The 55359-nt window shown below is 73.5% G+C and carries 58 protein-coding genes (2 of these 58 cut by a window edge); 17 read left to right on the forward strand and 41 right to left on the reverse strand.

The features are described 5' to 3' along the window. Together ACFQPP_RS09505 and ACFQPP_RS09510 are read right to left on the reverse strand one after the other, a co-directional pair. Positions 1–108, reverse strand: partial view of an ABC-F family ATP-binding cassette domain-containing protein gene (locus ACFQPP_RS09505; RefSeq protein WP_376916335.1) — the start only. It extends 1569 nt beyond the left edge of the window; only the first 108 of its 1677 coding nucleotides appear in the window; its start codon is at positions 106–108; the stop codon falls past the left edge of the window. Positions 109–166: 58 nt separating this feature from the next. Further along, a complete protein-coding gene (locus tag ACFQPP_RS09510) occupies positions 167–577 on the reverse strand; it encodes a hypothetical protein (RefSeq protein WP_376916336.1) in 411 nt (136 codons plus the stop codon). Between the two features lie 144 nt (positions 578–721). On the opposite strand from ACFQPP_RS09510, the gene ACFQPP_RS09515 reads away from it, so the two are divergent. Then, a complete protein-coding gene (locus tag ACFQPP_RS09515) occupies positions 722–970 on the forward strand; it encodes a WhiB family transcriptional regulator (RefSeq protein ID WP_092505597.1) in 249 nt (82 codons plus the stop codon). Between the two features lie 140 nt (positions 971–1110). On the opposite strand, the gene ACFQPP_RS09520 is transcribed toward ACFQPP_RS09515, so the two are convergent. The 3 genes from ACFQPP_RS09520 to ACFQPP_RS09530 are packed head-to-tail and all read right to left on the reverse strand — an operon-like array spanning position 1111 to position 4426. Further along, entirely contained in the window at positions 1111–2592 is a 1482-nt protein-coding gene (locus ACFQPP_RS09520) for a sensor histidine kinase (protein ID WP_376916337.1), read from the reverse strand. Positions 2593–2597: 5 nt separating this feature from the next. Further along, entirely contained in the window at positions 2598–3827 is a 1230-nt protein-coding gene (locus ACFQPP_RS09525) for a CpaE family protein (protein ID WP_376916338.1), read from the reverse strand. Continuing rightward, positions 3824–4426, reverse strand: a complete 603-nt coding sequence (locus ACFQPP_RS09530) for a hypothetical protein (RefSeq protein ID WP_376916339.1) — start codon at positions 4424–4426, stop codon at positions 3824–3826. The genes ACFQPP_RS09525 and ACFQPP_RS09530 overlap by 4 nt, the downstream gene beginning before the upstream one ends. 144 nt (positions 4427–4570) lie before the next feature. On the opposite strand from ACFQPP_RS09530, the gene ACFQPP_RS09535 reads away from it, so the two are divergent. After that, the gene (locus tag ACFQPP_RS09535; protein WP_376916340.1) at positions 4571–4822 is read left to right on the forward strand and encodes a helix-turn-helix domain-containing protein; all 252 of its coding nucleotides are present in this window, start codon (positions 4571–4573) and stop codon (positions 4820–4822) included. A gap of 32 nt (positions 4823–4854) precedes the next feature. On the opposite strand, the gene ACFQPP_RS09540 is transcribed toward ACFQPP_RS09535, so the two are convergent. Further along, the gene (locus ACFQPP_RS09540; RefSeq protein ID WP_376916341.1) at positions 4855–5436 is read right to left on the reverse strand and encodes a hypothetical protein; all 582 of its coding nucleotides are present in this window, start codon (positions 5434–5436) and stop codon (positions 4855–4857) included. A gap of 176 nt (positions 5437–5612) precedes the next feature. Between ACFQPP_RS09540 and ACFQPP_RS09545 the strand changes: the two genes are divergently transcribed. Then, positions 5613–6008 (forward strand): Rv3235 family protein, encoded by a 396-nt coding sequence (locus ACFQPP_RS09545; protein ID WP_376916783.1) that lies wholly within the window; start codon positions 5613–5615, stop codon positions 6006–6008. Between the two features lie 13 nt (positions 6009–6021). On the opposite strand, the gene ACFQPP_RS09550 is transcribed toward ACFQPP_RS09545, so the two are convergent. After that, on the reverse strand, positions 6022–6291 hold the full coding sequence (locus tag ACFQPP_RS09550) for a hypothetical protein (RefSeq protein ID WP_376916342.1): 270 nt from the start codon (positions 6289–6291) through the stop codon (positions 6022–6024). A 2-nt stretch (positions 6292–6293) separates the two neighbouring features. Beyond that, on the reverse strand, positions 6294–7151 hold the full coding sequence (gene mca / locus ACFQPP_RS09555) for a mycothiol conjugate amidase Mca (RefSeq protein WP_376916343.1): 858 nt from the start codon (positions 7149–7151) through the stop codon (positions 6294–6296). 63 nt (positions 7152–7214) lie between these two features. Here mca and ACFQPP_RS09560 point away from each other — a divergent pair, with 63 nt between their 5' ends. After that, positions 7215–7607, forward strand: a complete 393-nt coding sequence (locus ACFQPP_RS09560) for a DUF4307 domain-containing protein (protein WP_376916344.1) — start codon at positions 7215–7217, stop codon at positions 7605–7607. Positions 7608–7662: 55 nt separating this feature from the next. Further along, positions 7663–8154, forward strand: a complete 492-nt coding sequence (gene greA / locus ACFQPP_RS09565) for a transcription elongation factor GreA (RefSeq protein WP_376916345.1) — start codon at positions 7663–7665, stop codon at positions 8152–8154. Positions 8155–8223: 69 nt separating this feature from the next. Here the strand turns inward: greA and ilvA are convergent, their stop codons facing one another. Together ilvA and ACFQPP_RS09575 are read right to left on the reverse strand one after the other, a co-directional pair. Continuing rightward, positions 8224–9471, reverse strand: coding sequence for a threonine ammonia-lyase (gene ilvA, locus ACFQPP_RS09570; RefSeq protein WP_376916346.1), 1248 nt, complete (start codon positions 9469–9471; stop codon positions 8224–8226). Next, the gene (locus ACFQPP_RS09575) at positions 9468–10607 is read right to left on the reverse strand and encodes an AI-2E family transporter (RefSeq protein WP_376916347.1); all 1140 of its coding nucleotides are present in this window, start codon (positions 10605–10607) and stop codon (positions 9468–9470) included. Before ACFQPP_RS09575 ends, ilvA begins: the two co-directional genes overlap by 4 nt. A 96-nt stretch (positions 10608–10703) precedes the next feature. Between ACFQPP_RS09575 and ACFQPP_RS09580 the strand changes: the two genes are divergently transcribed. After that, positions 10704–11909, forward strand: a complete 1206-nt coding sequence (locus tag ACFQPP_RS09580; protein ID WP_376916348.1) for a winged helix-turn-helix domain-containing protein — start codon at positions 10704–10706, stop codon at positions 11907–11909. Here ACFQPP_RS09580 and ACFQPP_RS09585 read toward each other — a convergent pair. Further along, on the reverse strand, positions 11906–12268 hold the full coding sequence (locus ACFQPP_RS09585; RefSeq protein WP_376916349.1) for a hypothetical protein: 363 nt from the start codon (positions 12266–12268) through the stop codon (positions 11906–11908). The two genes, ACFQPP_RS09580 and ACFQPP_RS09585, sit on opposite strands and share 4 nt — an antisense overlap. Positions 12269–12579: 311 nt before the next feature. Here ACFQPP_RS09585 and ACFQPP_RS09590 point away from each other — a divergent pair, with 311 nt between their 5' ends. Further along, positions 12580–14058: an MFS transporter gene (locus ACFQPP_RS09590; RefSeq protein WP_376916350.1), complete on the forward strand. Its 1479-nt coding sequence runs from the start codon at positions 12580–12582 to the stop codon at positions 14056–14058. A gap of 78 nt (positions 14059–14136) precedes the next feature. Here the strand turns inward: ACFQPP_RS09590 and ACFQPP_RS09595 are convergent, their stop codons facing one another. From ACFQPP_RS09595 to ACFQPP_RS09615, 5 genes are all read right to left on the reverse strand, one after another. Then, entirely contained in the window at positions 14137–15615 is a 1479-nt protein-coding gene (locus ACFQPP_RS09595) for an NAD(P)/FAD-dependent oxidoreductase (RefSeq protein WP_376916351.1), read from the reverse strand. Between the two features lie 8 nt (positions 15616–15623). Then, positions 15624–16139, reverse strand: coding sequence for a DUF501 domain-containing protein (locus ACFQPP_RS09600; protein WP_376916784.1), 516 nt, complete (start codon positions 16137–16139; stop codon positions 15624–15626). Between the two features lie 61 nt (positions 16140–16200). After that, positions 16201–16758: a septum formation initiator family protein gene (locus tag ACFQPP_RS09605; RefSeq protein ID WP_376916352.1), complete on the reverse strand. Its 558-nt coding sequence runs from the start codon at positions 16756–16758 to the stop codon at positions 16201–16203. A gap of 11 nt (positions 16759–16769) precedes the next feature. Then, entirely contained in the window at positions 16770–18050 is a 1281-nt protein-coding gene (gene eno / locus ACFQPP_RS09610; RefSeq protein WP_376916353.1) for a phosphopyruvate hydratase, read from the reverse strand. Between the two features lie 124 nt (positions 18051–18174). Then, entirely contained in the window at positions 18175–19413 is a 1239-nt protein-coding gene (locus tag ACFQPP_RS09615; RefSeq protein WP_376916354.1) for a histidine--tRNA ligase, read from the reverse strand. 76 nt (positions 19414–19489) lie between these two features. Here ACFQPP_RS09615 and ACFQPP_RS09620 point away from each other — a divergent pair, with 76 nt between their 5' ends. Next, on the forward strand, positions 19490–20260 hold the full coding sequence (locus tag ACFQPP_RS09620) for a Pr6Pr family membrane protein (protein WP_376916355.1): 771 nt from the start codon (positions 19490–19492) through the stop codon (positions 20258–20260). A 57-nt stretch (positions 20261–20317) separates the two neighbouring features. On the opposite strand, the gene ACFQPP_RS09625 is transcribed toward ACFQPP_RS09620, so the two are convergent. Then, complete coding sequence (locus ACFQPP_RS09625; protein WP_376916356.1) at positions 20318–21262, reverse strand: GTP-binding protein; 945 nt, start codon at positions 21260–21262, stop codon at positions 20318–20320. Between the two features lie 78 nt (positions 21263–21340). On the opposite strand from ACFQPP_RS09625, the gene ykgO reads away from it, so the two are divergent. Together ykgO and ACFQPP_RS09635 are read left to right on the forward strand one after the other, a co-directional pair. Continuing rightward, the gene (gene ykgO / locus ACFQPP_RS09630; protein ID WP_144719322.1) at positions 21341–21463 is read left to right on the forward strand and encodes a type B 50S ribosomal protein L36; all 123 of its coding nucleotides are present in this window, start codon (positions 21341–21343) and stop codon (positions 21461–21463) included. Positions 21464–21525: 62 nt separating this feature from the next. Continuing rightward, on the forward strand, positions 21526–22209 hold the full coding sequence (locus ACFQPP_RS09635; protein ID WP_376916357.1) for a Pr6Pr family membrane protein: 684 nt from the start codon (positions 21526–21528) through the stop codon (positions 22207–22209). 16 nt (positions 22210–22225) lie between these two features. Here the strand turns inward: ACFQPP_RS09635 and ACFQPP_RS09640 are convergent, their stop codons facing one another. The 13 genes from ACFQPP_RS09640 to ACFQPP_RS09700 all read right to left on the reverse strand — a co-directional run bounded on the left by ACFQPP_RS09640 (position 22226) and on the right by ACFQPP_RS09700 (position 35531). Further along, complete coding sequence (locus ACFQPP_RS09640) at positions 22226–22603, reverse strand: hypothetical protein (RefSeq protein ID WP_376916358.1); 378 nt, start codon at positions 22601–22603, stop codon at positions 22226–22228. An 81-nt stretch (positions 22604–22684) separates the two neighbouring features. Continuing rightward, positions 22685–23374, reverse strand: coding sequence for a MazG family protein (locus ACFQPP_RS09645; RefSeq protein ID WP_376916359.1), 690 nt, complete (start codon positions 23372–23374; stop codon positions 22685–22687). Beyond that, on the reverse strand, positions 23371–26958 hold the full coding sequence (gene mfd / locus ACFQPP_RS09650) for a transcription-repair coupling factor (protein ID WP_376916360.1): 3588 nt from the start codon (positions 26956–26958) through the stop codon (positions 23371–23373). Before mfd ends, ACFQPP_RS09645 begins: the two co-directional genes overlap by 4 nt. Beyond that, positions 26955–27452, reverse strand: a complete 498-nt coding sequence (locus ACFQPP_RS09655) for a hypothetical protein (RefSeq protein ID WP_376916361.1) — start codon at positions 27450–27452, stop codon at positions 26955–26957. Before ACFQPP_RS09655 ends, mfd begins: the two co-directional genes overlap by 4 nt. A gap of 78 nt (positions 27453–27530) precedes the next feature. Further along, on the reverse strand, positions 27531–28106 hold the full coding sequence (pth, locus tag ACFQPP_RS09660) for an aminoacyl-tRNA hydrolase (protein ID WP_376916362.1): 576 nt from the start codon (positions 28104–28106) through the stop codon (positions 27531–27533). 19 nt (positions 28107–28125) lie between these two features. After that, entirely contained in the window at positions 28126–28773 is a 648-nt protein-coding gene (locus ACFQPP_RS09665) for a 50S ribosomal protein L25/general stress protein Ctc (RefSeq protein WP_376916363.1), read from the reverse strand. A 181-nt stretch (positions 28774–28954) separates the two neighbouring features. After that, the gene (locus tag ACFQPP_RS09670) at positions 28955–29797 is read right to left on the reverse strand and encodes an NAD(P)H-binding protein (RefSeq protein ID WP_376916364.1); all 843 of its coding nucleotides are present in this window, start codon (positions 29795–29797) and stop codon (positions 28955–28957) included. 11 nt (positions 29798–29808) lie between these two features. Then, on the reverse strand, positions 29809–31224 hold the full coding sequence (locus tag ACFQPP_RS09675; RefSeq protein ID WP_376916365.1) for a GntP family permease: 1416 nt from the start codon (positions 31222–31224) through the stop codon (positions 29809–29811). A gap of 65 nt (positions 31225–31289) precedes the next feature. Beyond that, positions 31290–31814, reverse strand: coding sequence for a gluconokinase (locus ACFQPP_RS09680; RefSeq protein ID WP_376916366.1), 525 nt, complete (start codon positions 31812–31814; stop codon positions 31290–31292). Between the two features lies 1 nt (position 31815). Continuing rightward, positions 31816–32841, reverse strand: a complete 1026-nt coding sequence (locus ACFQPP_RS09685) for a zinc-binding dehydrogenase (RefSeq protein ID WP_376916367.1) — start codon at positions 32839–32841, stop codon at positions 31816–31818. A gap of 2 nt (positions 32842–32843) precedes the next feature. Further along, positions 32844–33641 (reverse strand): SDR family oxidoreductase, encoded by a 798-nt coding sequence (locus ACFQPP_RS09690; RefSeq protein WP_376916368.1) that lies wholly within the window; start codon positions 33639–33641, stop codon positions 32844–32846. A gap of 19 nt (positions 33642–33660) precedes the next feature. Then, positions 33661–34467: an IclR family transcriptional regulator gene (locus ACFQPP_RS09695; RefSeq protein ID WP_376916369.1), complete on the reverse strand. Its 807-nt coding sequence runs from the start codon at positions 34465–34467 to the stop codon at positions 33661–33663. A 20-nt stretch (positions 34468–34487) separates the two neighbouring features. Beyond that, positions 34488–35531, reverse strand: a complete 1044-nt coding sequence (locus tag ACFQPP_RS09700; protein ID WP_376916370.1) for a D-2-hydroxyacid dehydrogenase — start codon at positions 35529–35531, stop codon at positions 34488–34490. 91 nt (positions 35532–35622) lie between these two features. Here ACFQPP_RS09700 and ACFQPP_RS09705 point away from each other — a divergent pair, with 91 nt between their 5' ends. Then, positions 35623–36498, forward strand: coding sequence for an NAD(P)-dependent oxidoreductase (locus ACFQPP_RS09705; RefSeq protein ID WP_376916371.1), 876 nt, complete (start codon positions 35623–35625; stop codon positions 36496–36498). A gap of 28 nt (positions 36499–36526) precedes the next feature. On the opposite strand, the gene ACFQPP_RS09710 is transcribed toward ACFQPP_RS09705, so the two are convergent. Together ACFQPP_RS09710 and ACFQPP_RS09715 are read right to left on the reverse strand one after the other, a co-directional pair. Continuing rightward, complete coding sequence (locus ACFQPP_RS09710; protein ID WP_376916372.1) at positions 36527–37483, reverse strand: TIGR03557 family F420-dependent LLM class oxidoreductase; 957 nt, start codon at positions 37481–37483, stop codon at positions 36527–36529. A 62-nt stretch (positions 37484–37545) separates the two neighbouring features. After that, on the reverse strand, positions 37546–38445 hold the full coding sequence (locus ACFQPP_RS09715) for an SMP-30/gluconolactonase/LRE family protein (protein ID WP_376916374.1): 900 nt from the start codon (positions 38443–38445) through the stop codon (positions 37546–37548). A 104-nt stretch (positions 38446–38549) separates the two neighbouring features. On the opposite strand from ACFQPP_RS09715, the gene gndA reads away from it, so the two are divergent. Both gndA and ACFQPP_RS09725 read left to right on the forward strand, forming a co-directional pair. Further along, positions 38550–39992: an NADP-dependent phosphogluconate dehydrogenase gene (gene gndA / locus ACFQPP_RS09720; RefSeq protein WP_376916375.1), complete on the forward strand. Its 1443-nt coding sequence runs from the start codon at positions 38550–38552 to the stop codon at positions 39990–39992. 309 nt (positions 39993–40301) lie between these two features. Further along, complete coding sequence (locus tag ACFQPP_RS09725; protein ID WP_376916376.1) at positions 40302–40808, forward strand: phosphoribosyltransferase; 507 nt, start codon at positions 40302–40304, stop codon at positions 40806–40808. Here the strand turns inward: ACFQPP_RS09725 and ACFQPP_RS09730 are convergent. The 3 genes from ACFQPP_RS09730 to ACFQPP_RS09740 all read right to left on the reverse strand — a co-directional run bounded on the left by ACFQPP_RS09730 (position 40798) and on the right by ACFQPP_RS09740 (position 44524). After that, complete coding sequence (locus ACFQPP_RS09730; RefSeq protein ID WP_376916377.1) at positions 40798–42009, reverse strand: mechanosensitive ion channel family protein; 1212 nt, start codon at positions 42007–42009, stop codon at positions 40798–40800. The genes ACFQPP_RS09725 and ACFQPP_RS09730 overlap by 11 nt on opposite strands. Before the next feature lie 107 nt (positions 42010–42116). After that, positions 42117–42800 (reverse strand): response regulator, encoded by a 684-nt coding sequence (locus tag ACFQPP_RS09735; protein WP_376916378.1) that lies wholly within the window; start codon positions 42798–42800, stop codon positions 42117–42119. Continuing rightward, positions 42797–44524: an ATP-binding protein gene (locus ACFQPP_RS09740; protein WP_376916379.1), complete on the reverse strand. Its 1728-nt coding sequence runs from the start codon at positions 44522–44524 to the stop codon at positions 42797–42799. The genes ACFQPP_RS09735 and ACFQPP_RS09740 overlap by 4 nt, the downstream gene beginning before the upstream one ends. Positions 44525–44670: 146 nt before the next feature. Between ACFQPP_RS09740 and ACFQPP_RS09745 the strand changes: the two genes are divergently transcribed. Then, on the forward strand, positions 44671–46038 hold the full coding sequence (locus ACFQPP_RS09745; RefSeq protein ID WP_376916380.1) for a cation:dicarboxylate symporter family transporter: 1368 nt from the start codon (positions 44671–44673) through the stop codon (positions 46036–46038). Positions 46039–46149: 111 nt separating this feature from the next. Here ACFQPP_RS09745 and ACFQPP_RS09750 read toward each other — a convergent pair whose 3' ends face one another. After that, positions 46150–47532 carry an APC family permease gene (locus tag ACFQPP_RS09750; protein ID WP_376916381.1) on the reverse strand — a complete coding sequence of 461 codons (1383 nt, stop codon included), beginning with the start codon at positions 47530–47532 and terminating at the stop codon, positions 46150–46152. Positions 47533–47676: 144 nt separating this feature from the next. Between ACFQPP_RS09750 and ACFQPP_RS09755 the strand changes: the two genes are divergently transcribed. The 3 genes from ACFQPP_RS09755 to ACFQPP_RS09765 are packed head-to-tail and all read left to right on the forward strand — an operon-like array spanning position 47677 to position 50367. Continuing rightward, complete coding sequence (locus ACFQPP_RS09755) at positions 47677–48888, forward strand: sensor histidine kinase (protein WP_376916382.1); 1212 nt, start codon at positions 47677–47679, stop codon at positions 48886–48888. Further along, the gene (locus ACFQPP_RS09760; RefSeq protein ID WP_376916383.1) at positions 48876–49535 is read left to right on the forward strand and encodes a response regulator; all 660 of its coding nucleotides are present in this window, start codon (positions 48876–48878) and stop codon (positions 49533–49535) included. The genes ACFQPP_RS09755 and ACFQPP_RS09760 overlap by 13 nt, the downstream gene beginning before the upstream one ends. After that, positions 49528–50367, forward strand: coding sequence for a hypothetical protein (locus ACFQPP_RS09765; protein WP_376916385.1), 840 nt, complete (start codon positions 49528–49530; stop codon positions 50365–50367). The genes ACFQPP_RS09760 and ACFQPP_RS09765 overlap by 8 nt, the downstream gene beginning before the upstream one ends. Here ACFQPP_RS09765 and ACFQPP_RS09770 read toward each other — a convergent pair. The 5 genes from ACFQPP_RS09770 to ACFQPP_RS09790 all read right to left on the reverse strand — a co-directional run. After that, complete coding sequence (locus ACFQPP_RS09770; protein WP_376916386.1) at positions 50354–51487, reverse strand: methyltransferase domain-containing protein; 1134 nt, start codon at positions 51485–51487, stop codon at positions 50354–50356. The genes ACFQPP_RS09765 and ACFQPP_RS09770 overlap by 14 nt on opposite strands. After that, positions 51484–52692, reverse strand: a complete 1209-nt coding sequence (locus ACFQPP_RS09775) for a hypothetical protein (RefSeq protein WP_376916387.1) — start codon at positions 52690–52692, stop codon at positions 51484–51486. The genes ACFQPP_RS09770 and ACFQPP_RS09775 overlap by 4 nt, the downstream gene beginning before the upstream one ends. A 19-nt stretch (positions 52693–52711) precedes the next feature. Continuing rightward, positions 52712–53689: a ribose-phosphate diphosphokinase gene (locus tag ACFQPP_RS09780; protein WP_376916388.1), complete on the reverse strand. Its 978-nt coding sequence runs from the start codon at positions 53687–53689 to the stop codon at positions 52712–52714. Positions 53690–53696: 7 nt separating this feature from the next. Continuing rightward, on the reverse strand, positions 53697–55175 hold the full coding sequence (gene glmU / locus ACFQPP_RS09785) for a bifunctional UDP-N-acetylglucosamine diphosphorylase/glucosamine-1-phosphate N-acetyltransferase GlmU (RefSeq protein ID WP_376916390.1): 1479 nt from the start codon (positions 55173–55175) through the stop codon (positions 53697–53699). Positions 55176–55346: 171 nt separating this feature from the next. Continuing rightward, a protein-coding gene (locus ACFQPP_RS09790; protein ID WP_376916391.1) for a hypothetical protein crosses the window boundary here: on the reverse strand, positions 55347–55359 show its 3' portion. The gene runs 503 nt beyond the window's last position; the window shows 13 of its 516 coding nt (coding positions 504–516); the start codon falls outside the window, past its right edge; its stop codon occupies positions 55347–55349.

Genomic DNA, 55359 nt, shown 5'->3' on the forward strand with positions numbered 1-55359 from the left:
CACGACGCCCACGACGTCGCCGGGCGCGACCGTCAGGTCGAGCGCCTCGAAGAGCGTGCGATGCCCGTGACCGCCCGCGAGGGACTTCGCGACGAGCGTCGCCGTCATCGCGTCGGCTCCGCGGCCTGCGTGAGCATCGCGACCGCGAGCGCCGTGACGCGCGCCCTCACAGACCCTCGTCGAGCTTGCCCTGGCGCTCCTGCGCGAGCCACTCGCGGACCGGCTTGCGGAAGACGAGGACGAGCGCTGCGAGCGCGGGCAGGAACATCGCGAGCGCGAGCGGCACCGGCCCCTCGGCTCCGTTGAACGTGCCGAACGAGACGCCGATCTGCAGCACCTGCCAGACGACGATCGCGGCACGCGTCCACGAGCGGCCGTCGAGCGCACCCCTGCCCGCCTGCAGGAGGAACAGCGACACGCCGACGAGGCACGCCGCCCAGAACAGGCCGGCCGCGAGGTCGCGACCGTCGCCGCCGATCACGGTCACGACCGACCAGATGGCAACGCCGAGGAGCGCCACCGCCTCCAGGAAGACGATGATCGCGAGGATCCCCACCGTGCGCGGCCGTTCGCTCATCGCTGCATCCATCAGACCTCTTGCCCTGATCTCGACCACTGTGGGAGACTCGTTCCTCGGGTCGCTGGCGAGGACGCCGCCCCATCTGAGTCTTGACTTGCCGCGAGAACGCGGACACCTCACCACATTACAAGGAGTGCCTCTATGGATTGGCGCGACGACGCCGCATGCCTGACGGTCGACCCGGAGCTGTTCTTCCCGATCGGCAACACGGGTCCTGCGATCGATCAGATCGAGAAGGCCAAGACCGTCTGCGCACGCTGCCCGGTGACGGAGCAGTGCCTGCAGTACGCCCTCGAGACCAACCAGGACTCGGGCGTCTGGGGTGGGCTCAGCGAGGACGAGCGCCGCGCGCTCAAGCGTCGCGCTGCCCGCGCGCGTCGCGCCAGCTGAGTTGACGCAGCACCGTCGACGGGCCGATCCGCGAGGATCGGCCCGTCGACGCATGTCGGGGGCGTGCACGTGCGCCGGCACGCGATCGCGCGGCGCGGAGTCCGTGTGCGAGGCGCGCGACGCGCGCCGCTCGACTGCCGTCAGCCGCGGTCGAGGAAGCGCAGCGGCACCGAGATCGTGACCTCCGTGCCCTGGTCGACGCGCTGGCCCCAGTCGATCGCGCCGGAGAGCTCGCCCGTGATGAGCGTCTTCACGATCTGCGTGCCGAGTCCAGAGCCCACGCGTCCGGCGGGCAGGCCCGAGCCGTTGTCGCACACCCGCACCGTCAGCGTGTCGTCGTCGCGGTCGGCGTTGATGCGCACGAGCCCGTCGTGCCTGCCCTCGAGGCCGTGCTCGACGGCGTTCGTCACGAGCTCGGTGAGCGCGAGCGCCAGCGGCGTCGCGTAGGCCGACGGCAGCACCCCGAACGATCCGCGACGCTCGGTGCGCACGCGCGCGTTGTGGATCGACGCGACCTCGCTCGTCAGCTTGAGCGTGCGGTCGAAGACGGCGTCGAAGTCGACCGACTGGCTGAGTCCCTCCGAGAGGGTGTCGTGCACGACCGCGATCGACGCGACGCGGCGCTCGGCGTTGACGAGCGCCTGCTGCGCCTCGTCGGAGTGCGTGCGACGCGCCTGGATGCGCAGCAGGGCCGCGACGGTCTGCAGGTTGTTCTTGACGCGATGGTGGATCTCGCGGATCGTCGCGTCCTTCGTGATGAGCGACTGCTCCTGGTGCCGCAGCTCGGTGACGTCGCGCGCGAGCACGATCGCACCGATGCGCTCCCCTCCCCTGCGCAGCGGCAGCGCGCGCAGCGAGATCGTCACGGAGTGGGTCTCGATGTCGGTGCGCCAGGGGGCCCGCCCGGTGACGACGAGCGGCAGCGTCTCGTCGACGTCGCCGGAGTCGTCGATGAGCTCGGTCGTGACCTCGGCCAGCGAACGGCCCTCGAGCTCCTCGCGGAACCCGAGGCGCACGAACGCCGAGAGCGCGTTGGGGCTCGCGAACGTGACGAGGCCCGCGCTGTCGAGACGGATGAGACCGTCGGAGGCGCGCGGCGCTCCCCGGCGGGGACCCGTGGGCGCCGACTCGTCGGGGTAGTCGCCGACCGTCATCATGCGCAGGAGGTCGTCGGCGCACTGCTTGAACGTCAGCTCCTGCCGACTCGGCGTGCGCTCGGCGACGTTCGAGTGCGTCGTGATGACGGCGACCGTCGTCAGCACGTCGCCGACGCGACGCGACACCGGCACGGCGCGCACGCGCGTGTCGCCGTCGGTGCCGGGCTCGGGGTGCGTGGCCTCGACGATGCGGTGCGAGGAGAACGCGTCGTCGACCTGGCCGCGCCACGCGTTGCGGATCGGCTGGCCGATGAAGTCGCGGTAGAAGAGCGTGCCGGAGGACGACGGACGAGCATGCGACAGGGCGACGAACCCGTCGGAGCCCTGCGTCGGCAGCCACAGCACGACGTCTGCGAACGCGAGGTCGGCGATCAGCTGCCAGTCGCCCACGAGTCGGTGGAACCAGGGCACGTCGGGTGCGTCGTGCCTGCCGTGCTGCTCGACGAGGGTCGCGAGGGTGGTCACCTCCGTCAGCGTAGTGCGAATCGCAGGCCCCTCCTGCGCGACGTCGCGGATGCCGCGCGTGCCGCCGCCCGTGTGGGCTGCGCGGGCAGGAGGGTGCGCGCCGTGGCCTGCATCGCGCGGCGCAGCCGTGACCTCGCGGCGACGTCGACGAGCGGTCGCGCCGAGAGCAGCGCGGCGTCGGCGGCCGCGACGTCGAGCGGCCACTGGGCCACCGGCGCGATGCCGCCGAAGCGCTGCAGCGTCTGCGCCACGCTGGTCTCGGGCGCGATGCCCGACGCGCCCATGCGCACCTTGTTGACGACGACCGCGACTCGATCGGTGGGCACGACGTCGACGAGGTCGGGGTGGGCACGCAGCAGTCGCATGACGCCCACGGGGTCGCCGGTCGTCATGGCCACGACCCGATCGGCCGCGCGCAGCGCTGCGATCGTCGCCGCGTTGCGGCGTGGCCCGAAGACGTCGCTCGAGATCTCCTCGTCGCGCTCGAGGCTCGCCGCGACGTCGACCACCGTCCAGCCGGCCCAGTCGCGGCACGCCTCGAGCACGCCCGCGACGCGATCGGCGGCGAGCTCGGGCCACCGCCCCGCACGCGTGATGCCCGTGAGCACCCGCACGTCGCCCACCGTCGTCTGCAGCGTCTGCGCCACGCGGTCGAGCTCGTCGACCGTGAGGCTGCCCGTGCGCACGAGCCGTGCGGCCGCCGCGAAGCCCGGCGCCTCGTCGAGCAGGCCGAGCGCCGGAGCGATGCATGCGGCGTGGCAGTCGGCGTCGACGAGCGCGACCCGCTGCCCGTACGCGGCGAGCTCGGTCGCGAGGCCGATCGCGGCCGTGGTGCGCCCTGGCGCACCCGCTGGACCCCAGACCGCGAGCACGCGACCGCGCGGGCGCTCCTCGCGCTGCGCGTGCGGCGTCACGATGGCCCACTCGATGGCAGGGAATCCGTCGGCGAAGCGCACCGACTCGACGCCGAGCGCCCGAGCCCTGCCCGCCTGCGCCGCGTCGTCGACGATGGCGAGCACCCGGATCCCCGCGGCATCGCAGGCGCGCACGAGCTCGGGCTCGAGGTGCGGCGCGTCGGCAGACACGAGCACGGCGTCGACCTCGATGCCGGGCAGCCGCTGCACGAGCTCGCCGGCCCTGGCGGCGCGCACGGCGACGCGATGCCCGTGCCGCTGCGCGAGCTCGGCGAGGGCATCCTCGCGCTCGAGGGGCGCCGAGATCGCGAAGACCGTCACGGTGTCACCGGTGCCGCGACGGGCACGACGCTCAGCGCGTGCCCGGCGGCGGTCGCGTCGAGGACGTCGGCGACGTCGGCGCGTGGCACGAGCACCTCGAGCCGCACGGCGTCGTCGGCGATGATCCCCTCGTCCTCCACGAGGCCGACGACGACCGCGTCTCCCACGAGCACCGTCGCCGCCTCGAAGGCGCCCTCCTCGCCGAGCGGCGCCGCCCAGACGTCGACGACGCTGCCCTCGTCGACCGACGACGGCAGCCCGCCATCGAGGGCGACGACGACCGTGGCGAGGTCGAGCGAGGCTGCGTCGCCGAGCGCCGACAGCGGCAGCGCCTCGCCCGCGCCCACCGGCGAGACGACGACGAGGCCCTCGGGCGCGGCGTCGCCGACGAGGTACGCGTCGGCCGCACCCTCCATGCGCAGCTCGACCAGCTCGACGTCGCCGGCGCCCACGACGTCGCCGGGCAGCAGCGTCTCGCTCGCGACCCAGACGGGCGTCGAGCGGTCGGCCGCCTGGATGACGAGCCACACGCCGACGATCGAGACGACGACGAGCGCCGCGCCGATCGCGAGCCTCGGGTCGAACCATGCCCGTCGCATCCGCACCTCCTTGGTCGTGCACCCGACGAGGTGCGTGGAGGTACCGTTGCAGGAACCGCGCGGACGCGACCTCGGCTGTCCACAGGAGGCCCGCTCTCCACAGGCGAGGAGCGCTCCCGTGGCGACCGGAGCATCATGGATCCCGTGCACGAGCGACGCTTCCTCAGCGCGGCGGACGCCGCGGAGGTCCTCGGCGTGCAGCCGCGCGAGGTCGTCGAGCTCATCGACTCGGGCGCGCTCCCCGGCATCCGCGTCGCGGGCGGCTGGCGCGTCGAGCTCGCCGCGCTCCAGTCGTGGATCGACGAGCAGTACGAGCACGAGCGCAGGCACGCCCTGTGGCAGGAGTCGCAGACGGCGTCGATCGCCGACCTCTTCGGGCGCGGACCCAGCCGCTGACCCGAGGCCAGCGGGCGGCGCCAGGGCGTCCGCTACGGCAGGCGCACCCAGTCGATCGCGGCGAACGGCACGAGCTCGACGCCGACGACGTGGTGCGGATGCCGAGACGAGCCCGGCTCGTGGATCGCGAGGTCGACATGGTCGCGAGCGACGCGATCGATCGTGCCGTGGAGGGGCGTCGGGCAACGCAGCTCGACGGGCGCACGCCGCCTCGCGAGGTCGCGGAGCGCGAAGCCGAGGCTGAGCCGGCCGGCGAGCTGCGGCGCCGGCGCACCGTGCTGCGCGCCGGGTTCGAGCGAGCGCACGAGGGCGTCGTCGTCGAGTCGCACCCCCGCGATCGCCCGCAGCGGGACGATGCATCCCGCGCCACCCGCCCCGCTCTCGCGCCTCGTGCCGCTCAGCCAGTCCTTCCCCACCGCGAGTCGCTCGATGCGCAGCCGCTCCCCCGTGCGCAGCCGGAGGTCGAGGCTGCGCGGCGCAGCTCGCAGGCGGTCGAGCAGCTCGAGCCTGCCGACGCGGAATCGCTCCTCCTCGGCGAGCGTGTCGCGCTCGTGCGCGCCGAGCTCCGCCTCGAGCTGGCTCTCGAGGTCGTCGAAGAGGTCGTCGAACCGCACGGCCGAACCGTAGCCATGCGGCCGCGAGGGCGGGGCCGCTGTCCACAGCGGACGGCGTCGCGCGGAGCTCTCTCCACAGGCTTCGCGCTGCCGTTCCCCTCGCCTGCCCCCGCGTCTACGGTTGCTGGCTGGCACGGTTGCGGATGCAGGGAGACACCATGGCGGCACGGGCGAGGATGTCGGCGGTGGAGGCCGACGACTACTTCGACTACCAACCCTGCTCGACGCTCGACCTGCCGGATCCCGCGCCGCTCGTCGAGAACCTCACGCGGTGCGTCATCGAGGTGCTGCTCGGCGTCCGCGACGTCGAGCAGGTCGCGCGCTGGGTCACCGAGGACACCTACCTGCACCTCGCACGCCGCGCGATCGCGTCGCGGCGCACGCGCACGCTGCGCAGGCAGCAGGCGACGCGCATCGGCTTCCGCATCGGCCCGACCGTCGTGACGCATCCCGCCGACGGCGTCGTCGAGGCGACGGCCATCGTGCGCTCGCCCGGGCGCACGCGCGCCGTCGCGATGCGGCTCGAGGGCCTCGACGACCGCTGGCGCGCCACCGCGCTGCACGTGCTGTGACGCGCGGGCCGCGTCAGCGCGCGTCGCGCTCGTCAGCCTCGTCGTCCGCAGCCTGGCTCGACGTCTCGCCCGGCGCGCTCGCGCCCTCCGCCGCCGCCTGCTCGGCGGCGATCTCGGCGCGGACCTCCTCGCGGTACTTCACACGACGCACGCGGCGGTTCATGTCGAACAGCAGGAGGCAGACCGCGATCGCCACGACCGCCGTCGCGATGAACCCGATGACGCCGGGCGTCACCGAGTCGGGGTCGAAGGCGGGGGCGTTGCGCACGAGCGCATCCAGCACGGTCACTCCTCGTCGATCCCTGCGAACAGGTCGGTCTCGGGCAGGTGCTCGCCGACGGTCGAGCGAACGAGCTCGAAGTCCTCGGTGGGCCAGGCGCGGCGCACGACGTCGTGCGGCCAGAAGAAGTAGGCGGTCTGGGGGTCGACCTGGCTCGCGTGCGCGCGCAGCGCGGCGTCGCGCTGCTCGAGGTGCTCGGAGACGTCGATGCGCGTCGTGACGCGCGGCGTGCGCCCCTGCATCCACTCCGCCATCTCACGGATCTTCGGCAGCCGGTCGGACTCGGGATCGTGCAGCTCGAAGTCGGCCAGCAGCGCCTGCACCTTGTCGGACGACGACATGCGGTCGTAGTAGACCTTGGAGACCGCCCACGGCTCGCCGAGCTCGGGGCTCTCGTCGCTCGCGGCGTGCTCGACGGCCCACATCGTGATCTCGTGGCAGCGGATGTGGTCGGGATGCGGGTAGCCACCGCGCTCGTCGTACGTGAGCACGACCTGCGGCCGCAGCCGGCGGATGATGCGCACGAGCGGGCGCCCGGAGACCTCGATCGGGATCGTCGCGAACGACAGCGGACGCACGGGCTCGCCCTCGTCGGGCAGCCCGGAGTCGAGGTAGCCGAGCCAGACGTGGTCGACGCCGAGCGCCTCCTGCGCCCTGCGCATCTCGACGCGGCGCAGGCCCGCCATGTCGCGTGCGGCGTGGACCGTGTCGAGGAAGCCCTCGTTGAGGATGTCGCCGGACTCGCCACCCGTGCAGCTCACGACCGTGACCTGCGCGCCCTCGGCGACGTAGCGGGCGACGGTGCCCGCGCCCTTGCTCGACTCGTCGTCGGGATGCGCGTGCACGCTGAGCAGGCGACGCATCGCTCCTCCGCTCGGACGTAGGCTTGTGGTGGGACCCATCGATCCTCCCACGGAACCGCCGACATGACCGACCTCGCAGCCCGCTACGGCCGCACCCCAGAGCGGCGCCGACGAGACCGCACGATCGCGATCGCCGTCGCCGCCTTCATCGTCGTCGTGATGCTCGCATGGGTCGTCTGGGGCGGCCTCGCCGACGACCGCGGCACGATCGAGACCCAGGACACGGGCTCGACGCGCATCGACGAGCACCGCATCCAGCTCGACTTCACCGTCACCGTCGAGCCCGGCACGCCCGTGCGGTGCGCCCTCAACGCCTTCGACAGGAACCACACCACCGTGGGATGGGTCGAGCTCGACGTCGATGCATCCGAGCGCTGGACGACGCCGCAGAGCGTCGAGGTCCTGACGTCCGACCAGGCCATCGGCGGATTGGTCTACCGCTGCTGGCTGCGCTAGGCTCGCGGGCACTGCCGGTCCGCTCGGGCCGGCTTCCCGCATATCAGGAGACCTCATGCCCGACACGACGGAGACCTGGCTGAGCCAGGAGGCGTACGACCGCCTCCAGGCCGAGCTCGACAACCTGACGGGGCCCGTGCGCGTCGAGATCGCGAAGCGCATCGAGGAGGCCCGCGACGAGGGCGACCTCAAGGAGAACGGCGGCTACCACGCCGCCAAGGACGACCAGGCGCAGATCGAGGCGCGCATCCTGCAGCTCACGCAGCTGCTGCGCACCGCCAAGGTCGGCGAGGCCCCCGCCGCCAACGGCGTCGTCGAGGCCGGCACGGTCGTCAAGGCGTCGATCGCCGGCGCGAAGCAGACGTTCCTCGTGGGCAACCGCGAGATCCACTCGGCGGGCGACGAGCTCGACGTGTACTCCGAGTCGAGCCCCATCGGCGCCGCCGTGCTCGGCCTGAGGATCGGCCAGTCGACGACGTACACCGCTCCGAGCGGCAAGGAGATCGACGTCGAGATCCTCGACGTCGAGACCTACCGCAGCGCGTAGCCACCCGACGCACGACCGACGGCCGCCCGCGTCGCGCGGCGCGCCGTCGTCGTCGCATGGCGACGCGCGTCAGATCTCGTGCGGCTCGTAGCCGGCGCGGCGCAGCGCCTCGAGCAGGCGCTGCGCGTGCTCGGGGCCGCGCGTCGTCACCGAGAGCTCGATGGCGACGTCGTTGATCTGCGTCCACTCGTTGTGCCGCGTGTGCAGCACCTCGACGACGTTCGCCTGCTCGTCGGAGAGGATCTGCGCGATGATGGCGAGCTGGCCCGGTCGATCGGGCAGATCCATGCGGATGCGCAGGTAGCGCTGCGAGGCGACGAGGCCGCGGCCGATGACGCGCTCGAGCACCATGGGATCGACGTTGCCGCCGGAGACGACGGCGACGGTCGACCCGGCGTCGCGCACGGCACCCGTCATGATGGCCGCCGTCGTGACGGCGCCCGCGGGCTCGGCGACGAGCTTCGCCCGTTCGAGCAGGGCGATGATGGCGCGTGCGATGTCGTCGTCGGTGACGGTGACGACCTCGTCGACGCATGCGCGGATGATCTCGAAGGGCAGGTCGCCCGGTCTGGCCACGGCGATGCCGTCGGCGATGGTCGGCGACGTGACGATCGTGGTCGGGGATCCCGCGGCGAGCGACGGCGGGTAGGCGGCGGCGACGCTCGACTGCACGCCGACGACGCGGATGCGTCGACCGAGCTCCGCAGCGCGCTGCTTCGCGGCCGACGCGACGCCGGCGGCGAGGCCGCCGCCGCCGATCGGCACGAGGATGGTGTCGACGTCGGGCTGCTGGTCGAGGATCTCGAGGCCGACGGTGCCCTGCCCGGCGACGATGTCCGGGTGGTCGTAGGGCGGCACGAAGGTCGCGCCCGTCTCGGCGACGTGCGCGACGGCCGCCTGCAGCGCCGACTGGAAGTCGAGGCCGCGCAGCTCGATGCGGGCGCCGTAGTCGCGGGTGGCCTGCACCTTCGGCAGTGCCGCGCCCATCGGCATGAAGATCGTCGAGCGGATGCCGAGCTCGGAGGCCGCGAACGCCACCCCCTGCGCATGGTTGCCCGCCGAGGCGGCGACGACGCCCCGCTCGCGCTGCTCGGGCGTGAGCTTCGAGAGCATGTTGAAGGCGCCGCGGATCTTGTACGCGCCGGTGCGCTGGAGGTTCTCGCACTTGAGGTGCACGGGCGAGCCGAGCATGCCGGACAGGTGCCGGGACAGCTCCATGGGCGTGTGCTGGATCGCGGAGGCGACCGTGGCCTGGGCCTCGCGGAACTCCGCGAGCGTGGGACCGGGGATCGTGCCCCGAGCATCGAGCGAGGTCATGCGACCGGGACCTCCGAGGGATCGCTCGGGCGCGGATGGGTGCGCCACGAGCCGGTCGCGATCGTCGTGATCGCGACGTTGAGGAATGCGACGACGGGCACGGCGAACAGCGCGCCGGGGATGCCCGCGACGATCGACCCGCCCGCGACCGACAGCACGACGGCGAGCGGGTGCACCTTGACGGCGGTGCCCATGATGAACGGCTGCAGCACGTGGCCCTCGACCTGCTGCACGAGCAGCACGATGCCGAGCATGATGACGGCCGGGATCGGTCCGAGGGCGATGAGCGCGACGAGCACGGCGATCGCACCCGTGGCGATCGCGCCGACGACGGGGATGAACGAGCCGAGGAACACGAGCACCGCGATGGGCACGACGAGCGGGAACCCGCCGTAGAAGAGCCCGAGGATGAAGGCGCCGAGGCCGATGCCGACGGCATCGATCGCGGCGACGAGCACCTGCACGCGCACGAAGTTGCCGAGGGTGACCCAGCCGGCGCGTCCGCTGCCGTCGACGGCGGGGCGGGCGCGGCGGGGGAAGATGCCGACGATCCACCGCCAGATCCGTGCGCCGTCGAGCAGGAGGAAGATCGTCGCGAAGATCGTCAGCAGCATGCCGACGAGCAGGTGCCCGAGCGACGAGCCGACCGAGAGGGCGCTCGCGACGATCTGCTGCGTGTCCTGCTGGATGGCCTGCACGAGCGTGTCGGTGTAGCGGGAGATGTCGCGCTCGGTGAGGTGCAGCGGCGACTCGAGCAGGAATCGCCGCAGCCCGTCGTACGAGTCGATCGCCCGCTGCTGCAGGTCGGGGTAGCCGCCGCGGATCTGCGAGACGGCGAGCCAGAACAGCGCCGTGACGACGGCGAGCAGCGCGACGACGCTGACGGCGACGGCGAGCGCGCGCGGCCACCGCCTGCGCACGAGCCATCCGACGAGCGGGATCATGAGGGCCGTGAGCAGCGCGGCGACCATGAGCGGGATCACGATGATGCGCAGCTGCGACACGATCCAGAGCACGAGCGCGAGGACGCCGGCGACGACGAGCAGCCGCCACGACCACGCGCCGGCGATCTGCAGGCCCGGCGGCACGAGCGGAGGCTCGACGGGTCGCTGGTCTCGCGCGCCGAAGAGCCTCATGGCCCACGAGCCTAGCGACGCAGACCCCCCGTCCAGCACATGCGTCCCCTGTGGTGCGGCGATGCGACGTCGGTGGTGACCCCTAGGGTCGGGGGCATGGCTCGAGCTCGGCTGTCGGCGGCGGAGGCGCGGCGCGTGGCGTTCGCGGCGCAGGGCTTCGCCGCTCCCCCGCCCCACGTCGGCATGCGGCAGCTCTCCGGTGCCTTCGCCCGGCTGGGCCTGCTGCAGCTCGACACCGTCAACGTCTTCGAGCGCAGCCACTACCTGCCGCTGCTCGCGCGCCTCGGCGCGTACGACCGGGGCGTGCTCGATCGGCTCGTCGCGCACGATCGCCGGCCGCGCGTGCTCGGCCGCACGACCGAGCTGTGGGCGCACGAGGCGGCCATCGTGCCCGTGGCCGACGTGCCGCTGCTGCGCTTCCGCGCCGAGCGGTTCCGAGCCAAGCACGCAGCGTGGCTCGCCGAGCACGCGACGCTGCTGCACGAGCTGCGGGCGGCGTTCGCGGCGCAGGGGCCGTCGACCGTGGGCGAGATCGAGCATCCGCGCAACGTGCGCGGCTCGGGCGGCTGGTGGGATCGCGGCGACGCGCACCACGCGATCCACGCGATGTTCCGCACGGGCGAGCTCGTGGTGCTCGGCCGCCGGCGCTTCGAGCGCGTCTACGACCTCGCCGAGCGCGCGCTGCCCGCCGCGCTGCAGCATGCCGTGCCCGAGCAGGAGGCGACGATCGAGCTCGTGCGTCGCAGCGCCGTCGCGCTCGGCGTCGCGACGGTCGACGACCTGCGCGACTACTACAGGCTCGCGTACCTCGCCGATGCGCGCGCGGCGGTGGATGCGCTGGTCGAGTCGGGCGAGCTGCTGCCGGTCTCGGTCGACGGCTGGCAGGCGCCCGCCTACCTCCATGCGACGCAGCGCATCCCCCGGTCGGTCGAGGCCACGGCGCTGCTGTCGCCGTTCGACCCCGTCGTGTGGCATCGCCCGCGCGCTCTGCGGCTGTTCGACTTCCACTACCGCATCTCGATCTACACGCCACCGGCCGAGCGGGAGCACGGCTACTACGTGCTGCCCGTCGCGGTCGACGGCGACGTCGTGGGGCGCATCGACCTGAAGAGCGATCGACGCGCGGGGGTGCTGCGCGTGCAGCACGCGCACGTCGAGCCCCGGTTCGCGTCACGCGCGGGCGAGCTCGCGGAGCGCATCGCGCCGCGGCTGCACGAGGCGGCGGCATGGCAGGGTCTCGAGACCGTCGCCGTGACGGGGCCCGGCACGTGGGCGGGCGACGTCGTCGCCGCGATCGGCTAGAACGCGATGCGCGGCGGCTCGGCGGTGCCGCCCGTCGCCTCCTCGTACCGGGGCTCGGGGATGCGGCTCGCGTAGAGCGACGTCGGGAAGCGCTTGCGCAGCGCCTCGCCCTCGCGGGTCGCGGCGTTCACGGCGCGACGCTCCTGCTGCACCCGGTCGTTCGACTCGGCGACGTCGGCGCCGCCACCCCTCGCCGCCGACTCGGCGACGGCGGCACGCGCACGCTCGAGACGACCGCGCGCGTCGACGATGGCGTCGCGAGCCTTCGAGACCCGGCGCACCGCGAGCACCTGCCACAGCACGACGACGAGCAGCACCACGACGACGGCGGCGATGACGGCGAGGAGGACGGGATCCATGGCCTCCACGCTACCGGCGCGCACGCATCCGCTCATCCCCCGCCGTGCGACACCGCGAGCCCGGACCGCGAGCGACGACCCTCGCGACGAGCGGGCCCCGCGGCCGGGCTCGAGATGCGAGGGCCGAGGATGCCTCCGGCGTCGAAGGATTCGCACTACCCCTGGCGCGGCCCGCTCGTCAACGGCCGGAGAGCATCCACATGCATTCGATAGGAACGTCTGCGGACGCCGCGACCTGCGACGCCCGGACCCACGAGGACGGGGAGACGATGACGTCGACGGACGCGAGAGCGAAGGAGCACCGGTCGCTGGTGCCGGCCCGCATGGACCGGCTGCCGTGGTCGCGCTTCCACTGGATGATCGTCGTCGGCCTGGGGTTCTCCTGGATCCTCGACGGCCTCGAGGTGCAGATCGTCGCGGCGAACGGCTACGCGCAGACGCTCGGCATGGATGCGGCGCAGGTCGGCCTCGCCGGCACCTTCTACCTGCTGGGGCAGGTGTTCGGCGCACTGGTCTTCGGCAGGCTCGCCGACCGCCTCGGGCGCAAGAACCTCTTCCTGATCTCGCTCGCCGTCTACCTGCTGGGCTCGGCGATCGCGGGCCTCTCGTTCGCGCCGTGGTTCTTCTACCTGTGGCGCTTCGTGGCCGGTGCGGGCATCGGTGGCGAGTACGCGGCCATCAACTCGGCGATCGACGAGATCATCCCCGCGAGGTACCGCGGCCGCGTCGACATCGCCATCAACGGCACGTACTGGGGTGGTGCGGCGCTCGGCGCCGTCGCATCCTCGCTCTTCCTCAACACCGACTACTTCGACCAGGACCTCGGCTGGCGCCTGTCGTTCTTCATCGGGCCCGTGCTGGGCCTCGCGCTCATCTACCTGCGCAGGCACATCCCCGAGAGCCCGCGCTGGCAGATGACGCACGGGCGCGAGGAGGAGGCCGAGCGCGGCGTCGACGAGATCGAGGAGCGCATCCGCGCCGAGGGCAAGCAGATCGACCCCGTCGACGACTCGAAGGCGATCACGGTGAGCGAGATCGGCAGGGTGCCGTTCCTCACGATCGCGAAGGTGCTGTTCCGCGAGTACCCGCGCCGCACGTTCGTCGGCGTCACGATGATGGTGACGCAGTCGTTCCTCTACAACGCGATCTTCTTCACCTACGCGCTCGTGCTCGAGAACTTCTACGACACCCCGCCGGCGACCGCCTCGCAGTACTTCATCGCGTTCGCGCTCGGCAACCTGACCGGAGCGCTCGTGCTCGGGCGGCTCTTCGACACGTGGGGCAGGCGGCGGATGCTGTTCGGCACGTACGTGCTCGCGGGCCTCATCCTGCTCGTCTCGGCGTTCCTGTTCCGCGAGGGCACGCTCGATGCGACGACGCACACCATCTTCTGGTGCGCATCGTTCTTCTTCGCCTCGGCAGGAGCATCGGCCGCGTACCTCACGGTGTCGGAGATCTTCCCGCTCGAGCTGCGCAGCCAGGTGATCTCGTACGTGTTCTCCATCGGCCAGCTCGTGGGCGCCGCGGCGCCCGCGCTCTACGGTGCGCTCATCGGCGACGGCACCGACCGCGAGCCGCTGTTCTGGGGCTACGTGCTCGGCTCGTGCGTCATGATCGCGGGCGGCATCATCTGCGGCCTCTTCGGCGTGAGCGCCGCAGGCAAGTCGCTCGAGGACATCACGTCGCCGCTGTCGCTCGTCGAGGCGGCGCAGAGCAAGGTCACGCCCGACGACGCGGAGCCCGGCTCGGGCGATGCGCAGTCGCCAGGCGGCGCGCGACGGGATCGGTGATCGCAGGCGGCATCCGCCGCACGACGAAGGGGTCGACGCCCGCAGGCATCGACCCCTTCGATCGTGGTGGGGAGGCGCTCAGGCCTTCGACTCGGCCCTGAGCTCGGACGTCTCGGCGGCGACCTTCTGCTCCTCGGCGGGTGCCGGCTGCACGTCGGCGACGGGCGCGGCCTTCGGCACGTCGGCGTCGGCTGACGGCTTCGGGCGCGATGCGAACTCCTCGAAGACCTCGCGCGGCGTCTCGCGCGTCTCGAGCTGCACGTCGTCGCGGCCGAGGACCATGCCGCCGATCCAGTCGCCGAGCACCCGCAGCTTGCGCTCCCACATCGGGATCGCCATGCCGTGGTAGCCGCGGTGCGCCATCCATGCGAGCGGACCGGTGAAGCCGATCTTGCCCTTCTGGAAGGCGCCCTGCCCGAGGCCGAGGCCCGCGACGGCGCCGAGGTTGGCGTGCACGTACGCCTGCGGGGCCTCGCCACGCAGCGACGCGACGATGTTCTTCGGGAGCAGCTTGCCCTGACGCACGGCGTGCTGCGCGTTGGGCACGCAGAAGCCGCCGGGGCCGGGGGTCTTCGACACGTCGGGCACGGCGGCGACGTCGCCCGCCGTCCACGCGTGGGGCACGACCTCGTCGCCGTCGACGACCTGGAGGCGGGTGTTCGCTGCGACGCGGCCGCGCTCGTCGAGCGGCAGGCCCGTCTTGCGCACCATCGGGTTCGCCATGACGCCCGCGGTCCAGATGATGAGGTCCGACTCGAACGACTCGCCCGTCGAGAGCTCGACGAGACCGCCCACGGCCGACTTCAGCTGCGTCTCGAGGTGGATGTGCGCCTCGCGCGCCTCGAGCTGCGCGATGACCTTCTTCGCCGTCTCGAGGCTGACCTCGGGCATGATGCGCCCCATCGCCTCGATGAGGTGGAAGTGGATGTCCTCCATGACGATGCTCGGGTAGAGCTCGATGAGGCTCGTGGCGAGCCCGCGCAGCTCGGCGAACACCTCGATGCCCGCGAAGCCGCCACCGACGACCGTCACGGTCAGCAGGCGCGTGCGCTCGGGGCCCTCGGGCATGACGGAGGCGCGTGCGAAGTTCGCGATGAGGCGGTCGCGCACCGCGGCGGCCTCCTCGATGGTCTTCATGCCGATCGCGACGTCGGCGACGCCCGGGATCGGGAACGTGCGCGAGACGGCACCGGCGGTGAGCACGAGCTCGTCGTACTCGATCTCGAACGACTCGCCGTCCTCCGGCGTGACGGTCGCGGACTTCGACACGTGGTCGATGGCCGTGACGCGCGCGGTGATGACCGCGGTGCGCCGCAGGTGCTTGCGCAGGGAGACGACGGAGTGGCGAGCCTCGATCGAGCCTGCGGCGACCTCGGGCAGGAACGGCTGGTACGTCATGTACGGCAGCGGGTCGACGAGGGTCACCTCGGCCTCGCGGCGGCCGAGGATGCGCTCGAGGCCGCGTGCGGTGTAGAAGCCGGCGTAGCCACCGCCGACGATCAGGATGCGAGTGGTCACGGTGATGGCTCTCTGCTCTGTGGGGGTGTGCGACAGCATCATCGATGCTACTCCTGCTGCGACGCGCCTTCGGACGCGTGCCCTACCGCATCGCCCTCGCCGGCGGCCATGGGACGGCTGCACGTGCACGTCTCGGGCTGCCAGTCGCCCATCGCGAGCGCCGCGTCGCCGATCGGGTTGACGCCGGGCCCGGCCGCGAGGCTGTGGGCGACGAGCGCGTGGAGGCACTTGACGCGCGTCGGCATGCCCCCGGCGCTGATGCCGTCGATCTCGGGCACGTCGCCGTACGCGGCGCGCTCCGCGAGGTACGCCTCGTGCGCCGCGAGGTACGCCGCCGCGACCTCCGGGTCGCCGAGGCGCTCCTGCAGCTCGGCCATCGCGCCGGATGCCTCGAGCCGCGACGCCGCCACCGTCGCGTCGGGGTGCGTCAGGTAGTGGAACGTCGGGAAGGGCGTGCCGTTCGCGAGCCTCGGCCGCGTGGCGACGACGGCCGGCGCCCCGCATCCGCAGCGCGCCGAGACGCCCACGACGTCGCGCACGGGCCGCCCGAGCTGCTCGGTCATGATGGCGATGTCGGCCTCGGTGGCGTGCTCGAGCACGGGGATCCTTCCGGTGGGTGCGCGCTCAGCGCGCGTCGAGGGGCGTGCCCGACGAGAGCGTCGCAGCGTCGGCGTCGGTGAGCCCGGCGAGCACGACGGATGCGATGCCCGCCTGCACCCAGTCGCCGTGCGACTCGACGAGATCGGTCGTGAACGTCGGCGCGGCCTCGACGGACTCCGCAGGGCCGCGGTCGTCGAGCACGACGTAGGCGGTCTCGCCCGGGTAGACGTAGAAGAGGCGATCGCGCGCCTGCGCCTCGATGAAGGCCGGATCGTCCCACTGGGCGACCTCGTCGGTGAGGTCGTCGACGTTCTCCTGCTGCTGCGCGACCTGATCCTGCAGGTCGGCGATGGTCTGCCGCTGCTCGAGCAGCAGACCGATCGATGGCGCGAGCGTGAAGGCGCCGACGACGACGAGCCCGCCGACGACGAGCAGCGTCCACGAGACCCGCAGCCGCCCCATCTGCGCGTCGGCCGGACGACGCGGCTCGGCACCGCGGCGCTCGGTGCGCTCCCTCGCCGTGGAGGCGAGGGCGCGCCCGAGGCCGCGGATGCCGCCGGGCCGGTCGTCCGTGCCGCGCATCGCGCCGGGCCTCAGCCCTGGAAGCGCGGGAACGCCGCAGCGCCGGCGTAGACGGCGGCCTCGGCGAGGTCCTCCTCGATGCGCAGCAGCTGGTTGTACTTCGCGACGCGGTCGGAGCGGGCGGGGGCGCCCGTCTTGATCTGACCGACGTTGAGGGCGACCGCGATGTCGGCGATCGTCGTGTCCTCGGTCTCGCCCGAGCGGTGCGAGAGCACCGATGCGTAGCGAGCGCCGGCCGCGATGCGCACGGCGTCGAACGTCTCGGACAGCGTGCCGATCTGGTTGACCTTCACGAGCAGCGCGTTGCCCGCGCCCTTCGCGATGCCGTCGGAGAGGCGCTCGGGGTTCGTGACGAACAGGTCGTCGCCGACGAGCTGCACCTTGTCGCCGAGCAGCTCGGTGATCTTCACCCAGCCGTCCCAGTCGGACTCGTCGAGCGGGTCCTCGATCGTGATGAGCGGGAAGGACGCGACGAGGTCGGCGAAGTACTCGGCCATCTCGTCGCTCGTGCGCGACGTGCCCTCGAAGCGGTACGCGCCGTCCTCGTAGAACTCGCTCGCCGCGACGTCGAGACCGAGCGCGATGTCGGTGCCCGGGGTGTAGCCCGCCTGCTCGATGGCGCGCACGAGCAGCTCGAGCGCCGCGCGGTTCGTCGGCAGGTCGGGGGCGAAGCCGCCCTCGTCGCCCAGGCCCGTCGACAGGCCCTCCTCGTTGAGGATCTTCTTCAGCGTGTGGTACGTCTCGGTGCCCCAGCGCAGCGCCTCGCGGTACGTGGGCGCACCGATCGGCAGGATCATGAACTCCTGGATGTCGACGCCGGTGTCGGCGTGCGCGCCTCCGTTGATGACGTTCATCATCGGCACCGGCAGCACGTGGCCGTTCGGGCCGCCGAGGTAGCGGAAGAGCGGCAGCGCCGCCGAGTCGGCTGCGGCCTTCGCGACCGCGAGCGAGACGCCGAGGATCGCGTTCGCGCCGAGGCGCGACTTGTTGTCGGTGCCGTCGAGCTCGATGAGCGTCTGGTCGATGATGCGCTGGTCGTCGGCTGCGAGGCCCTCGATCGCGTCGGCGATCTCGCCGTTCACGGCCTCGACGGCCTGCTCGACGCCCTTGCCGAGGTAGCGGCCCGCGTCGCCGTCGCGCAGCTCGTAGGCCTCGAACGCGCCGGTCGACGCGCCGGAGGGCACCGCGGCGCGGCCGACGGCGCCGTCGGAGAGCAGCACCTCGACCTCGACGGTCGGGTTGCCGCGCGAGTCGAGGATCTCGCGGGCGAGCAGTGCGTCGATGGATGCCACGTGGGACTCCTTGCTTGGGGGTGGTGGTCTCTCTCGCGGGCGTCGCGCCAGCCACGCGCTCGCCCGCATCCGAGCCTATCCCTCGGGCCCTCGCAGCGCGGGGTGGCGCGGGCGGCGAGCGGGGTCAGTCCGAGGCCCGCAGCGGCTGCACGTCGAGGGCACCCGCGGGGTCGGCGTCGGCGCGCAGCGTCAGCACGTGGGTGGCGCCGGAGGCGGCGAGCCCGTCGAGCACGCGGGCGACGTTCTTCGTGCGCCTCGCGACGCGCACGGCGCGACCCTCGGCGACGACGCGTCGCTTGACGGCGGCGACGAGCGCGGGGCTCGCGTCGCGGTCGTGCAGGATGCCGACGACCTCCGCGTCGGCGTCGGCGCGCAGGTCGACGAGGTCGATGAGGCGCTCGAAGCCGAACGAGATGCCCGCGCCGGGCACGTCGGTGCCGAGGAACCGCCCGACCATGCCGTCGTAGCGCCCGCCGCCACCGATCGAGTACGGCACGGCGGGATGCGCGATCTCCATGATGACGCCCGTGTAGTAGCCCATGCCGCGCACGAGCGAGGGGTCGAGCTCGAGCCGCACGCCGAGCGACGCCGGATCGAGGTCGAGCAGCGCTCGCACGGCCTCGGTCGCCTCGCCCGGCAGGCGCGACCAGTCGCCGGCCGCGACCGCGTCGATCTGGGCGAGCACGGCCCCGCCGTCGATGCCCGCGTCGCCGAGCTCGCGCGCCACGCCGTCGCGACCGATCTTGTCGAGCTTGTCGATCGTGATGAGCGCGCCCTCGCGCGCCGCCTCGTCGACGCCGGCCGCCTCGAGCATCGCGTGCAGGATGCGGCGGTCGTTGACGCGCAGGAACGCGTCGGCGAGGCCGAGGCGCTGCAGCGCGTCGCCCGTCGCGACGACGAGCTCGAGCTCGGCCTGGATGCCCGGCTCGCCCACGATGTCGATGTCGCACTGCACGAACTGCCGGTAGCGCCCGGCCTGCGGGCGCTCGGCGCGCCACACGGGCGCGATCTGGATCGCGCGGAACACCGTGGGCAGCTCGGCCCGGTTCGTCGCGTAGTAGCGCGCGAGCGGCACCGTGAGGTCGAAGCGCAGGCCGAGGTCGTTCAGCTCGGCGGGCGTCTCGGCGGCGCGCAGGTCGTCGACCGTGAGGCCGCGGCGCTGGATGCCGAACGCCAGCTTCTCGTTGTCGCCGCCGAGGCCGGCGTGGAGTCGCTCGGCGAGCTCGACGACGGGCGTCTCGATCTCCTCGAACCCGTGGTCGGCGAACGCGCCCCGGATGACGTCGGCGACGTGCGCGCGTCTGCGCTGCTCGGCGGGCAGCATGTCGCGCATGCCGCGGGGAGGGTTCACCTGGGATGCCACGTGCTCCATCCTCCCGCATCCGGCATCCGACCGGGCGCGTCTGCGGACGCCCCCTCGGGCTTGGCAGGATGGAGCGATGGCCTCCCGCCTCCGCAGACCGCTGCTTCGCGACCACGGCGTCGCGTCGCAGCTGCTGCGACTGACGATCGTGGGCATGGTCGTGGCGGCCGAGGCGCGCCGCGTCGGCGTGCTCCTCGACCTCGGCGCATCGCTCGTCGTGCACTTCTCGTACTTCACGACGCAGGCGAGCGTGCTCTCGGTGCTCGTCGCGATCTGGATGGTCGCGCAGCCGGCCACGCATCGGCCCGCATGGTTCGACTGGCTGCGCGCCGCGACGACCGCCTGGGTGCTGCTCGCGGGCGTGACGTACGTGACGGTGCTCGAGCCGGGGTCGTTCCTGAACCCCGCCGAGCCGTTCCAGAGCATCGTGCAGCATCAGCTCGTGCCGTTCGTGATGGTGCTCGACTGGGCGCTCACGCCCGGCCGCACGCGCGTGCGCCGCCGCTTCGCATGGACATGGCTCATCTACCCGGCGGTCTACGCGATCGTCGCGGTGATCATCGCGCAGCAGATCGGCGCGTGGCTCTACCCCTTCCTCAACCCGGTCGCGGCCGACGGCTGGCTCGGCGTCGCCGTGCAGACGACGGGCGTGCTCGGGATCCTCATGGCGCTCGTCGTGCTCGTGGCGCTGCTGGGGCCGCCGGGATCGGGGCCGGCGACGCGCATGCGGCTGCGGGACGCGGGCGCCGCGACGCCACCGGAGGACCAGGGCGCGGTGGCGCAGGGACCCGCACGAGATGAGCGTGAGCGAGACGCCGAGCGGAATGCGCCCTCGGCGGCCCGCTGACGCTCATCTCGTGCCGGCACTCCGGCGTCGCCGCGACGCGCGAGCCGCCGCGGTCGGTCATCCGGCCGGCTCGGGCTCCCAGGCGGGCAGCGGGTCGGCGTAGCGCGCCCACGCCGCGGGGCCGGCCGCGAGCTCGTCGTCGTCGAGCGCGGCGGCCGCGAGCGCTGCGGCGATGCCCGACCGGTCGAGGTCGACGCCGATGATCGCGAGGTCCTGTCCGACCGCGACCGGGTCGTCGGGGTCGGCATCGAGCGCGTGCAGCGCGAACGACCCCGCCGCCTGATCCCACCAGCCGACTCGGCCGGGACGCGTCGCGAGCGCGACGAACCCCGCCGACCGCACGACGGCGCCGTGCCTGCCGCTGCCGAGCGCGTCGAGCGCCTGCACGAGTCGCGCGGGGTGCAGCGGGCGCACGTGCTCGAAGCGCATCGCCGAGACGCGCCGGTCGGTCATGTGCGGGTCGTGGTCGCCGTTCAGCACGCACGTCCAGCCGGGATGATCGTGCACGGCGTGGATGCGCCGCCCGACGGGCGGGTCGACGACGCCTCGGTCGAGGCGCAGCCGTGCGCGCGGCGCGACGTGGGCGACGAGCGCCATGAGCGTGCTGAGCGTGGGGGTGTCGAGCGGGTGCCACCCGACGATGGTCGCCACCGTCGCCTGCTCGAGCTGCTCGACGAGTCGCTGCGCGCGCCCGCATCCGCACGGCGGCAGGCCTGCGAGCCCCAGCAGCCGCAGCAGGGTGCGGGCGTCGACGACGCACTCGATCGCGCCCGGCAGCTCGGCGTCGGCGAGCATGCCGACGACGTGCATGGGCTGCACGCTCGCCGGCACCTCGACGACGACCCCGGCCGCGGCGTCGAGCGCCTCCGCGATGCCGTCGACGGCGGCGTGCTGGATCGCCGCCGCCTGCACGAGCGGCGTGCCCGTCGCCGCCGCGAGCCGCCGTGCGTGCCGCGATCGCTCGCCGTCGCTCACGCCGAGCACCATCGTCGCCACGCCCATGTCCGTCTCCATCTGCTTTACTGAGAACTGTTCTCATCATGGCATGCGCGGACGCATGCCGCCGACCCGGGAGGTCCCATGAAGGTCCGTGCATCGCTCAAGTCGCTCGCGAGGCAGCCGGGCGCACAGGTCGTGCGTCGCCGCGGCAAGGTCTTCGTCATCAACAGGCGCAACCCGCGGATGAAGGGCCGCCAGGGGTGACGCGCGCCGCGCCGTCGCAGCCGTGACCCGTCGCGCGCCATCGCGCGTGCCACGATGAGCGCGTGACGCCGACGTCGACCCAGCTCACCGACCGCTCCGTGCCGATCCTCGCCCTGCGGGTCGTCGTGCTGCTCGCAGGACTCCTCGCCGAGGCGTGGAACCTCGTGACCGTCGCCGGCGAGGGCGAGCGACTCAGCGAGCACCTCGGCTACTTCACGGTGCAGTCGAACGTGCTCGTGCTCGTCGTCGTCGCCTGGATGCTGCTGCGCCCCGAGGGCAGGCCGCGCTGGTTCGACGCCCTGCGCGGCGCGACCACGGCGTACATCGTGCTCACGGGCCTCGTCTGGGCCGTGCTGCTCGCCTCCCCGGCCGAGGCGCTCGGCTTCGACGTCGAGTACCCGAGCTTCGCCCAGCACCGGCTCATCCCCGTGCTCATGGCGCTCGACTGGCTGCTCGTGCCCACGGCGAGGCCGCTGCGCGTGGGCAGGTGCATCGCCGCATGGATGCTCTACCCCGTCGCGTACCTCGCTGGATCGTGGCTGCGCGGCGGCCTGGGCGACGGGTGGATCCCCTACCCCTTCCTCGACCCCGCGGTGCACGGCGGCATCGGCGGACTCGTCGTGCCGACCGGGCAGGTGCTGCTCGCGTTCGTCGTCGGCATCGCGCTCGTCGCCGCCGTCGGCCGCGCTCGTTGGCGACCGCGCGAGGGGCTCGAGCGGCCGGCGCCGCGCATCCACCGCGACTGACGGGCCCGCGCTCGACTCAGGCGTCGGGCGTCGACAGGTCGCGACGCTCGGGCGCGACGTGCGCCTCGCGCGAGTCGCGACGCACCGCATCCGCCCGCAACCGCGCGTCGCCGCGCAGTCGCGACCAGTACGGCACCGCTCGCAGGTGCGGGTCGGCCCGGCCCGCCGCCCACGGTGCGCCGAGCCCGATGACGACGAGCGCCACGGGCAGGGCGACAGCCACGACCACGACGGGCTCGGACGCGAGGAGCGCCGCCGCGGCGACCCCGCCGAGCGTCAGCAGCAGCCATGCGACGACGGTCGTCGAGCCGGGCGCGACCGTGCGACCGGCGAGCAGCAGACCCCCGAGCACCACGCCCGCCAGCACGGCGAGCAGGACCTCGATCCACACCACGAGACGCTCCGACCGTCGACGGCTCAGGACGCCGCTGCGTCCCGACCCGGGCAGGCTACCGGGCCGACCTCCGCGCAGCGCTCACGCCTGCGCGTCGCCAGCCGCGCCCGCCTCGCGCTCCCCCGCGCGCAGCTCGGCATCGCGCTCGCGCACCGCGAGCCGCAGCGCGCGCTCGGCGTCGACGCCGTGCGCGCTCGCCTGCTCGACCATCGCGAGCAGCGCCGCGCCCAGCTCGGCCTCGGTCGACGGCGCGGACGCCTCGGCCTCCGGCAGCGTCACGAGCCCCGCCCTGCGGGCCCGCTGCAGCGTCTTCTGCGCGAGCGCCAGCGCGGGCAGCCCGGGAGGGATGCCGTCGAGCGCGCTCTCGCGCTCGGACTTCTCGGCGCGCTTCAGCGCATCCCACGACGCCACGACGTCGTCGACGCCCGACACCTGCGCATCGCCGAAGACGTGGGGATGGCGCGAGCGCATCTTCGCGGCGGCATCGCGCGCGACGTCGGCGATGTCGAAGCCCTCCTCGACCGCGGCGATGTCGGCGTGGAACAGCACCTGGTACAGGACGTCGCCGAGCTCCTCGCGGATGCCCGCGACGTCGCCCGTCTCGATGGCGTCGACGAGCTCGTAGGCCTCCTCGACGAGGTACGTCACGAGGCTCTCGTGCGTCTGCTCCGCATCCCACGGGCAGCCACCCGGCCTGCGCAGCCTCGTCACCACGCCGACGAGGTCGGCGAGCGCATCCGGCTGCGCGGGCACGTCTGCCTCGTCGCTCACGACTGCTCGCCCGCGTCGATCGGATGGCCGTCGGCGTCGAGCGCGCCGGGCTCGGCTGGCTTCGGCGGCGGGAAGATCGCCGCGAGCAGCTGCGAGACCCACTCGATGAGCTCGGCATCCGGCAGCGGCTGCGCCTGCGTGCCGGCGAGCCGCCCGCCGCCCGCGGTCGGCACGGGCACGAGCAGCGTGCTCGACGACCGATTCAGCTTCGCGGCCGGGTGCATGCGGCGCAGGCGCAGCTGCAGCGACTCGGGCAGGTCGGCGGGGCCCACGCGGAGGTTCGGCCCCACGGTGATGACCTCCGACAGCCGCGAGCGCATGGCCTGTCGACGCAGGCGCGCCATCGCGAGCAGCGTGATCACCTGCTGCGGCGGCGGGCCGTAGCGATCCTGCAGCTCGTCGGCGACCGTGTCGATCGCGGTGTCCGACGGCGACGACGCCGCGGCCGCGAGCTTCTGGTACGCCTCGAGGCGCAGGCGCTCGGCGTCGAGGTACGACTCGGGGATGACCGCATCGACCGGCAGCTCGAGCCGCAGCTCGCGCGGCGCCTCCTCGGCGTCGCCGCGGAACGCCGACACGGCCTCGCCGACCATGCGCAGGTAGAGGTCGAAGCCCACGCCGGCGATGTGCCCCGACTGCTCGCCGCCGAGCAGGTTGCCGGCGCCGCGGATCTCGAGATCCTTCATCGCCACCTGCATGCCCGCGCCGAGCTCGTTGTGCACCGCGATCGTCTCGAGGCGATCGTGCGCCGTCTCGGACAGCGGCGTCTCGGCGTCGTACAGGAAGTAGGCGTACGCGCGCTCGCGGCCTCGGCCGACGCGACCGCGCAGCTGATGCAGCTGGCTGAGGCCGTAGCGCTCGGCGCGGTCGACGATGAGCGTGTTGGCGTTCGGGATGTCGAGGCCGGTCTCGACGATCGTCGTCGACACGAGCACGTCGAAGCGCCGCTCCCAGAAGTCGACGATCACCTGCTCGAGCTGATGCTCGTTCATCTTGCCGTGGGCGATCGCGATGCGCGCCTCGGGCACGAGCTCCGAGATGCGCGCCGCCGTGCGGGCGATCGACGACACCCGGTTGTGCACGAAGAACACCTGGCCCTCGCGCAGCAGCTCGCGGCGGATGGCGGCCGCGACCTGCTGATCCGAGTGGGCGCCGACGAAGGTGAGGATGGGGTGCCGCGCCTCGGGCGCCGTCGCGAGCGTCGACATCTCGCGGATGCCCGTCACGGCCATCTCGAGCGTGCGCGGGATGGGCGTCGCCGACATCGACAGCACGTCGACGTTCGTCTTCATCTGCTTCAGCAGATCCTTGTGCTCGACGCCGAAGCGCTGCTCCTCGTCGATGATGACGAGGCCGAGGTCCTTGAAGCGCACGACGTCGGTGAGGATGCGGTGCGTGCCGACGACCATGTCGACCGTGCCGTCGGCGAGGCCCTGCAGCGTCGCCTTCGCCTCGGCGTTCGACTGGAAGCGGCTGAGCGCCGCCACCTGCACGGGGAAGCCCGCGAACCGCGCGGCGAAGGTCTCGTGGTGCTGACGGACGAGCAGCGTCGTCGGCACGAGCATCGCGACCTGCTTGCCGTCCTGGATGGCCTTGAACGCCGCGCGCACCGCCACCTCGGTCTTGCCGAAGCCCACGTCGCCCGAGAGCAGCCGATCCATCGGCACCTCGCGCTCCATGTCGCGCTTGACCTCGTCGATCGTCGTGAGCTGATCGGGGGTCTCGGCGTAGGGGAAGGCATCCTCGAGCTCGTGCTGCCACGGGGTGTCGGGGCCGAACGCGTGCCCCTTCGACGCCATGCGGGCGGCGTAGAGCTTCACGAGCTCGACGGCGATGTCGCGCACGGCCCTGCGCGCCTTCGACTTCGCCGCCTGCCACTCGCTGCCGCCCATGCGCGACAGCGTGGGGCTCTCGCCGCCGACGTAGCGCGACAGCTGGTCGAGCTGATCGGTGGGGACGGACAGGCGGTCGCCCGGCTGTCCGCGCTTCGACGGCGCGTACTCGAGCACGAGGTACTCGCGCACCGTGTGCGTCGCGTTGCGCCCGCCCGACGAGACGGTGCGCTGCGTGAGCTCGATGAAGCGGCCGATGCCGTGCGTCTCGTGCACCACGAGGTCGCCGGGCTTCAGCTGCAGCGGGTCGACGACCGTGCCGCGTCGCGTCGCGAGGCGCCGCGGGGCGCGCGCGTCGACGCCGACGGCGCGGCCGAAGAGCTCGGCCTCGCTGACGAGCGCCACCTTGCCCGACTCGACGCGGAAGCCGTGCTCGACGTCGGCCTTCGCGACGTGCACGATGCCCGGCTCGAGCACGTCCGGCAGGGCGTCGGCCTGGCGCGCGGCGACGCCGCGCTCGGCGAGCACGGATGCGGCGCGCTCGCCCATGCCGTGGCCGGCTGCCGTGACCACGACGCGCCAGCCGCCCTGGGCGAGCGCGACGACGGCCTCGACCGCGGCCTCGGCGCCCTGGCCGATGGGGTTCGGGATGCTCGAGACGAGCTCGGCGCCGTCGTCGGTGAGGTCGGTGCCGAACGACGACAGCGCGTACCAGGGGCCGTCGGCGGCCTCGCGCAGCTCGCCGAGCTCGAGGAACCCGCCCGACGCGAGGTCGACCGGCACCTGGGCGCCTGCCGCGGCGGCGGACCAGGCGGCCTCGAGGAACTCGCGGTTCGTGTCGTCGAGGATCGCGACGCGGTCGCGCACCCGCTCGGGCCCGATGACCGCGACGGCGGCGTCGGGCAGATGGTGCGTGAGGGGCACGAGCTGCGGCAGCAGCAGGGGCGCGAGCGACTCCATGCCCTCGACGGGCATGCCGTGCGCGATCTTCTCGAGCATGCCCTCCATCGCGGGCAGCTCGTGCTGCAGCTCGGCAGCGCGCTGACGCACGTCGTCGGTGAGCAGCAGCTCGCGGCCGGGCGGCAGCTCGATGACGGGCACCGGATCGGGGTCGGAGCGCTGGTCGGCCACCCGGAACCAGCGCAGCTGCTCGACCTCGTCGCCGAACAGGTCGACGCGGATGGGGTGCTCCTCGGCGGGGCTGAAGACGTCGAGGATGCCGCCGCGCACCGCGAACTCGCCTCGCCGCGTCACCATGTCGACGCGCTGGTACGCATGGTGCACGAGCGAGCGCGTGAGGTCGGCGAGGTCGACGCCGCGCTGACCCGCCTGGAGCACGATCGCCTTCGTGTCGCCGAGGCCGATCGGCGTGGGCTGCAGCGCGGCACGCGCCGACGCGACCACGATGGCGGGCGTGCCCGCAGGGCGCGTGCGCACGTCGTGCAGTGCACGCCAGCGCTGCCCGACCGTCTCGGCGCTCGGGCTCAGCCGCTCGTGGGGCAGCGTCTCCCACGCCGGGAAGGCGACGACGGTCGCATCCTGCAGCCATGCGCCGAGCTCGGCGACGAGCGCGTCGGCCTCGCGCTTCGTCGACGTGACGACGAGCAGCGGGCGGTCGGAGGACGCGATGGCTGCGAGCAGCGGCGCACGCATGCCCTCGGCGACGGTGAACGACCCGCCGACGGCGATGCGACGGCGCGCATCGGCGAGCGCCGTCTCCTCGAGGACGGCGAGCAGCGGAGCGAGGCTCACTGCGTGTAGACGACGGCGCCCGCGGCGTCGGTGACGGAGAACGAGTACGCGAGCGCGGCGGGGTCGCCGGGCGGGGGCGCGGCCACGAACACCTGCGTGCGCTCGAGCTCGACGCCCTCGAGGCGCTGCATCTCGATCGGCGTGCCGTACCAGGTCATGGTCGTCGTGTTCTCGCCCGCGGGGCCCATGAAGACGACGTACGGCTGCGTGGCGACGTCGCCCAGGACGCACACCGTCGAGCCCTGGCCGAGGCATACGCCGAGCGGCTGCGAGTCGCCGGCGCGCTCGAGGATGACGTCGAGCGTGCCCGTGGTGTCGCTCACGTCGACCCATGCGCGCACGTCGTCGCCGATCGTCGCGCCCAGGTCGTAGCCGTTCGGACCCGTGGGGCCGTCGTTCGCATCGCCGCCCACGCACCCGGCGAGCGCGAGCACGAGGCCTGCCGCCGCTGCGGTCGCGGCGATGCCGCGCAGCGCACGCTGTCGAAGACGCATCCGAACCCCTCCCGGTCGACGATCCATGCTAGCCGCGACCTCCGACGCCGCGAGCCGCGCCGACGTCGTGCTGCGCGGTCAGGGCGAGTGCAGCGCCTGCTGGGCGGGCACGAGGCCGTCGCGCAGCACGTGCTCGACGGCGTCGGCCGCCGCGTCGACCATGAAGGGCAGCTCCTGCTGCTCGGTGGCCGAGAAGCGCTTCAGCACGAAGTCGGCCGGATCCTGCCTGCCGGGCGGGCGGCCGATGCCGACGCGCACCCGGATGAAGTCGGCGCCGCGTGCCGCGATGACGTCGCGCAGGCCGTTGTGGCCCCCCGCGCCGCCGCCGCGCTTGAGGCGCACGGTGCCGAGCGGCAGGTCGAGCTCGTCGTGGACGACGATCACCTGCTCGATCGGCACGGAGTAGTAGTCCATGAGCGATGCGACGGGACCGCCGGATCGGTTCATGTACGTCTCGGGGAACGCGAGGACCACCTTGGGCCCACCGACGATGCGCCGCTCGCCGACGCTCGCGACGGCCTTGCGGTGGCGCGAGCGCGTCACGCCGGCGCGCGAGCACAGCTCGTCGAGCACGTCGACGCCGACGTTGTGGCGGGTGCGCTGGTAGTCGGGCCCGGGGTTGCCGAGCCCGACCACCAGCCACGCGTCGGTCATGCGCGTTGCGGAGCGCGGACTACTCGTCGTCCGACGACGCCTCGGCGTCGTCGGCGTCCTCGGCCGTCTCGCCCTCGGCGGGCTCCTCGGCGGCGTCCTCGTCCTCGAGCACCGGTGCGGGCGGCACGGAGACGCCCACGACGAGCGTCTCGGGCTCGGTGACGAGCTCGGCGCCCTTCGGCAGCGTGACCTCGGACGCGAGGATCTGCGCGCCATCCTCGAGGCCCTCGACCGAGACGACGACGTTCTCGGGGATGTGCAGCGCCTCGACCTCGAGCAGCAGCGTCGTGTTCTCGAGGTTGTGGATCGTGCCGGGTGCGCTCTCGCCCTCGACGTGCACGGGCACGTCGACCTGGACCTTCTCGCCACGGCGCACGACGATGAGGTCGAGGTGCTCGAGGGCGGGGATGCCCTGCAGCACCGGGTTGCGCTGGATGTCCTTCACGAGCGCCAGCTGCGACTCGCCCTCGATCTGGAGGTCGAGCACGGCGTTCGCCTTGCGCACGAGGAGGAAGACGGCGTGGCCGTCGAGCGAGAGGTGGCGCGGCTCGGTGCCGTGGCCGTACAGGACGGCGGGGATCTTGCCTGCGGCGCGGAGGCGACGCGCTGCGCCCTTGCCGAACTGCTCGCGGATCTCGGCGGCGAGCGTGTTGTCGTCGGTGCTCATGGTGATGCTCCCTGTCGGGGCCTGGTGGCCCGGGTGGTCGTCGACCTCGGTCGGCGCACGGGACGCAGCCGCATGGGCACGTCGCCGCGTCGATCACGGGCGCGCGGGCGCCCCTCGCCGAGGTCTCGACCGACGATGCTACCAGGGGCGGCGCTCCGGGCGTGTCGCGGCCGCCTCCGGCTCAGCGCGCGAACGTCTGCTCGATGGAGCGCGCCGGCCTGCCGAGCACGCGCTCGACGTCCGGCGACACCGTCGCGAGGGATCCGTCGGCGATGGCCGTGTACGTCGACACCCACGCGTCGAGCTGCCACTCCTCGGCGCCCCACCCGTCGCGCCGCCACGCGTACGCCTGCTCGACGGTCTCGTCCTCGAAGCGCAGGTCGCTGCCGGTGGCGACCGCCGCGCGCGCGATGGCCTCGTCGATGCGCGGAGCATCGGGGCCCGTGAGCGTGTAGGCGACGTCGACGTGCGCCGAGGGGTCGCGCAGGACCGCCGCCGCGACGTCGGCGACGTCGACGCGCGACACCGCGGCGAGGCGGCCCGTGCCCGCCGGACCGCGGATGACGCCTCGCTGGTCGGCGAAGCGCACGAGCGACTCCTGGTAGAGGCCGTCGCGCAGGAACGTCCACCGCATGCCCGAGGCGCGCAGCGCCTCCTCTGCGGCATGGTGGTCGCGGCCGAGCGTGAAGGTCGCGTCGGGCGCCGCGCCCTGGAACGACGTGTAGACGACGTGCCCGACGCCCGCCTCGGCCGCCGCGGCGATGACCGAGGCGTGGTCGTCGCGTCGCGTGGGCGACTCGGACGCCGACACGAGCAGCAGGGTGTCGACGCCGGCGAGCGCCGCGCGGCATGCCGCGCCGTCGGCGTACTCGGCGACGCGCGCCTCGAAGCCGCCGGGGGCGCGCGCCGCGTCGCGCACGAGCACGATCGGCTGCAGGTCGGCGAGCCGCTCGAGCACGAGACCGCCGAGCGCACCCGTCACGCCCGTGAGCGCGAGGGTGCCGGGCTGCGGCTGCGACGTCATGCGCCCATCCTCTACCCGACCAGCCCGCCGACGAGGTAGATCGCGAGCGACAGCGCGAAGCCGAGCACGGCCATGAGGCCCTGCAGCAGCGTCCAGGTCGACAGCGTCTGCTTCATGTCCATGCCGAAGAAGCGGCTCACGAGCCAGAAGCCCGAGTCGTTCACGTGGCTGAAGCCGACGGATCCCGCCGCGGTCGCGAGCACGATCGCGACGATCTCGATCGGGTTGTAGTCGCCCGCCGCCACGACGCCCGTCATGAGCGACGCCGCCGTCGTGAGCGCGACGGTCGCAGAGCCCTGCGCGATGCGCACGATCTGCGAGATGAGGAAGGCGGCGACGATCGCAGGGAGCCCGATGCCGTTCAGCGACTCGGCGACGGCGTCGCCGATGCCCGTCGCCCGCAGCACGCCGCCGAACATGCCGCCCGCGCCCGTGACGAGCACGACGGAGCAGATGGGGCCGAGCGCGGAGTCGGCCAGCCGCTCGACGAGCGCGCCGGGCTTGCCCATGCCCCAGCCGAGCACCCACATCGAGACGAAGACCGTGATGAGCAGCGCGACGGGCGTCTCGCCGAGCGCGCGCAGGATCGCGACCCACGGCTGCGCCTTGAACGAGTCGGGGTCGGGCTGGAACGACGCGGCCATGTTGAGGCCCGTGTTCAGCAGGATCAGCGCGAGCGGCAGCAGCAGGAGGGCGACGATGCGACCGACCGACGGCGACGAGCGGAACGCCTCGACGTCGTCGTCACCCGCCCGCCCGTCGAGGATCGTCGGCACGGCGATGTCGAAGCGGCGCCCGATGCGCGAGCCGACGAGCATGCCTGCGACGTACCAGACGGGGATCGCGACGACGAGGCCGAGGATCAGCACGAGGCCGACGTCGGCGCCGTAGATCGCCGCCGCCGACACGGGGCCCGGGTGCGGCGGCACGAAGATGTGCATCGCCGAGAACGCGATGGCCGCGGGGAACGCGATCGACAGGAACGAGCCGCCCACGCGCCTCGCGACGGCGTAGATGATCGGCATCATGACGACGAGGCCCGCGTCGAAGAAGATCGGGAAGCCCATGAGCAGGCTCGCGACCGAGAGCGCGAGCCCCGCCCGCTGCTCGCCGAAGCGCGCGATCATCGCATCCGAGAGCACCTTCGCGCCGCCCGACGCCTCGATCATGCGCCCGAGCATCGCGCCGAGCGCGACGAGCAGCATGACGCTGCCGAGCGTCGGGTTGAAGCCGAAGCCCAACGCCTCGACGAGCCGCTCGAACGGGATGCCGGCGGCGATCGCCGTGAGGATGCTCGTGAGCATCAGGGCGAGGAAGGCGTGCACCTTGCACGCCATGATGAGCACGAGCAGCAGGGCGACGGCGGCGGCTGCGAGCAGCAGCAGCCCTCCCGTGCCGAGATCCCACATCAGCTGCAGGTCTTCCATGACGTCCTCGTCTCGTTCGCGTGTCGTGTCGTGTCGTGCGGTGGCGTCGTGTCGTGCGGTGCGCGTCAGGCGCTGCGCGCGCGGCGCTGCAGCAGGCGCTGCAGCTCGTCGACGATCTGCTCGGGCGTGCGGTGGATGTCGACCTCGACGCCCTCCTCCCACGCGGCGAGCGGCTCGAGCGTCTCGAGCTGGCTGTCGAGCAGCGTCGTCGGCATGTACTCGTGGTCGCGGCCCGCGAGGCGCTGCTGCAGGATCGCCTTGTCGCCCACGAGGTGCACGAACAGCAGGTCCGGCACGTGCGAGCGCAGCAGCTCGCGGTACCAGCGCTTGAGCGCCGAGCACGCGACGATGACGATGCGGCCCGCGTCGCGCTCCTGCGCGATGCGCTCGCCGATGAGCCGCAGCCATGGCACGCGATCCTCGTCGGTGAGGGGCGTGCCGCTCGCCATCCGCTGCTTGTTCGCGGCGGGATGCAGGTCGTCGCCGTCGATGAACGCGACGTTGAGGCGCGCGGCGAGCGCAGCCCCGATCGTGGACTTGCCCGTCCCCTGCGCGCCCATCATGATCATCGGCGGATACGTGACAGGCATGTCAGCCCTTCGTGTCGGCGTCGGTGGCGGAGCCCGCGGCACCGAGGTGCAGCAGCACCTTCGACGATACCGAGGCGTCGGCGGCGAGCCCGAGCGCCTCGAGGGCGTCGGCCGCGTCGAGGACGTGGGTGACGATGGGGTCGACGGCGAGCGAGCCGTCGGCGAGCGCGGCGACGACGTCGTCGATCTCGTCGCGGAAGCGGAACGACCCGACGAGCCGCAGCTCGCGCGTGATGGCCGTCGCGATGGGCACGGCGACGTCGCCTGCGCGCTGCAGCCCGAGCATGACGACGGTGCCGCCGCGGCGTGCCGACCGGATCGCCGTCGCGAGGCCGGGGAGCGTGCCGGACGACTCGACCACGACGTCGGCCTCGACCGCGGCGAGCGCATCGGCGTCGCGGGCGTCGATCGTGCGGTCGGCGCCGACCTCGCGGGCGATGCGCATCGGCAGCTCGTGCAGGTCGCTCGCGACGATCTCGGCGGCGCCGTGGTGTCGCAGCACCGCGACGGCGAGCGCGCCGATCGGCCCCGATCCCACGACGAGCGCGCGCAGGCCGCGCACGTCGCCCGCCTGCCCCACGCCGTGCCACGCGACGGCGGCCGGCTCGGCGAGCGCCGCGATGCGCAGGTCGAGCCCGCCGGGCAGCGCGCGCAGCATGCGCGCAGGCAGCGCGACCCGCGTCGCGAACGCGCCGTCCTGGTGCGGCATGCGCGCCGCGGAGCCGAGGTACGAGTCGGGCGTCGCGGGATGCACGGTCACGGGCGTGCCGGCGGCCGGACCCGAGCCGTCGGCGGCTGCGACGGCGACGACGCCCGAGACTTCGTGGCCGAGCACCATGGGCTCGCGCAGGATCGACTCCCCCGCCGCGCCGTGCTGCCAGTAGTGCAGGTCGGAGCCGCAGATGCCGCCGTACGCGACGGCGACGACCGCCTCGTCGGCTGCCGGCGTCGGCTCCGGCACCTCCTCGACGCGGACGTCGGATGCGGCGTGCGCGACGACGGCGATCGTGCGTCGGTCGATGGTCATGGTCACACCACCGCCGTCATGCCGCCGTCGACGTGCAGCGTCTGCCCGTTGACGAACGACGAGGCGTCGGAGGCGAGGAAGACCGCCGCGCCGACGAGGTCGCGCACGTCACCCCACCTTCCGGCCGGCGTGCGACCGCGCACCCACGACGAGAACTGCTCGTCGGCGACGAGCGGCGCCGTGAGCTCGGTCTCGACGTAGCCGGGCGCGATCGCGTTCGCCGTGATGCCGTGCGGCGCGAGATCGGCGCAGAGGCCCTTCGTGAGCATGACGATCGCGCCCTTCGTCGCCGAGTACGGCGCGATCGACGGGCGCGCGAGCTGCGACTGCACCGAGCCGATCGACACGATGCGGCCCGAGCCGCGCGCGATCATGCCGCGCGCGACGCGACGCGAGAGCAGGAAGGCGCTCGTGAGGTTCGTCGCGAGCAGGTCGTGCCAGTCGTCGTCCGCGAACTCCGAGATGGGCGCGCGGCGCTGGATGCCCGCGTTGTTCACGAGCACGTCGGGCGTGCCGAGGGCATCCTCGATCGCGCCCACGCCGGCGTCGACCGCCGCGGCGTCGGTGACGTCGAAGGTCGACACGTGCGTCGCCGCATGCGTCGCATCGGCGATCTCGCCTGCGGCCCGCTCGGCCTTCGCGCGGTCGCGCCCGTGCACGACGACGGTGGCGCCCGCATCCGCGAGCCCCTCGGCGAGCGCACGGCCGATGCCCTGGCTCGAGCCCGTCACGAGCGCGACGCGCCCCGTGAGGTCGAAGGCGGCGAGGCCCCTCGGTCGATCGGTGTCGTGGTGCGTCATGCGCGTGCCTCCGTGTCGGTCATGCTCGTGCACCCCGCGTCGCGCGCGGGGCCGGTCGTGCCAGCGGGTTCGTGAGGGCGACGGCGGCCTCGCGCAGCGCCGCGCCCACCGCCTCGACGTGCGCGGGCGTCGCGACCTCGGCCGGGACGGCCGCGCCGATCGCGAGCGCCGGGTCGCTCGGCGTCCACGGCGGCATCGCGACGGCGACGCCCGTGACCCCCTCGAACGACTCCCCCGCGTCGACGGCGTAGCCGCGCTCGCGCGTCGCCGCGATCCTCTCGAGCACCGCATCGAGCCCGCCCGCCGAGCGCGACGTGCGCGAGGGCGCCGTGCGCCCGCGCAGCAGCGTCCGCACCTCGTCGTCGTCGAGCGCCGACAGCAGCGCCGTGCCCGCCGCCGTCAGCTGCGCGGGCAGCCGCGAGCCGAGCGGCGTGCCCACGCGGCCGTGCGCGCGGCCCTCGTGCCGGGCGAGGTAGAGCGTGTCGAGGCCGTCGAGCATCGCGATCTGCACCACCTCGTGCCGCAGCACCGGCGAGCGCTCGCAGACGCCGAAGAGCTCGCGCACCTGGTTGAACTGGAAGGCGTAGGCCGCGCCGAGCTCGGCGACGCGCCGCCCCAGGCGGAAGCCGAGCGGCACGCGCTCGACGACGCCGCTCGCCTCGAGCGCGAGGCACAGGTTCGACGCCGAGGACTTCGCGATGCCGAGGCCCCGCGCGAGCTCGGTGAGCGTCACGGGCCCGTCGGCCTCGGCGAGCAGCCCGAGGATGCCGATGCCGCGCGTGACGGCCGGCGCGGGATCGCGCTGGTCGGATGCGTCGGCGGGCACGGCGGCGGGTCTCGCGCGGCTCAGTAGAACTCGACGGTGTCGACGACGTTGCGCATGGGCTCGCCGTCGAGCAGGCGGCGCGCGTTGTCGGCGAAGAGCGCGACGATGCGCGCGGGCTCCTCCTCGTGCAGCGCCGCGGTGTGCGGGCTCAGCAGCACGCGCTCGTGGCTCCACAGCGGGCTGTGCTGCGGGAGCGGCTCGACGGCCGTGACGTCGAGCGCGGCGTAGCCGATGCGACCGTCGTCGAGCGCGCGCACGAGCGCGTCCTCGTCGACGACCGTGCCGCGGCCGACGTTGACGAGGATCGTGCCTGGGCGCACGCCTGCGAGCACGGCATCGCCCACGAGACCCTCGGTGCGCGCGGTGCCCGGCAGGGTGAGCACGATGGCGTCGACCTGCGACGCCGCCTCGGCGAGGTCGTCGGCGGGCACGAGGCGGTCGACGTGCGGCACGGCCTGCCCTGTGCGCGTCGTGCCCCAGATGGTGGCGCCGAGGGCGCCGAGGCGCGCGGCGACCTGCGTGCCGATGCCGCCGAGGCCGACGACGAGCACCGTCATGTCCTCGACGTGGCGCATGGCCCAGCCGTCGTCCCAGCTGCGCTCGCGGCGCTGCCGCTCGAGCCGCGGCACGTCCTTGGCGCCCGCGAGCACGCCGAGCACGGCCCACTCGGCGAGCGGCGCCCCGTGCACGCCGGCGCTCGTCGTGAACGTGACGCGCTCGAGGGTCTCGGCGTCGAGTCCCGCGGCCTTCACCTGGCTGCCGCCGCCCGCGGCCATCGTGTGCACCCAGCGCACGGAGCCGGATGCGGCGAGCACGCTCGCGAGCTCGGCGGGCGAGCCGGGGACGCCGAAGAGCGCGTCGCAGCCGGCGAGCGTCGCACGCCACGCGGCCCGCTGCGCCTCCGACCGCTCGGGGCGGGCGGGCCGCGCCCACTCGCCGATGCTCGCCGCCGGCGGCACGGCCTCGACGTCGCGCACGACCTCGATGCGGGGCTCGAGCGCCTCGAGCCGCTCGCAGAGCGCCTCCGGCAGTGCAGCGGCGATGCCGACGCGCAGTCGTCCCATGGCCCATCCCTCCGTCGATGTGCGCCCAGCCTAGCCGCGATCCAGCATCCTGAACCTGGTTCGGCAGGTTGGACCTGCGTAGGCTTGCCGCATGAGCGAACGCGACGCCGTCGTCGGCATCATCGGGCTCGGCGCGATGGGGCGCCCCATGGCCGAGCACCTCCTCGCAGCGCGCGGCGAGCTGCACCTCAGCGGGCGCTCGCGGCGGCATCGCGACCTCGAGGAGCGCGGCGCGACGTGGGCGTCGTCGCCGCGCGAGCTCGCCGCCTCCGCCGACGTCGTCGTGTCGATGCTGCCCGACCTGCCGCAGCTCGAGGCCGCGCTCGACGGGCCGGAGGGCATGCTCGCCGCGGGGCGCCCGCTGCTGCTGCTCGTCGCATCGACGTCGTCGCCGACGGGCGTGCGCGCCCTCGCCGAGCGGCTCGCGAGCAGCGATGCGCGCGTGCGCGTCGTCGACTGCCCCGTCTCGGGCGGCGTCGACGGCGCGACGGCGGGCACCCTCTCGATCATGCTGGGCGGCACGGATGCGGACGCCGCGGAGGCCGCGCGCATCCTCGCGCCGTGCGGCACCCCCGTGCACCTCGGGCCGCTCGGCGCCGGCCAGGTCGCGAAGGCCGCGAACCAGCTCGTCGTCGGTGCGACCATGCTCGCGATCGCGGAGGCGACGGTGCTCGCCGAGCGCTCCGGCATCGACGTCGACCGCCTCTGGACGCTGCTCGCCGGTGGCTACGCCGGCTCGAACCTGCTGCGCTCGAACCACCGCAGGCTCGTCGACGAGGACTACGCCCCGGGCGGCCTCGCCCGCTACATGGTGAAGGATCTCGGGTTCGCGGCCGACGTCGCGTCGGCGACGAGCACGCATCCCTCGCTGCTGCCCGCGCTGCGCGATGCGTACGCCGAGCTCGTCGACGCGGGCCACGGCGACGACGACCTCTCGGTGGCGCGGCGGTTCGTCGCCGAGCGCTGAGGCCCCGCCCCGCCCCGCCGCGCCCGCGTCAGAGCGCGCGCAGCCGCGGGCCCAGCTCGTCGGCGAAGAAGGCCATGAACGCGTCCGGATCCTCGCTCGCATCCATGAGGGCGACGTTGTCGAAGCCGGCCTCCACGAAGGGGCGGACGACCTCCACGTGCCGCTCGACGTCGGGGCCGCACGCGAACGCCTCCTCCATGTCCTCCACGCGCACCGCCTGCGTCGCCTGGTCGAACGCCGTCGGATCGGGCAGCTCTGCGAGCACCTTCCAGCCCAGCTGGCCGAACCGGAAGCGACGGTGCGCCGCCTCCGCGCCGGCGCGGACGTCGGGCGCGAACGCCGTGGGCGCCTCCGCGTAGCGCGGGCCGCTGCCGCCCGCCGCCGTCCACGCCTCGACGAGCGAGGCATCCGGATCGGTCGAGAACAGCCCGTCGCCGAGGTCGGCTGCCAGGCGAGCGGCCTGCGGGCCCCCCGCCGCCACGACGATGGGAGGCAGCTGCTCGGGCAGGTCGTAGACGCGGGCGTCGACGAGCTGCAGGTGCTCGCCGCGATACGAGTGCGTGCCGCCGGACCACAGCAGGCGGATGATCTCGAGCGCCTCGCGCAGTCGCGCGTGACGGTCGCCCACCTCGGGCCACCCCTGGCCGACGATGCGCTCGCTCAGCCGCTCCCCCGCGCCGACGCCGAGGGTGAAGCGGCCGTCGGACAGGATCTGCAGCGTCGCCGCCGCCTGGGCGATGATCGCCGGGTGGTAGCGCACCGACGGGCACGTGACGCCCGTCGCGATGCGCAGGGTCTCGGTCTTCGCGGCGATCGTCGCGAGCACCGCCCACGCGAACGACGAGTGCTCGTGCTCGGGCAGCCACGGGTGGAAGTGGTCGCTGATCTCGACGAAGTCGAAGCCCGCCCGCTCCGCCTCGACGGCGCGGCGCACGAGCTCCTTCGGGTCGACGTCCTCGGCGAAGAGCTTGTATCCGATCTGCATGGCGGCAACGCTCGCAGCCGCGATGCCCCGCCGCCACGGGTGGACGCGCCGTCGCGGCGGCGCTAGGCGGCGGTCGTCGTCGTGCGCACGCGGTAGACGCTCGTCGTCGCCGCGAGCCACAGCCAGCCGTCGTCGCCGAACGCGACGTTCGCGACCGTCTCGGGCACGGGCACGAACGCGAGGCGCTCGCCGTCGGCCGAGAAGACGTGCACGCCGTCGCCGCTCGACGACCACACGCGACCCTCGACGTCGATCGCGATGCCGTCGGGCGTGCCGCCCTCCACGCGCACGAACCGCGCGCCGTCGACCGCGCGCGTCTCGGCACCGGATCCCTCGATCCGGTACGCGCGGATCGTCGCGACCTCGTCGGTGTCGCCCTCGTCGGCCGACTCGGTGACGTACAGCGTCGCGTGGTCGGGGCTGAAGGCGATGCCGTTCGGCTTCGCCATGTCGGTCACGACCGCGCGGATGCCGTCGGCCTCGCTCCAGCGGAACACGAAGCATCCGCCGTACTCGCGCTCGCCCGGGTGCCCCTCCTTCGGCTGCTCGATGCCGTAGGGCGGATCCGTGAACCAGATCGACCCGTCGGGATGCTCGACGAGGTCGTTCGGCGAGTTCAGCCGATGCTCGCCGAAGCGGTCGACGAGCACCGTCACGGCGCCGTCGCGCTCGAGCTCGACCGCCCGCCTCCCGTGCGAGCACTGCACGACGCCACCGCGCGCATGGATGCGGGCGTTCGTGAACTCCACGCCCGTGCGGTGCACGTGCAGCCCGCCCGTCTCGTCGACCTCGAGGATGCGGTCGCCGTGGATGTCGGACCAGCGCAGCCGGCGCGACTCGGGCATCCACAGGGGGCCCTCGCTCCAGCCCGCGCCGGTCGCCATCCGCTCGACGCGGGCGTCGGCGGCGAGCAGCCCGTGCGGATCGTGGATGGTGGGCGGGGTCGAGGACGTCGGCGTCATGCGTCGATGCAAGCAGAGCGGCACGGGCCTCCGCGACGCCTCGGTGCGCGCATGCCCGCGCGACTAGCCTGGGAGGGAATCCCCGCCCCGAGGTCTGGAGCCGCATGCCCACCGCCAACATCGCCGTCGTCGGACTCGCCGTCATGGGCTCGAACCTCGCGCGGAACCTCGCGAGCCGCGAAGGCAACACCGTCGCCGTGTACAACCGCACGACCGCGAAGACCGACGCGCTCGTCGACGCCCACCCCGAGGCGGGGTTCGTGAAGGCGACGACGATGCAGGAGCTCGCCGACAGCCTGCAGACGCCCCGCACCGCGATCATCATGGTCAAGGCCGGCCGCCCCACCGACGCCGTCATCGACGAGCTCGTCTCGGTGTTCGAGCCCGGTGACATCATCGTCGACGGCGGCAACGCCCTCTTCACCGACACCATCGCGCGCGAGCAGCGGGTGCGCGAGACCGGCATCCACTTCGTCGGCTGCGGCATCTCGGGCGGCGAGGAGGGTGCGCTGAACGGCCCCTCGCTCATGCCGGGCGGCACGAAGGAGTCGTACGAGACCCTCGGCCCGATCCTCGAACGCATCGCCGCGGTCGCCGAGGGTGAGCCGTGCGTGACGCACGTGGGCGCCGACGGCGCCGGCCACTTCGTGAAGATGATCCACAACGGCATCGAGTACGCCGACATGCAGCTCATCGCCGAGGCGTACGACCTCATCCGCCACGCCACGGGCAAGAGCCCGGCCGAGATCGCCGACATCTTCGCCGAGTGGAACGAGGGCGAGCTCGAGTCGTACCTCATCGAGATCACCGCCGAGGTGCTGCGACAGGTCGATGCGAAGACGGGCGAGCCGCTCGTCGACGTCATCCTCGACGCCGCGGGCGCCAAGGGCACGGGCGCGTGGACGGTGCAGACGGCCCTCGACCTCGGCGTGCCCGTGTCGGGGATCGCCGAGGCCGTGTTCGCCCGCTCGCTGTCGTCGAAGCCGCAGCAGCGCGCCGCGGGCGCGAGCCTCCCCGGCCCCTCGACGCCGTGGTCGGTGCAGGACGCCGACCAGTTCGTCGAGGACGTGCGCCTCGCGCTCTACGCCTCGAAGGTCATCGCCTACTCGCAGGGCTTCGACGCGATCATCCAGGGCGCGATCGACCACGACTGGGCGATCGACAAGGGCGAGGTCGCCCGCATCTGGCGCGGCGGCTGCATCATCCGCGCGCGCTTCCTCAACCGCATCACCGAGGCGTACGCGGCCGACCCCGGCCTCGTCGCGCTCGTGACGGCGCCCTTCTTCTCCGAGGTCATGGCGACGGCGCAGGACTCGTGGCGACGCATCGTCGCCGGCGCTGCGCAGTCGGGCATCCCCATCCCCGCGTTCGCGTCGTCGCTCGCGTACTACGACGGCCTGCGCGCCACGCGCCTCCCCGCCGCGCTCGTGCAGGGCCAGCGCGACTTCTTCGGTGCGCACACCTACCGGCGCATCGACGCCGAGGGCACCTTCCACACGCTGTGGTCGGGCGACCGCTCCGAGGTCGAGGCCGAGGACACGCACTGACGCCTCGCGCCCGCTGACGGGCGGCGCGTCGCCCCTCGGGGTGGCGCGCCGTCTGCGCGCGCGCCGCATCCGCCCCGCCTCCCGGCGCTCCTCGCCTCTGGCAGGCGATTCCGTGGGCGGAGGGAAGGTGCCGCTCCGCCCCACCGGATCGTCTGCGAGACGGAGAGTCAGGGGCGCCGAGCGGTTGCGTCTCGCAGGCGATTCCGGCAGCCGAGGGAGCATGCCCCTCCAGTGCCGGGATCGCCTGCGAGACGCGAAGCGAGCAGGGCTCGGCCGGGCCGCCCACCCCGCGCGTGCCACCATCGTGGGATGAGCGCCTTCCACGCCGACGCATCCGACCTGCCCGAGCCCGAGCGCGAGGTGCTCACGTGGCAGGGATTCGGGGATGCGGGGCGCGAGCTCGCCACCGCCATCGCCGCCGACGGCTACGCCCCCGAGATCGTCATCGCCATCGCGCGCGGCGGCCTCCTGCCCGCCGGGCACCTCGCCTACGCGCTCGGGCTCAAGCTCGCCGACGCCATCAACGTCGAGTTCTACACCGACGTGCACCAGACGCTGCCCGACCCCGTGCTGCTCGAGCCCATGCTCGACGTCGAGGCCATCCGCGGCCGACGCCTGCTCGTCGTGGACGACGTCGCTGACTCGGGCCGCACCCTCGCGCTCGTGCTCGACCTGCTGCGCGGCATGGGCGCCGAGGCGCGCTCGGCGGTGCTCTACGCGAAGCCGACGTCGATCGTCGACCCCGACTTCGTGTGGCGCCGCACCGACCGGTGGATCGTCTTCCCCTGGTCGGCCGAGCCGCCCGTCACCGCCTGACGTCGACGACCGCGTCGTCGACAGCCACGACGTCGATCGGCCGCGTGAACGACTCGCGCCGCGCATCCGCCTCCGCATCACCCGTGAACAGGCCCGATGCAGGCGTGCGCGGCTCGACGCGGTCGCGCTCGCGCTCGCCCGCGCCCTCGCCGGGCCCACCGGTCGGCACCACCTGCATCCGCTGCATCGGCAGGGCCTCCGGATGCTCGCGCCGCAGCCACTCGACGAGCGCCTCCCGCACGTGCGCACGCAGGTCGGCGAGCGTCGGACCATCGGCCGCCGTCACGAGCGCGCGCACGCGCACGAGCCCGCCCACCGCATCCGTCACCTGCAGCACCTGCACCCGCTCGTCCCAGATGTCGCTCTCGGCGAGGATGCGCTCGAGCTCGGCACGCATCGCCCGCACGGGCACGCGCCAGTCGACGTCGAGCTCGACGGCGCCCATGACCTGGCTCGTCGTGCGCGTCCAGTTCTGGAAGGGCGTCGTCGTGAAGTAGGTCGACGGCAGCACGAGCCGCCTGTCGTCCCACACCCGCACGACGACGTACGTGAGCGTGATCTCCTCGATCGTGCCCCACTCCCCCTCGACCACGACGACGTCGTCGACGCGCAGCGCGTCCGACCCGACGAGCTGGATGCCCGCGAAGACGTTGCCGAGCACCGACTGCGCGGCGAGGCCGGCGACGACGGATGCGACGCCCGCCGACGCGAGGAGGCCCGTGCCCGCGACGCGCGCCTCCTCGAACGTGAAGAGCGCCGCACCGCACGCGATGACGACGATCACCACCACGAGCACGCGGCGCAGCACCGCGACCTGCGTGTGCACCTTGCGCCGGTGGCGATCGCCCTCGGTCGCGCCGTAGCGCGCGAGGACGGCATCGCCCGCGACGCGCAGGATGCGCACGACGAGCCACGCCCCCACGCCGATCTGGGCGATGAGGAGCGTGTGCGCGAGGATCGCGCCGCCGTCGCCGAGGTCGCGCACGAGCCCCGACGACGCGATCGCGACGGCGAACGCGATGAGCGTGCCGAGCAGGAAGACCGGCCAGCGCAGCGGCCTGCGGGCGGCGACGAGGCGCGTGCGCGACCTCGTGATCGCGGCGACGACGCCCACGAGCGCGACGCTCGCGAGGATGCCGACGCCCACCGAGATCGCGAGCGCGACCCCCGCGGTGACGAGCAGCTGGATCGGCTCGGGCATGGAGCTCCTTCCATGGGATCGGAGCGCGCCACGATACGTCAGGCACCCATCGATCGCATCGCAGGGCGTGTCGCACCGCCGACGCGGAGGGGCTCGGCCGCGCAGGCTCAGGCGCGGCGGCGGTACTCGAGCTCGGGGCGCCCGCGCGTGCCGTAGCGGGGGCTGCGCTCGGCGACGCCCGCATCCGCGAGGTGCTCGAGGTACCTGCGGGCGGTGACGCGCGAGAGGCCGAGGTCGGCGCCGACCTCCGTCGCAGACCGGGCCTCGCCCGCGGCGAGCAGCGTCGACACCGACTCGAGCGTCTCGGCGGACAGGCCCTTCGCGAGCCCGGGCGCGTTCGTGGTGCGCAGCGCCGCGATGGCCCGATCGACCTCCTGCTGCGTGAGGCGCGACGCGCCCTCGAGCTCGTCTCGGTACGCGCGGTACTGCCGCATGCGCTCGGCGAACACCGCGAAGCCGAACGGCTTGATGAGGTACTGCACGACGCCCACCGCGACGGCCTCGCGGACGGTGTCGAGCTCGCGCACGGCCGTGACGGCGATGACGTCGACGACGAGGCCCGCCGCGCGCAGCTCTCGGCACACCTGCAGGCCGTGGCCGTCTGGCAGGTTCATGTCGAGCAGCAGCAGGTCGATGCTCGTCGCCCCCTGCTGCGCGTCGCGCAGCGCCCGCAGGGCTGCGGACGCCGAGTGCGCGACGCCCGCGAGCTCGAAGCCGTCGCAGCGCCCCACGTACGCGGCGTGGGCGGCGGCGGTGCCGCGGTCGTCCTCGACGACGAGCACGCGGATCACGGCAGCCGCCTCGGCTGGAGGCTGCGGTCGGTCGCGGCGCGCACGTCGGCGTCGTCGTCGGCGGGCGGCTCGGCGTCGGGCCGCGGCAGCACGACCGTCACGACGGCGCCCACCTCCTGCCCGAGCTCGATGGAGCCGCCGAGGCGCTCGACCGTCTGCCGCACGAGCGCGAGCCCGAAGCCGCGGCCGCCCGCGCCGTGCTCCTTCGTCGTCCACCCCTGCTCGAAGGCGAGCTCGCGCGCGTCGTCGGGCACGCCCGCACCGGAGTCCGACACCTGCATGACGATGCCGCCGTCGTCGTCCGAGCCGAGGTACACGGCGACCCATCGCGCGCCGAGCTCGCGCGACGTCGCACCCGTGCGCGGGCGGGCGGATGCGGCGGCGTCGATCGCGTTGTCGACGAGGTTGCCGAGGATCGTGACGAAGTCGATCGGGTCGACCCAGTGCGTGCCGGGATCGAGCCGCGTCTCGAAGTGCAGCTCGACGGCGCGCTCGCGCGCCTGCGCCGTCTTGCCGAGCAGCAGCGCCGCGATCACGGGCTCCTCGTCCGCACCGACCACCCGATCGGCGAGGCGCTGGCCCAGGTCGCGTTCGGCGGCCGCGACCTGCAGGGCGCGCTCGGGCTCGCCGAGCGACAGCAGCGATGCGATGGTGTGCATGCGGTTGCCGAACTCGTGCGTCTGCGCGCGCAGGGCCGTCGCGAGCGTGCGCACCGCATCCAGCTCGCCCGACATCCGCGACAGCTCGGTGCGGTCGCGGATGGTGAGCATCGTCGCGTCGCCCGCGGCGCGCCGCGGCCTCGGCACCTGCGCCCCCTCGCGCTCGACGACGAGCGAGCGCCTGCCGACGAGCACGGGCGCGACGGCGTCGCCCGGCTGCGCGAGCAGACGACGCACCGCACCCGGCAGGCCGCGCTCGACCCCCACGGGCAGCGCGACGTCGCCCATGCCCAGCAGCGTGCGCGCACGGTCGTTCGCGAGCACCACCCGATCGCCCTCCACGAGCACGACGCCGTCGTCGACCGAGTGCAGCACGGCCTCGTGCGCCGCGAAGAGGTGGGCGAGCTCCTCGACGCGCCTGCCGCCCGTCGCTCGCCGCAGGCTGCGCGCGAGGAGCCCGGCCGCGAGCGCCGCGAGCAGCACGGCCGCGACGAGCACGAGCGCCACCCCCACGAGCCTCGACACCACCTCGCCCGCGACCTGCGCGATCGTCACGCCGCCGGAGACGAGCCCCACGACCTCGCCGTCGACGACGACGGGCGCGACGGCGCGCGCCGACGGCCCGAGCGTGCCCTCGTACGTCTCGGTGACGACCTCGCCAGCCACGGCCGGCGCGATCGTGCCGAGGAAGCGACCGCCGATCTCGGCGACGTCGGGATGCGTGTAGCGGATGCCCGACGGATGCATGATCGTCACGTAGTCGAGCCGTGTGCGATCGACGACCTCGAGCGCGTACGGCTGCAGCGCCGCCGACGCCGCGGCGACCGTGGCCTCCTCGTCGGCGTCGAACGTCGCGGCCGCAGCCGACACCGCCGCCTCGACCGTCGGATCCGACGCGAGCGTCAGCACGACGTCGCGGCTCAGCACCGTCGCCTCGTGCTCGGCGTCGGCGCGCGCGTCGAGCGCGAGCAACGCGAACGCGACGACGGCGCTCGCCACGAGCAGCGCCGTCGACTGCGCGAACAGCCGCGTCGCGATGCTCGCGTCGCGCCAGCGTCGACGCATGCGCTCCCCCTCGTCGCGGCCGTTCCCGCCTCGCGGACCGCGCGTCCGCTGCGAACACTATGCACGAAACGGGCGCCCCTCGCGCACGACCGAGGATGCTCGCTCATCGGAAGCGTCGCACCGTTGCGACGACCAGGAGGAAGAGCATGGCGACGACGCCCACCACCACCAGCACCCCGAGGCGCCACTCGCGTCTCGCCACCCACGGCCTCTACGTCGCGGTCATCATCGCCGTCGTGCTCGGCGCGGCCGTCGGCCTCATCTGGCCCGAGGTCGGCGTCGCGCTCAAGCCCATCGGCACCGCGTTCGTCGCGCTCATCAAGATGATGATCGCGCCCGTCATCTTCTGCACGATCGTGCTCGGCATCGGCTCGATCGCGAAGGCCGCGACGGTCGGCAAGGTGGGCGGCCTCGCGCTCGGCTACTTCATCGTCATGTCGACGTTCGCCCTCGCGATCGGCCTCGTCGTCGGCAACTTCGTGCACCCGGGCGAGGGACTCAACATCTCCTCCGCCGAGTACGACGCGCCCGCCGGCGAGGAGGGCGGCCCGCTCTTCGGCATCATCCCGACGACGCTCGTGTCGGCCTTCACCGGCACGCACGTGCTGCCGGTGCTCTTCGTCGCGCTGCTCGTCGGCTTCGCCCTCCAGCGCATGGGCGAGCGCGGCAAGCCGCTGCTCGAGGGCCTCGCGCTCGTGCAGACGCTCGTCTTCCGCATCCTCACGATGATCCTGTGGCTCGCGCCCGTCGGCGCGTTCGGCGCGATCGCCGGCGTCGTCGGCGAGACGGGCTGGGCCGCGATCGGCGCCCTCGCCACCCTCATGCTCGCGTTCTACGCGACGTGCATCGTGTTCGTGGTCGGCGTGCTCGGCACGCTCCTGTGGGTCGTCGCCCGCGTCAACATCTTCAGGCTCATGGGCTACCTGGGCCGCGAGTACCTGCTCATCGTGTCGACGTCGTCGTCCGAGTCGGCGCTGCCGCGCCTCATGGCGAAGCTCGAGCACCTCGGCGTCTCGAAGCCCGTCGTCGGCATCACGGTGCCGACCGGCTACTCGTTCAACCTCGACGGCACGGCCATCTACCTGACGATGGCGTCGCTGTTCATCGCGACCGGCATGGGCGTGCCCATGTCGATCCCGGAGCAGATCGGCCTGCTGCTGTTCATGATCGTCGCGTCGAAGGGTGCCGCGGGCGTCACGGGCGCGGGCCTCGCGACCCTCGCCGCCGGCCTGCAGACCTACCGCCCCGACCTCGTCGACGGCGTGGGCGTCATCGTGGGCATCGACCGCTTCATGTCGGAGGCGCGTGCGCTGACGAACTTCACGGGCAACGCCGTCGCGACGGTGCTCATCGGCCACTGGACGAAGCAGATCGACCACGGCCGCGTCGCGAACGTGCTCGCGAAGCGCGACCCGTTCGACGAGGCGACGATGGAGGATCACCACGGCCCCGAGACGTCGACGCCGCAGTCGGCGACGGAGGCGGTGCGGGTGAGCGCCGGCGTCAGGCGCTGACGCGACGCATCCATCCTGAGGGGCTCGGCGGGCGACCGCCGGGCCCCTCGGCGTCTCCCGCGTCGGGCTGCGTGCGCCAGGTGCCGCGGTGACGAGAGCGGCGCGGCGGGGTCAGGCGGATGCGCGCCGGGCGCGGAGCGCGCGGATCGCGAGCGCGAGGCCGAGCCAGGCCGCCGACGCCACGACGCCGTACCAGGGCAGCGTCACGACGAGCAGCGTGCACAGCGCGAGCCCGAGCATCGAGACCCACGCGGGCACCCATGCGTCGCGGCGCCATGCGCCGGGCTCGGCGTCGGTCGCCGCGCGGGCGGCGCGACGCATCCGCAGCGCGCCGACGTGCCCGATGGCGTAGTAGGCGAGCACCGACGTCGACGACAGCGCCACGAGCACGACGGGCGGCGCGACGAGCACGAGCACGATCGCGAGCGCAGCCATCGCTGCCTCGGCGAGCGCGGGCGCCTTCGTGCGCGCCGAGATCCGTGCGAGCGCCCCGGGCAGCTCGCCGTCGCGGGCCATCGCGAGGCTCGTGCGGGAGAGGCCCGCGAGGATGCCCATGAGCGAGCCGAGGCACGCGATCGCGCCGATGGCGAGCAGCACGCGGTGGAGCACGGGGTCGGCGACGAGGGATGCCACGGGCGTCTCGGGCCAGACGATCGCGTCGGCGTACGCGGTCGTCGTCGCCCACGCGACGAGCGCGTACAGCGCGAGCACGATGCCGAGGGCGCCGAGGATCGCGAGCGGCAGCGTGCGGCGCGGGTCGCGCACCTCCTCGCCGAGCGTCGCCATGCGCGCGTAGCCGGCGAACGCGAAGAACAGCAGGCCGGCGCCCTGCAGCACGGCGAGGGGCCCCGGCGGCGTCGCGAGCGCTCCGAGGTCGGTGCAGGCGTCGGCTGCGGCCTCGGCGCCGCCGATGAGCCCGAACGAGCATCCCTCCGCCCCGACCATCGTGAAGGCGGTGCCGGATGCCGGGGCGACCATGGCGATGCCGGGCGCGAGCGACGGCAGGCCGAGCGCTGACCAGACGAGCGCCAGCGCGATGCCCGCGAGCGCGAGCGACACGACGACCCAGGTGATCCACGCCGTCACGCGGATGCCCTGCGCGTTCGCGAGCGCGAGCGCGACGATCGCCGCGATCGCGATGGGCTGCTCCCAGCCGGGCCACAGGTGCGACGCGGCGACGAGCGCGATGGCGGCGGCCGAGCACGTCTTGCCCGTGAGGAAGAGCCAGCCCGCTGCGAAGCCCGTCGCGGGCGACAGCTCGGCGCGCGCGTAGGCGTAGCCGCCTCCGGAGACGGGATGCCGCATCGCGAGCTGCGCCGTCGACAGCGCGTTCGCGATCGCGACGACGGCGGCGAGCACGAGCGCGACCCACAGCCACTGCCCTGCGACGGCGGCCGCGGGCGTCCACACGAAGAAGACGCCGGCGCCGAGCATGGCGCACAGCCCCACGACGATGGCTCCGGGTGCGCCGAGGCGGCGTTCGAGAGCGGTCACGAGCGGATGCGGATGGTCGGCACGCGCGCACGCTAGCAGTGCCGGGTGACGTGCGAGCGTCAGGCACGGGGGTGGGGGTAGCCCCACCGGTCCGGGAGGCCATCCGCATCGGCGACGCCCCGCGCGCTGCCTAGGTTGGACACCATGGCACGGAACCTGCTGCGGCACCTCGCGACGACCGGGCACCTCGTGGTGCTCGGCATCGTCGGACTCCCCATCGTCAGCGCGCTGCTGACCCTGCTGGCGTCGGGCGTGGGCCTGCTCGTCGTGCTCGGCATCGGCGTCGTGCCGCTCGCGGCGCTCGCCCTGAGCATGACGGGCATCGCCTGGATCGAGTCGCATCGCGTCGCGGGCCTCCTCGGGCACGACGCCGGCCCGTTCCGCATGCGGCGCAGCACCCGCACCGACTGGCTGCGCGTGCCCGCGACCCTCGGGCTGCAACTCGTCGACGGCCGCAACCTCGCGAGCCTGCTGCACCTGCTCGTCGTGAGCGTGCTCGGGCTGCTCTCGCTCGTGGGCCTGTGGGTCGTGGGCGTCGGCATCGCGCTCGTGGCCACGCCGCTCGTCGGCGGCTCGGAGCCCGCCCTCCCCGTGGCCGCCGGGTGGTCGGTGCCCATCGGGCTCGGTGCCGTCGCGCTGTCGCTCGCGCTCCTGCTCGGCCTCTCCGAGGCGCACCGCGCCGTGTCGATCGCGCTCGTCGTGCCCGATCGCAGCGCCGACCTCGAGCGCCGCGCCGAGGAGGCGACCGCGCAGCGCGAGGGCGCCGTGCGCGCCGCCGACGTCGAGCGCACCCGCATCGAACGCGACCTCCACGACGGCGTGCAGCCGCGGCTCGTGTCCATCGGCATGAGCCTGGGCCTCGCTCGCACGAAGCTCGAGTCCGACCCCGCCACGGCGGCGGCGCTCATCGACGAGGCGCACGCGTCGACCAAGGCGGCCGTCACCGAGCTGCGGCAGCTCGCGCGCGGCATCCACACCGCGGTGCTCGACGACCGCGGGCTCGACGCCGCCCTCTCCGCCCTCGCATCCCGATCGCACGTGCCCGTCGAGCTCGACGTGCGGCTGCCGAGGCGCTGCTCGCGCGATGCGGAGGCGACGATGTACCTCGTGATCGCCGAGGCGCTCACGAACGTCGCGAAGCACGCGAAGGCCGGGCGCGTGCGCGTGACGGTGCGCGACCGCGACGCGCTGTGGGCGCGCATCGAGGACGACGGCGTCGGCGGTGCGATCCGCGTGCCCGGCGGCGGGATCGACGGCATCGCGCACCGCGTGCAGGCCGCCGGTGGCACGTTCGTGCTCGACAGCCAGGCAGGCGGCCCGACCGCGGTGGAGGTGAGCGTCCCGTGCGCATCGTGATCTGCGAGGACTCCGTGCTGCTGCGGGAGGGCCTCGTGCGACTCCTCGCCGACGCCGGCCACGACGTGGTCGCCGCGCTGCCCGACGCCGACGGCCTCGCGCCCGCGGTCGCCGCATCCGCGCCCGACCTCGCGATCCTCGACGTGCGCATGCCGCCCACGTTCACCGACGAGGGCATCCAGGCCGCGCTCCGGCTGCGCGCCGAGCAGCCGCGCGTCGCGGTGCTCGTGCTGTCGCAGTACGTCGAGGAGCGCTACGCGGCCGACCTCATCGCCTCGGGAGGGGCGTTCGGCTACCTGCTGAAGGATCGGGTCGCCGACGTCACCGACTTCCTCGCGAGCGTCGACGCGATCGGCTCGGGTGCCACGGTGCTCGACCCGGAGGTCGTCGCGCAGCTCCTCGCTCGACGCGGCCGCGACGCGCGCATGGAGCGGCTCACGAGCCGCGAGCGCGCCGTCCTCGCCCTCATGGCCGAGGGCCGCTCCAACCAGTCGATCGCGGGTGCGCTGCACCTGTCGATCGGCGGCGTCGAGAAGCACATCTCGTCGCTCTTCGCCAAGCTCGGGCTCGAGCACGACGACGGCGACAATCGCCGCGTGCTCGCGGTCCTCGCCCATCTGGACTCCACGGGAGGATCCCATGTCTGACACCCTCGCCCGCCCCACCGCCCCCGCACCTCGGTCATCGGGACCTCGCGGCGCGGCCATCGCGATCGCGATCGTCGGCGGCGTCGTCGGCGCCGTCGCGCTCGTGCAGGGCGTCGCCGCCGCATGGCCCTCGTCGCCGCTCGAGCGCGTCGTGCTCGAGCTGGACGCCGGCGAGCTCGACGCGGCGACGGCGCTCGATGTCGACATGGGCGGCGCAGACGTCGACGTGTCGTTCGCCGACGTCGACGTCGCGACGCTCGAGGTCGACGCACCCGACGCCGACCGGTGGCGGCTCGAGGTGCGCGGCACCACGATCCATGCGCACGACGGTCGCGGATGGGGCCTCCTCGGCTGGGGCGGCGGATTCGGCTTCGACGACGACCAGCAGGTCGCGACGCTCGTGCTGCCCGACACCCTCGAGGGCGCGCTCGACGGCGACGTCGAGATCGGCTCGGGCTCGATCGCCGTGTCCGGCGACTGGCTCCGCCTCGACGTCGACCTCGCCTCCGGCCGTGCCGACGTCGACGCCACCGCGACGCAGGCGTCGATCGACGTCGCCTCCGGCTCGGCGTCGCTCGACCTCGTCGTCGAGGGCGACGTGCGGGTCGACCTCGCCTCCGGCGACGTCGTCATGACGCTCGAGCACGCGGGCGACCTCGAGATCGGCGTCGCCTCCGGCACCGTCGACGCGCGGCTGGGCAGCGGCCCCTACGACGTCACGAGCGAGGCCGCGATCGGCGAGGCGATCGTCGACGTGCCGCAGCGTCCCGGCGCCGCGCAGGCGATCGCGCTCGAGATCGCGTCGGGCTCGGTGCGGCTCAGCGAGCGCTGACGCGCTCGAGCAGCACGAGCACCTCGGCGTGGTCGTTGTGCGGGAACATGTCGAACATGCGCGCCCGCACCGGGCGCAGCGACGGCATCGCCTCGAGGTCGCGCGCGAGCGTCGCGGGGTTGCAGCTCGAGTACACGACGTGCCGCGCCGCCGATGCCTCGAGGCGCGCGGCGAGCGCCCCGATGCCCCGCCTCGGCGGGTTCACCACCACGAGGTCGGCGTCGACGGCGGCGTCGCCCGCCGCGGCCGCGTCGCCGACGGCGAAGCGGGCGCTCGACCCGATCGCCGCCGCCGTCTCGATCGCACCGGCGATGGCCTCCGCGCTCGTCTCGACCCCCACGACGTCGCGGCCGGGCGCCGCGGCGTGCAGCGCGAAGCCGCCGACGCCGCAGTACAGGTCGGCGACCGACGCGGGGTCGACGGCGTCGATCCACCCTGCGGCCTCGCGGTACAGCGCCGCGGCGACGGCCGAGTTCGTCTGGAAGAAGCCGCCCGGCCGCAGCGCGAGCGGGATGCCGTTCAGCACCATCGGCAGCGACTGCCGCTGGGTCAGCGGCACCTCGACGTCGCCCTCGACGACGGCCTTGTGCTCGGGCAGGATGCTCGCCGATGCCACGACGAGCCCCGGGATGCGCTCGCGCAGGGCGTCGAGGCGCTTCGCGATGCGCGGCACGGCCTCGGTGGAGCGCAGCACGAAGCGCACCATCAGCCCCCCGTCGGGGCTCGACGTCACGAGCACGTGCTTCAGCTCGCCGCGCCGCTCCGGCACGGTGTACGGCGGGATGCGCGCGTCGGTCACGAGCTCGGCGAGATGCGGCAGCGCGTCGCGGATGGGCTGCTCGTGCAACGGGCAGGCGCGCAGGTCGATGCCGCGGCGCTCACCGTCGAGGATGCCGAGGGTGGGGGCGTCGACGGTGCCGCCCGCGACCATCTTCGCCTTGTTGCGGAACGCCTCGACGGCCGAGGCGTGCGGCGGCAGCCACGCCGCACCGGGCACGGCGGCCTCCGCGCCGACCTGCTTGCGCGCGAGCTGCGCGTCGTACGCGGTGTCGATGCGCGTGCACGAGTCGCAGAGCCCGGCGCGGTGGTAGCCGCAGTCGAGCGCCGGGGCGAGGCTCACGCCCTCGCCGCCCTGCGCACGTCGACGCTCGACGGGTCGTCCTGCACGTGCTCGACGACGACGCCGCGCCATGCTCGGGCCGCCCACGCGCCGAGGATGCCGACGAGCGCCGCCGCGACCGCGAGCGCGACGCCGACGGGCACGAGCGGGCGCAACGCGCGCACGGGCTCGAGCGTCTCCTCCGACTCGCCGATGAACGACGCGTCGACGTGCCCGGAGATGCCGAACGCGAGCACGGCCATCGCGACGAGGCCGAGCACGCGGCCCAGCCACTCGACCGACCGCAGCCCGCCGAGCGCACCGTCGAGCCACGGCCCCCGCTCGATGCGACCCGCGCGAGCGCGACGCAGCGTGACGAGCTCGAGCACGGCCTCGCGCACGAGCACCCACGCGAGCCGCACGGCGATCGCCGCGATCGCGAGCACGGCGAGCGCGAGGCCGACGGTGGCGACGCCGTCGAGCACCGACTCGCCCCACGGGTCGTAGACGACGGGGTCGCACGTGCGGCACTGCTGCCGCGTGAAGAGGCCGAGCAGGATGACGCCGAACGCGGCGAGCGCGAGGATCGTGAGGACGCGGTCGACGGGCGCCTGCCGACGCGGCGCCGTCCTCGCCTGCGACGAGCGCCAGAACCGCGGCCACGCCCTGCCGAGCTCGCCCACGGCATCCGCCCACCGTGCAGACGGGCCGCGACCGAGCAGCACGCAGCCCGCGATGGCCGCGGCGCCGGCGACGAGCATCCCGAGCCCGATCGCGACGGCAGCGCCGTGGCCCTCGGTCGCGCCGAAGGCGATCGCGAGCAGCGCACCCGTCGCGAGCACCCCGCCCGCGATGCCGAGGGCGACGCGCACGGGCGGCAGGGCGCCCTTCGCGAGGGCGACGCGCTCGGCGGCCGGCAGCATCGGTGCGCCGTCGCGCGCGAGCCGCAGCGCCTGCCGCATGCGGAGGGCGCGCTCGAGCCCCGCGCGCAGCGGCTCGCCGATGGCGCCGACGACGAGCACGACCGCGAAGCCCGAGATCGAGGCGCGCGAGACGATGTCGGCCGGCGCTGCGCCCGAGCCCACCATCTCCTGGTACGCGACCATGACGAAGGTGCCCACGAAGAGCGCGAGCCCCACCACGGCGATCGCGCCCTGCGTCACGGCCGCGAGGCCCGCGACGACCGCGATCGCCGGCGTGAGCGGCGCTGGCGCGATGCGCGTCACGATCGGACCCCGATCGTCGTCAGGCGGCGCCGTCGAACATCGACGTGACGGAGCCGTCCTCGAAGACCTCGCGGATGGCGCGCGCCAGCAGCGGCGCGATCGACAGCACCTCGAGGCACTCGAAGCGCTGCTCGGGCGCGAGCGGGATCGAGTCGGTGACGACGACCTTGTCGATGACGCCCGAGCCGAGCAGCTCGGCTGCCGGCTCCGAGAAGATCGCGTGCGTCGCCGCCACGATGACGTTCGTCGCGCCGTTCTTCTTCAACGCCTCGGCGGCCTTGAGGATCGTGCGGCCCGTGTCGATCATGTCGTCGACGAGCAGGCACGTGCGGCCCTCGACGTTGCCGACGATCTCGTGCACCGACACCTGGTTCGGCACGAGCGGGTCGCGACGCTTGTGGATGATCGCGAGCGGCGCGCCCAGCTTGTCGGACCAGACGTCTGCCACGCGCACGCGGCCCATGTCGGGCGAGACGACCGTGAGCGTCGACGGGTCGAGGGTGTCGCGGAAGTGCTCGAGCAGCACGGGCATCGCGAACAGGTGGTCGAACGGGCCGTCGAAGAAGCCCTGGATCTGCGACGCGTGGATGTCGACCGACATGATGCGGTCGGCGCCGGCCGTCTGGAACAGGTCGGCGACGAGACGCGCCGAGATGGGCTCGCGGCCGCGGCCCTTCTTGTCCTGCCTGGAGTAGGGGTAGTACGGCATGACGACCGTGATGCGCTTCGCGGAGGCGCGCTTCAGCGCATCCACCATGATGAGCTGCTCCATGAGCCACTCGTTGACGGGCTTGCCGTACGACTGCAGCACGAACACGTCGGCGCCGCGCACCGAGTCCATCATGCGGGCGTAGATCTCGCCGTTCGCGAAGGTGCGGGCGTCCATGCCTGCGAGGTCGGTGCCGAGCTCGTGCGCGACCGCCTCTGCCAGTGCGGGGTGCGAGCGACCGGAGAGGAGCACGAGGTGCTTCCGGTTCTTGGCGACGATCGAGGACACGATGCTCCTACTGCTGGTCTGCGTCGGTGGGGTCGGCGGGGTCTGCCGGGGTCTGGGATGCCTGCTGCGCGGCGATGGCGGCGTCGGCGGCCGCGGCCGCGGCCGTGCCTGCGCGGCGCTCCTGCACCCATCCCTCGACGTTGCGCTGCGGCGCGACCGTCATGGCGAGGGCTCCGGGCGGGACGTCCTTGCGCACGACGGCGCCGGCGGCCGTCTTCGCGCCGGCGCCGAGCTCGACGGGAGCGACGAGCACCGTGTGCGACGACGTGTGCACGTGGTCGCCGATGACCGTGCGGTGCTTGCTGACGTCGTCGTAGTTCGCGGTGATGAGGCCGGCGCCGAGGTTGACGCCATCGCCGATCTCGGCGTCGCCGACGTACGAGAGGTGCGGCACCTTCGAGCCCGTGCCGATGACGGCGTTCTTCGTCTCGACGGCGGCGCCGATCTTGCCGCCCTCGCCGAGGATCGTGCCCGCGCGCAGGTAGGAGAAGGGGCCGACGGATGCGCGTGCGCCGACGACCGCGAGCGTCACGTCCGACCGGCGGATGACGGCGTCCTCGCCGACCTCGGTGTCGGTGACGGTCGTGTCGGGGCCGATCGTCGCGCCGCGCGCGATGCTCGTGGCGCCGTGCAGCTGCGTGCCCGGCAGGATCGTGACGTCCTCGTCGAGCGAGACGTCGGCGTCGATCCACGTCGAGGCGGGATCGACGATCGTGGCGCCCGCGAGCTGGTGGCGACGCACGATGCGACGGTTCAGCTCGAGCGCGATGTCGCTCAGCTGCGCTCGGTCGTTGACGCCCGCGACGAGCCAGTGGTCGTCGATCGGCACGGCCTCGATGCGGCCGCCGCCCGCCTGGATGCGCAGCGCCGCGTCGGTGAGGTACTTCTCGCCCTGGTCGTTGTCGGTGCCGATGCCGTGCAGCGCCTCGCGCAGCTGGGTGGCGCCGAAGACGTAGATGCCGCCGTTGACCTCGTCGATCGCCTTCGTCGCGACGTCGGCGTCGCGCTCCTCGACGATGGCCTGGAAGTGGCCGGCGCGGTTGCGGATGATGCGGCCGAAGCCCGACGGGTCGGGCAGGCGGGTCGAGAGCACCGTGAGCGCGTTCTGCGCCGACTCGTGCTCGCGGACGAGCTCGCGGAGGGTCTCGGCGTCGATGAGGGGCACGTCGCCCGAGAGCACGACGACGAGCCCGTCGAAGTCGCTCGGCAGCTGCGCGATCGCGACCTCGACGGCGCGGCCCGTGCCGGGCACGTCGTCCTGGTCGGCGATGCGGGCGCTCGGCGCGTGGTGCGCGATCTCCTCGACGAGGCGGTCGCGCTCGTGCCGCACGACGGCCACGAGGTGGGCGGGCTCGAGCTCGTGCGCCGTGTGCAGCACGTGGGCGATGAGCGAGCGGCCGGCGAGCGCGTGCAGCGGCTTGGGGGTCGTGCTGCGCATCCGGGTGCCGGCTCCGGCGGCGAGCACGACGACGGCGATCTGGGGCATCCCGCACCTTCCCTGGTCTGGCCGGGTTCCACCGTACCGTCCCCTGCGCGCACCCCGGCACGCGGCGCGTGCGTCCCGACCGGTCGCTCGTGGGGGGTGACCGGTCGCTCGTGGGGGTGACCGGTCGCTCCTGGCCACGACGAGCGACCGGTCACGCCCGAGGAACGCGGGTCAGGCGCCCCGA

The sequence above is a fragment of the Agrococcus sp. GCM10030265 genome (assembly GCF_042666675.1).
Taxonomy (GTDB): domain Bacteria; phylum Actinomycetota; class Actinomycetes; order Actinomycetales; family Microbacteriaceae; genus Agrococcus.

Excerpts from the sequence above, each read along its gene's own strand:
- ACFQPP_RS09510 (WP_376916336.1), bottom strand. The coding sequence starts at position 577 with ATGAGCGAACGGCCGCGCACGGTGGGGATCCTCGCGATCATCGTCTTC.
- ACFQPP_RS09515 (WP_092505597.1), top strand. The coding sequence starts at position 722 with ATGGATTGGCGCGACGACGCCGCATGCCTGACGGTCGACCCGGAGCTG.
- ACFQPP_RS09530 (WP_376916339.1), bottom strand. The coding sequence starts at position 4,426 with ATGCGACGGGCATGGTTCGACCCGAGGCTCGCGATCGGCGCGGCGCTC.
- ACFQPP_RS09545 (WP_376916783.1), top strand. The coding sequence starts at position 5,613 with ATGTCGGCGGTGGAGGCCGACGACTACTTCGACTACCAACCCTGCTCG.
- mca (WP_376916343.1), bottom strand. The coding sequence starts at position 7,151 with ATGCGTCGCCTGCTCAGCGTGCACGCGCATCCCGACGACGAGTCGAGC.
- ACFQPP_RS09560 (WP_376916344.1), top strand. The coding sequence starts at position 7,215 with ATGACCGACCTCGCAGCCCGCTACGGCCGCACCCCAGAGCGGCGCCGA.
- greA (WP_376916345.1), top strand. The coding sequence starts at position 7,663 with ATGCCCGACACGACGGAGACCTGGCTGAGCCAGGAGGCGTACGACCGC.
- ilvA (WP_376916346.1), bottom strand. The coding sequence starts at position 9,471 with ATGACCTCGCTCGATGCTCGGGGCACGATCCCCGGTCCCACGCTCGCG.
- ACFQPP_RS09575 (WP_376916347.1), bottom strand. The coding sequence starts at position 10,607 with ATGAGGCTCTTCGGCGCGCGAGACCAGCGACCCGTCGAGCCTCCGCTC.
- ACFQPP_RS09580 (WP_376916348.1), top strand. The coding sequence starts at position 10,704 with ATGGCTCGAGCTCGGCTGTCGGCGGCGGAGGCGCGGCGCGTGGCGTTC.
- ACFQPP_RS09585 (WP_376916349.1), bottom strand. The coding sequence starts at position 12,268 with ATGGATCCCGTCCTCCTCGCCGTCATCGCCGCCGTCGTCGTGGTGCTG.
- ACFQPP_RS09595 (WP_376916351.1), bottom strand. The coding sequence starts at position 15,615 with ATGCTGTCGCACACCCCCACAGAGCAGAGAGCCATCACCGTGACCACT.
- ACFQPP_RS09600 (WP_376916784.1), bottom strand. The coding sequence starts at position 16,139 with ATGACCGAGCAGCTCGGGCGGCCCGTGCGCGACGTCGTGGGCGTCTCG.
- ACFQPP_RS09605 (WP_376916352.1), bottom strand. The coding sequence starts at position 16,758 with ATGCGCGGCACGGACGACCGGCCCGGCGGCATCCGCGGCCTCGGGCGC.
- ACFQPP_RS09620 (WP_376916355.1), top strand. The coding sequence starts at position 19,490 with ATGGCCTCCCGCCTCCGCAGACCGCTGCTTCGCGACCACGGCGTCGCG.
- ACFQPP_RS09625 (WP_376916356.1), bottom strand. The coding sequence starts at position 21,262 with ATGGGCGTGGCGACGATGGTGCTCGGCGTGAGCGACGGCGAGCGATCG.
- ykgO (WP_144719322.1), top strand. The coding sequence starts at position 21,341 with ATGAAGGTCCGTGCATCGCTCAAGTCGCTCGCGAGGCAGCCGGGCGCA.
- ACFQPP_RS09655 (WP_376916361.1), bottom strand. The coding sequence starts at position 27,452 with ATGCGTCTTCGACAGCGTGCGCTGCGCGGCATCGCCGCGACCGCAGCG.
- pth (WP_376916362.1), bottom strand. The coding sequence starts at position 28,106 with ATGACCGACGCGTGGCTGGTGGTCGGGCTCGGCAACCCCGGGCCCGAC.
- ACFQPP_RS09665 (WP_376916363.1), bottom strand. The coding sequence starts at position 28,773 with ATGAGCACCGACGACAACACGCTCGCCGCCGAGATCCGCGAGCAGTTC.
- ACFQPP_RS09670 (WP_376916364.1), bottom strand. The coding sequence starts at position 29,797 with ATGACGTCGCAGCCGCAGCCCGGCACCCTCGCGCTCACGGGCGTGACG.
- ACFQPP_RS09675 (WP_376916365.1), bottom strand. The coding sequence starts at position 31,224 with ATGGAAGACCTGCAGCTGATGTGGGATCTCGGCACGGGAGGGCTGCTG.
- ACFQPP_RS09680 (WP_376916366.1), bottom strand. The coding sequence starts at position 31,814 with ATGCCTGTCACGTATCCGCCGATGATCATGATGGGCGCGCAGGGGACG.
- ACFQPP_RS09685 (WP_376916367.1), bottom strand. The coding sequence starts at position 32,841 with ATGACCATCGACCGACGCACGATCGCCGTCGTCGCGCACGCCGCATCC.
- ACFQPP_RS09690 (WP_376916368.1), bottom strand. The coding sequence starts at position 33,641 with ATGACGCACCACGACACCGATCGACCGAGGGGCCTCGCCGCCTTCGAC.
- ACFQPP_RS09700 (WP_376916370.1), bottom strand. The coding sequence starts at position 35,531 with ATGGGACGACTGCGCGTCGGCATCGCCGCTGCACTGCCGGAGGCGCTC.
- ACFQPP_RS09705 (WP_376916371.1), top strand. The coding sequence starts at position 35,623 with ATGAGCGAACGCGACGCCGTCGTCGGCATCATCGGGCTCGGCGCGATG.
- ACFQPP_RS09710 (WP_376916372.1), bottom strand. The coding sequence starts at position 37,483 with ATGCAGATCGGATACAAGCTCTTCGCCGAGGACGTCGACCCGAAGGAG.
- ACFQPP_RS09715 (WP_376916374.1), bottom strand. The coding sequence starts at position 38,445 with ATGACGCCGACGTCCTCGACCCCGCCCACCATCCACGATCCGCACGGG.
- gndA (WP_376916375.1), top strand. The coding sequence starts at position 38,550 with ATGCCCACCGCCAACATCGCCGTCGTCGGACTCGCCGTCATGGGCTCG.
- ACFQPP_RS09725 (WP_376916376.1), top strand. The coding sequence starts at position 40,302 with ATGAGCGCCTTCCACGCCGACGCATCCGACCTGCCCGAGCCCGAGCGC.
- ACFQPP_RS09730 (WP_376916377.1), bottom strand. The coding sequence starts at position 42,009 with ATGCCCGAGCCGATCCAGCTGCTCGTCACCGCGGGGGTCGCGCTCGCG.
- ACFQPP_RS09740 (WP_376916379.1), bottom strand. The coding sequence starts at position 44,524 with ATGCGTCGACGCTGGCGCGACGCGAGCATCGCGACGCGGCTGTTCGCG.
- ACFQPP_RS09745 (WP_376916380.1), top strand. The coding sequence starts at position 44,671 with ATGGCGACGACGCCCACCACCACCAGCACCCCGAGGCGCCACTCGCGT.
- ACFQPP_RS09755 (WP_376916382.1), top strand. The coding sequence starts at position 47,677 with ATGGCACGGAACCTGCTGCGGCACCTCGCGACGACCGGGCACCTCGTG.
- ACFQPP_RS09765 (WP_376916385.1), top strand. The coding sequence starts at position 49,528 with ATGTCTGACACCCTCGCCCGCCCCACCGCCCCCGCACCTCGGTCATCG.
- glmU (WP_376916390.1), bottom strand. The coding sequence starts at position 55,175 with ATGCCCCAGATCGCCGTCGTCGTGCTCGCCGCCGGAGCCGGCACCCGG.